36 protein-coding genes and 1 pseudogene are annotated in these 45,224 nt (G+C 58.4%); 14 read left to right on the top strand and 23 right to left on the bottom strand.

The features are described from left to right. Positions 1–81: 81 nt before the first annotated feature. The 5 genes from cmoB to lon all read right to left on the bottom strand — a co-directional run bounded on the left by cmoB (position 82) and on the right by lon (position 5,475). The gene (gene cmoB, locus QMX84_RS13850) at positions 82–1,038 is read right to left on the bottom strand and encodes a tRNA 5-methoxyuridine(34)/uridine 5-oxyacetic acid(34) synthase CmoB (RefSeq protein WP_262124917.1); all 957 of its coding nucleotides are present in this window, start codon (positions 1,036–1,038) and stop codon (positions 82–84) included. Further along, positions 1,035–1,778 (bottom strand): carboxy-S-adenosyl-L-methionine synthase CmoA, encoded by a 744-nt coding sequence (cmoA, locus tag QMX84_RS13845; protein WP_262124949.1) that lies wholly within the window; start codon positions 1,776–1,778, stop codon positions 1,035–1,037. Before cmoA ends, cmoB begins: the two co-directional genes overlap by 4 nt. A gap of 105 nt (positions 1,779–1,883) precedes the next feature. Continuing rightward, the gene (locus tag QMX84_RS13840; RefSeq protein WP_262124914.1) at positions 1,884–2,276 is read right to left on the bottom strand and encodes a protease inhibitor I42 family protein; all 393 of its coding nucleotides are present in this window, start codon (positions 2,274–2,276) and stop codon (positions 1,884–1,886) included. Between the two features lie 86 nt (positions 2,277–2,362). Continuing rightward, the gene (locus tag QMX84_RS13835) at positions 2,363–2,857 is read right to left on the bottom strand and encodes a hypothetical protein (RefSeq protein WP_262124913.1); all 495 of its coding nucleotides are present in this window, start codon (positions 2,855–2,857) and stop codon (positions 2,363–2,365) included. Between the two features lie 188 nt (positions 2,858–3,045). After that, a complete protein-coding gene (gene lon, locus QMX84_RS13830; RefSeq protein ID WP_282364046.1) occupies positions 3,046–5,475 on the bottom strand; it encodes an endopeptidase La in 2,430 nt (809 codons plus the stop codon). Positions 5,476–5,839: 364 nt separating this feature from the next. Here lon and QMX84_RS13825 point away from each other — a divergent pair, with 364 nt between their 5' ends. Further along, entirely contained in the window at positions 5,840–8,191 is a 2,352-nt protein-coding gene (locus tag QMX84_RS13825; RefSeq protein ID WP_282364045.1) for a GGDEF domain-containing protein, read from the top strand. Positions 8,192–8,333: 142 nt separating this feature from the next. Here the strand turns inward: QMX84_RS13825 and QMX84_RS13820 are convergent, their stop codons facing one another. From QMX84_RS13820 to QMX84_RS13810, 3 genes are all read right to left on the bottom strand, one after another. Next, a complete protein-coding gene (locus tag QMX84_RS13820; protein WP_282364044.1) occupies positions 8,334–10,751 on the bottom strand; it encodes a glucose/quinate/shikimate family membrane-bound PQQ-dependent dehydrogenase in 2,418 nt (805 codons plus the stop codon). An 81-nt stretch (positions 10,752–10,832) separates the two neighbouring features. Then, a complete protein-coding gene (locus QMX84_RS13815) occupies positions 10,833–12,215 on the bottom strand; it encodes a carbohydrate porin (protein ID WP_123751445.1) in 1,383 nt (460 codons plus the stop codon). Positions 12,216–12,583: 368 nt separating this feature from the next. After that, positions 12,584–14,623, bottom strand: coding sequence for a TonB-dependent receptor (locus QMX84_RS13810; protein ID WP_282364043.1), 2,040 nt, complete (start codon positions 14,621–14,623; stop codon positions 12,584–12,586). A 208-nt stretch (positions 14,624–14,831) separates the two neighbouring features. On the opposite strand from QMX84_RS13810, the gene QMX84_RS13805 reads away from it, so the two are divergent. Both QMX84_RS13805 and QMX84_RS13800 read left to right on the top strand, forming a co-directional pair. Continuing rightward, complete coding sequence (locus QMX84_RS13805; RefSeq protein ID WP_282364042.1) at positions 14,832–15,062, top strand: VF530 family protein; 231 nt, start codon at positions 14,832–14,834, stop codon at positions 15,060–15,062. Positions 15,063–15,069: 7 nt separating this feature from the next. Then, positions 15,070–15,711 (top strand): Pr6Pr family membrane protein, encoded by a 642-nt coding sequence (locus tag QMX84_RS13800; RefSeq protein ID WP_282364041.1) that lies wholly within the window; start codon positions 15,070–15,072, stop codon positions 15,709–15,711. 77 nt (positions 15,712–15,788) lie between these two features. On the opposite strand, the gene QMX84_RS13795 is transcribed toward QMX84_RS13800, so the two are convergent. After that, positions 15,789–16,577, bottom strand: coding sequence for a siderophore-interacting protein (locus QMX84_RS13795; RefSeq protein WP_282364040.1), 789 nt, complete (start codon positions 16,575–16,577; stop codon positions 15,789–15,791). Beyond that, on the bottom strand, positions 16,574–17,155 hold the full coding sequence (locus tag QMX84_RS13790; RefSeq protein ID WP_282364039.1) for a PadR family transcriptional regulator: 582 nt from the start codon (positions 17,153–17,155) through the stop codon (positions 16,574–16,576). Before QMX84_RS13790 ends, QMX84_RS13795 begins: the two co-directional genes overlap by 4 nt. Positions 17,156–17,555: 400 nt before the next feature. On the opposite strand from QMX84_RS13790, the gene QMX84_RS13785 reads away from it, so the two are divergent. Beyond that, positions 17,556–18,974 carry an amino acid permease gene (locus QMX84_RS13785; protein ID WP_048367014.1) on the top strand — a complete coding sequence of 473 codons (1,419 nt, stop codon included), beginning with the start codon at positions 17,556–17,558 and terminating at the stop codon, positions 18,972–18,974. A gap of 77 nt (positions 18,975–19,051) precedes the next feature. Here the strand turns inward: QMX84_RS13785 and QMX84_RS13780 are convergent, their stop codons facing one another. From QMX84_RS13780 to QMX84_RS13760, 5 genes are all read right to left on the bottom strand, one after another. Continuing rightward, positions 19,052–20,161 carry an OpgC domain-containing protein gene (locus QMX84_RS13780; RefSeq protein ID WP_282364038.1) on the bottom strand — a complete coding sequence of 370 codons (1,110 nt, stop codon included), beginning with the start codon at positions 20,159–20,161 and terminating at the stop codon, positions 19,052–19,054. Positions 20,162–20,304: 143 nt separating this feature from the next. Next, the gene (locus tag QMX84_RS13775) at positions 20,305–25,341 is read right to left on the bottom strand and encodes a DUF6543 domain-containing protein (RefSeq protein ID WP_282364037.1); all 5,037 of its coding nucleotides are present in this window, start codon (positions 25,339–25,341) and stop codon (positions 20,305–20,307) included. A gap of 203 nt (positions 25,342–25,544) precedes the next feature. After that, complete coding sequence (locus tag QMX84_RS13770) at positions 25,545–27,164, bottom strand: FMN-binding glutamate synthase family protein (RefSeq protein WP_282364036.1); 1,620 nt, start codon at positions 27,162–27,164, stop codon at positions 25,545–25,547. A gap of 227 nt (positions 27,165–27,391) precedes the next feature. Continuing rightward, positions 27,392–27,988: a thiamine pyrophosphate-dependent enzyme gene (locus QMX84_RS13765; protein ID WP_262124900.1), complete on the bottom strand. Its 597-nt coding sequence runs from the start codon at positions 27,986–27,988 to the stop codon at positions 27,392–27,394. Next, positions 27,976–28,515 carry a thiamine pyrophosphate-binding protein gene (locus tag QMX84_RS13760; RefSeq protein ID WP_153327245.1) on the bottom strand — a complete coding sequence of 180 codons (540 nt, stop codon included), beginning with the start codon at positions 28,513–28,515 and terminating at the stop codon, positions 27,976–27,978. Before QMX84_RS13760 ends, QMX84_RS13765 begins: the two co-directional genes overlap by 13 nt. A gap of 350 nt (positions 28,516–28,865) precedes the next feature. Here QMX84_RS13760 and QMX84_RS13755 point away from each other — a divergent pair, with 350 nt between their 5' ends. After that, complete coding sequence (locus QMX84_RS13755; RefSeq protein WP_262124948.1) at positions 28,866–29,789, top strand: LysR substrate-binding domain-containing protein; 924 nt, start codon at positions 28,866–28,868, stop codon at positions 29,787–29,789. A gap of 26 nt (positions 29,790–29,815) precedes the next feature. On the opposite strand, the gene QMX84_RS13750 is transcribed toward QMX84_RS13755, so the two are convergent. Further along, complete coding sequence (locus QMX84_RS13750; protein WP_262124897.1) at positions 29,816–30,604, bottom strand: LuxR C-terminal-related transcriptional regulator; 789 nt, start codon at positions 30,602–30,604, stop codon at positions 29,816–29,818. Positions 30,605–30,706: 102 nt separating this feature from the next. Here QMX84_RS13750 and QMX84_RS13745 point away from each other — a divergent pair, with 102 nt between their 5' ends. From QMX84_RS13745 to QMX84_RS13710, 8 genes and pseudogenes are all read left to right on the top strand, one after another. Continuing rightward, positions 30,707–31,525: a carbon-nitrogen hydrolase family protein gene (locus tag QMX84_RS13745; RefSeq protein ID WP_282364035.1), complete on the top strand. Its 819-nt coding sequence runs from the start codon at positions 30,707–30,709 to the stop codon at positions 31,523–31,525. A gap of 125 nt (positions 31,526–31,650) precedes the next feature. Further along, complete coding sequence (locus tag QMX84_RS13740) at positions 31,651–32,976, top strand: APC family permease (RefSeq protein ID WP_282364034.1); 1,326 nt, start codon at positions 31,651–31,653, stop codon at positions 32,974–32,976. 101 nt (positions 32,977–33,077) lie between these two features. Continuing rightward, a complete protein-coding gene (locus QMX84_RS13735) occupies positions 33,078–33,347 on the top strand; it encodes a type B 50S ribosomal protein L31 (protein WP_048367004.1) in 270 nt (89 codons plus the stop codon). A 164-nt stretch (positions 33,348–33,511) separates the two neighbouring features. After that, a pseudogene (locus QMX84_RS13730) lies at positions 33,512–33,789 on the top strand (type II toxin-antitoxin system RelE/ParE family toxin). An 8-nt stretch (positions 33,790–33,797) separates the two neighbouring features. After that, positions 33,798–34,103, top strand: a complete 306-nt coding sequence (locus tag QMX84_RS13725) for a HigA family addiction module antitoxin (RefSeq protein ID WP_048367001.1) — start codon at positions 33,798–33,800, stop codon at positions 34,101–34,103. A 130-nt stretch (positions 34,104–34,233) separates the two neighbouring features. Then, the gene (locus tag QMX84_RS13720) at positions 34,234–34,638 is read left to right on the top strand and encodes an NUDIX domain-containing protein (RefSeq protein WP_282364033.1); all 405 of its coding nucleotides are present in this window, start codon (positions 34,234–34,236) and stop codon (positions 34,636–34,638) included. 21 nt (positions 34,639–34,659) lie between these two features. Next, on the top strand, positions 34,660–35,298 hold the full coding sequence (locus tag QMX84_RS13715) for a LysE family translocator (RefSeq protein WP_048367000.1): 639 nt from the start codon (positions 34,660–34,662) through the stop codon (positions 35,296–35,298). A 15-nt stretch (positions 35,299–35,313) separates the two neighbouring features. Next, positions 35,314–35,823 (top strand): GNAT family N-acetyltransferase, encoded by a 510-nt coding sequence (locus tag QMX84_RS13710; RefSeq protein ID WP_123751453.1) that lies wholly within the window; start codon positions 35,314–35,316, stop codon positions 35,821–35,823. A 16-nt stretch (positions 35,824–35,839) separates the two neighbouring features. Here QMX84_RS13710 and metR read toward each other — a convergent pair whose 3' ends face one another. From metR to QMX84_RS13675, 7 genes are all read right to left on the bottom strand, one after another. After that, on the bottom strand, positions 35,840–36,757 hold the full coding sequence (metR, locus tag QMX84_RS13705) for a transcriptional regulator MetR (RefSeq protein WP_048385979.1): 918 nt from the start codon (positions 36,755–36,757) through the stop codon (positions 35,840–35,842). A 149-nt stretch (positions 36,758–36,906) separates the two neighbouring features. After that, a complete protein-coding gene (locus tag QMX84_RS13700) occupies positions 36,907–38,298 on the bottom strand; it encodes a sigma-54 dependent transcriptional regulator (protein WP_282364032.1) in 1,392 nt (463 codons plus the stop codon). Next, positions 38,295–40,058, bottom strand: coding sequence for a HAMP domain-containing sensor histidine kinase (locus QMX84_RS13695; protein ID WP_282364031.1), 1,764 nt, complete (start codon positions 40,056–40,058; stop codon positions 38,295–38,297). The genes QMX84_RS13700 and QMX84_RS13695 overlap by 4 nt, the downstream gene beginning before the upstream one ends. Further along, on the bottom strand, positions 40,058–41,182 hold the full coding sequence (locus tag QMX84_RS13690; protein ID WP_282364030.1) for a GNAT family N-acetyltransferase: 1,125 nt from the start codon (positions 41,180–41,182) through the stop codon (positions 40,058–40,060). The genes QMX84_RS13695 and QMX84_RS13690 overlap by 1 nt, the downstream gene beginning before the upstream one ends. 15 nt (positions 41,183–41,197) lie before the next feature. Beyond that, entirely contained in the window at positions 41,198–42,064 is an 867-nt protein-coding gene (locus QMX84_RS13685) for an alpha/beta fold hydrolase (RefSeq protein WP_282364029.1), read from the bottom strand. Further along, complete coding sequence (locus tag QMX84_RS13680; protein WP_153327219.1) at positions 42,061–43,455, bottom strand: aminotransferase class III-fold pyridoxal phosphate-dependent enzyme; 1,395 nt, start codon at positions 43,453–43,455, stop codon at positions 42,061–42,063. The genes QMX84_RS13685 and QMX84_RS13680 overlap by 4 nt, the downstream gene beginning before the upstream one ends. Beyond that, positions 43,448–44,143 carry an MtnX-like HAD-IB family phosphatase gene (locus QMX84_RS13675; protein WP_282364028.1) on the bottom strand — a complete coding sequence of 232 codons (696 nt, stop codon included), beginning with the start codon at positions 44,141–44,143 and terminating at the stop codon, positions 43,448–43,450. Before QMX84_RS13675 ends, QMX84_RS13680 begins: the two co-directional genes overlap by 8 nt. A 226-nt stretch (positions 44,144–44,369) precedes the next feature. Here QMX84_RS13675 and QMX84_RS13670 point away from each other — a divergent pair, with 226 nt between their 5' ends. After that, a complete protein-coding gene (locus QMX84_RS13670) occupies positions 44,370–45,128 on the top strand; it encodes a MipA/OmpV family protein (RefSeq protein WP_282364027.1) in 759 nt (252 codons plus the stop codon). Positions 45,129–45,224 lie beyond the last annotated feature (96 nt).

The following is a 45,224-nucleotide window of genomic DNA, read 5'->3' as shown; positions in this document are numbered from 1 at the left end:
CGATGAGATCACCTCGATATACCTGATGTACCGAGGTGTTCATATCGCGAGCAAGCCCGCTCCCACAGGGGGTAGATGGTTTTATTTTTTAGCGACGATCACGGCGCGCATTGGCGCGGGCAGGCCTTCGATGGTTTTGCTGTGGTCGTTCGGGTCCAGGTAGTCGCTCAGCGACTGGTATTTCATCCATTCAGTCGCACGTTGTTCTTCTACGGTGGTGATGCTCACGTCGACGCAGCGCACGTCGCTGAAACCGGCACGGCGCAGCCAGCGTTCCAGGGCGGGGATCGAAGGCAGAAACCACACGTTGCGCATCTGCGCGTAGCGGTCTTCGGGCACCAGCACCTGGTTGACATCGCCTTCGATCACCAGGGTTTCCAGCACCAGTTCGCCCCCTTTCACCAGGCAGTCTTTCAACGCCAGCAAATGCTCGATGGGGGAGCGGCGGTGGTAGAACACGCCCATTGAAAATACCGTGTCGAAGCCTTCCAGGTTGGGCGGCAGGTCTTCGAACGGGAAGGGCAGGTGCCAGGCGGCCTCTTGCTGCAAAAAGCGTTGAACGGCCTGGAACTGGCAGAAGAACAGCCAGTTGGGGTCGACGCCGATCACGCTGTGGGCGCCTGCGCCGAGCATGCGCCACATGTAATAACCATTGCCGCAGCCAACATCGAGAATGCGCTTGCCCTTAAGGTCGATGTGCGGCGCCACGCGTGACCATTTCCAGTCTGAATGCCATTCGGTGTCGACGTGTACGCCGAACAAGTCAAACGGGCCTTTGCGCCACGGTGACAGGCCGAGCAGCGCCTGGCGCATTTGCGCGCGGGTGGCGTCGTCGCAGTCGGTGTCCAGGGTCAGGCCGTTGAGCAGGTCGATCTTGGTCGGCAGCACGTTGGGCAAGGCGTCCAGCGCACTTTGCCAGCGTTCCAGGTCACCGTGACCTTTCTCCATTTTGACGTCGAGCTGCGCTTGCAGGGTGTTGGCCCATTCAGCCAAGGGCGTCCCGGCCAAACGGCGGGCGAGGGGGGAAAGATCAATCATGGCAAGGCAATCAACGAGGCAAAGTTAAGACACTGGAACCACGGCACGACTTTCGAGAACCCGGCCGCCAGCAGGCGTTCGCGGTGTTCTTCGAGGCTGTCGGGCTTCATGACGTTTTCGATGGCGCTGCGCTTTTGCGCAATTTCAAGGTCGCTGTAACCGTTGGCCCGCTTGAAGGCGATGTGCAGGTCGGTCAGCAGCGCATGCTCTTCGGGATCACTGAAGCGCAGCTTCTCGGAGAGGATCATCGCGCCACCCGGCAACAACGACTGGCGAATCCGGCTGAGCAAAGCCAGGCGCTGGTCAGGGGCGATAAATTGCAGGGTGAAATTCAGCGCCACTACCGAGGCCGGCTGAAATTCGAGGGCCAGAATGTCGCCTTCGATCACCTCGACCGGCAGCAACTCCTGAAACATTGAGTTCTGGGCGTTGAGATATTCACGGCAGCGCTCGACCATGGCGGTGGAGTTGTCCACGGCAATGACTTTGCAGCCTTCGCTGCGCACATGGCGGCGCAAGGCCTGGGTCACCGCGCCCAATGAACTGCCCAAGTCGTACAGCACGCTGTCGGGCTGGGCGAATTGAGCCGCGAGCACTCCCAGGTTTTCGACAATCGTCGGGTAACCCGGCACCGAGCGCTTGATCATGTCCGGGAACACCCGCACCACGTCTTCGTTAAAGGCGAAGTCCGGGACCTGGGCCAGGGGCTGGGCGAAAATACGGTCAGGTTCTTTGCTCACGACTTCTTTGCTCACGACAGTTCCGGCGCTGGATTGTTAAAACGGGGGCGCATTTTAGCCAAGTTGGCGCCGGGATGCGCGGTCTGTCTGATAAGCCGTGCCGGCTCAGTTAACGGTGATGGGGCAATCGAAGGTTTGCGCCGGTTCTGCTTCGGGCTCCCAGGGTTGCTGAGAGGTCAGGCGCAGGCGACCGGTACCCGCAGCAAAGGCCTCAAAGCGCCATGTTGAATGCCCGCCACTGCCGAGCAACTGGCCGTCATCGCTGCTGTTGTAAACCTCCGGGCCAAGGCTGCGCAGCACGCCGCCCGCCGAGTCCTGGATAGCCCAGCGGTAGCCGGTGGTGGGGTTGCTGGGCAGCGACAGCATGAGGTTTTGCCCTACATGCAGTTGAATCGGACAGTCGCTTTGTTCTTCAACAGTAACGTTTTGCGCAGGCGGGTGCGCACAGGCGGCCAGCAAACCGAGGCTGAGCAGCGGGACTAAACGTGCGAGGGACATTGCAGGCTCCGGTCGGACAAAGACAAGTGCGCAGCATACCCCATGATGGCGGCTGCGCCATTTGTCGTCGGCCTCAAGCCGTAAGGTCAGAAACTGGCGTGGGGTGGGCTGATGGTGAAATCACCGCACATCTCAAGGGCTTCGCCTTTATGGTCCGTGCCTTCAAAGGTGAACAGGCGGGCGCTGTAGCAACTCTCGATCACGCTGAGGTGCAAGGTGCCGACATTGGCCTGGTTCAAGTGATACATCTCGCGCCCATCGACTTCGACGTATTCGATGTAGGACATGCCCAGCACAGGGCCCGGCTCGCCCTTTTTAAACAGGTAAATACCCGACTGGATATTGATGTCCAGGTTCAGGGCAATGGCGCGATAAGCCTTGGAGCCGAACTCGTCGAACTCAGCTGTCAGGGTGATTTTTTTGTGGCTGCTGGCGAAGGTCATTTCTTGCGCCGCAAATGTGGGTCTGTCGAGCAACTCAGCCTTGAGTTCACCGCGGGTTCTGGGGTTGAAAGCACTTGGGCCTTTAATATTGCGCCAAAGGGCATCCGGATTTTGATACGCAGGATGGTGAAGTGGCATAGCAGTCCCCAACGTTAATACCTGTCGGCTAAGGCCCTATTAACGTTGGGAAATACAGATGTGTCTACTGTCAGAAATAACAGGTTGTTTAGCTAAGCAAGTTTGGCCAGCGACCAAACCTGTTTATACGAGCCGCTTTGGCGCAAGGGTTTGCGCCGTTTCAGCTCGGAGCGGCTTACACGTAGTGTTTAAAACAGCACTTTGGCCACGTCGGTGAAGCGCTTGGCGAAGTGCACGGTCATGCCTTCTTTCAAGTAGTCCGGCAGTTCCTCGTACTTGCCGCGATTCGCCTCGGGCAAGATCAACTCGTGGATTTTCTGCCGACGGGCCGCAATGACCTTTTCCCGCACCCCACCAATCGGCAGGACGTAGCCGGTGAGGGTCAGCTCGCCGGTCATGGCGATGCCTTTTTTCGGCGCCTGGTTGCGCGCCAATGACAGCAAGGCGCTGGCCATGGTGACCCCGGCACTTGGGCCGTCTTTAGGTGTGGCGCCCTCGGGCACGTGCAAGTGCACAAAGGCCTCGTCAAAGAAACGCGGATCCCCGCCAAACTGCTTCAGGTGGGAGCTGATGTAGCTGTAGGCGATTTCAGCAGACTCTTTCATCACCTCGCCCAATTGCCCCGTCAGCTTGAAGCCGCGGTTGAGCGTATGAATGCGTGTGGCCTCTATTGGCAATGTCGCGCCGCCCATGCTGGTCCAGGCCAGGCCGGTGATCACGCCGACGCCACTGATTACCTGCTCGTTGCGGAACACTGCGGCGCCCAGCGACGCTTCGAGGTCTTTGGGGCCGATTTTGATCACCGCGTCGGGGTTGTCGAGCAACTTGACCACGGCCTTGCGCACCAGTTTACCCAGTTGTTTTTCCAGCTGGCGCACACCGGCTTCACGGGCATAGCCATCAATCAGCAAGCGCAGCGCACTGTCAGTGATGCTCAGGCGTGCTTTATCAACACCGGCTTTTTCCAGCTGTTTAGGCCACAGGTGACGCTTGGCAATCGCGACTTTCTCTTCGGTGATGTACCCCGAGAGGCAGATCACTTCCATGCGGTCGAGCAGAGGGCCAGGGATCGAGTCCAGTGTGTTGGCGGTGCACACAAACAGCACCTTCGACAGGTCCAGGCGCAAGTCCAGGTAATGGTCCAGGAAGTCAACGTTTTGCTCAGGGTCGAGGGTTTCCAGCAGCGCGGACGCCGGGTCGCCCTGGAAGCTTTGGCCCATTTTGTCGATCTCGTCGAGCATGATCACCGGGTTCATCACTTCCACGTCTTTGAGCGCCTGCACCAGTTTGCCCGGCTGGGCACCGATGTAGGTTCGACGATGGCCCTTGATCTCGGCTTCGTCGCGCATGCCGCCAACGCTGAAGCGGTAGAACGGACGGCCCAGTGATTCTGCAATCGACTTGCCGACACTGGTTTTACCCACGCCCGGCGGGCCGACCAGCAACACGATCGAGCCACTGACCGAGCCTTTGTAAGCGCCCACGGCGAGGAACTCGAGGATGCGGTCTTTGATGTCATCCAGCCCGGCGTGGTGGGCGTCAAGCACCTTGCGTGCGTGCTTGAGGTCCAGTTTGTCCTTGCCGAACACGCCCCACGGCACTGAGCTGGCCCAATCCAGGTAATTGCGGGTGACCGCGTACTCGGGTGAGCCGGTCTCAAGAATCGACAGTTTGTTGATTTCTTCGTCTATGCGCTTGCGGGCCTGGGCGGGCAGGGTCTTGCCTTCAAGGCGTTGCTTGAATTGTTCGATGTCGGCACTGCGATCATCTTTGGTCAGCCCCAGCTCTTGCTGAATGACCTTGAGCTGCTCTTTAAGGAAAAATTCACGCTGGTGTTCACCGATTTTGAGGTTAACTTCGGCGGAAATTTCATTTTGCAGGCGGGCGACTTCGACTTCCTTGCGCAGCATCGGCAAGACTTTTTCCATGCGCTTGAGCACGGGCACGCAATCGAGCACTTCTTGCAGCTCGTTGCCTGTGGCCGAGGTCAAGGCGGCGGCAAAGTCGGTGAGGGGCGAAGGATCGTTGGGGCTAAAACGGTTGAGGTAGTTTTTCAGCTCTTCGCTGTACAGCGGGTTAAGCGGCAGCAGCTCTTTGATCGCGTTGATCAGCGCCATGCCGTAAGCCCGGACTTCGTCGGTGGGCTGATTGGCTTCCTGCGGGTATTCAACCTCTACCAGGTACGGCGGGCGGTGATGCTTGAGCCACATGCTGATGCGCACACGGCTCAGGCCCTGTGCCACAAATTGCAATTTGCCGTTTTCGCGGCTGGCATGGTGCACTTTCACCAGCGTGCCGTACTCGGGCAGGCTGGTGGTATCAAAATGGCGTGGGTCATCAGTGGGCGTGTCGACAAAAAACAACGCCAGCGAGTGATGAGGCGACTTGCTGACCAAGTCGAGGGTTTCGGCCCAGGGTTCTTCATTGACGATGACCGGCAGCACTTGTGCCGGGAAGAACGGCCGATTGTGAATCGGGATGATGTACACCTTGTCCGGCAGGTTCTGACCCGGCAGGGCCAGCTCGGTCCCGCCCTTGTGAGCGGTTGATTCAGCTTCGTTGTGTTCTATATCAGCGTGCTCGACGGTGTTCTCTTTAAAGTTTTGCTGGTCGCTCATGGGGCACCTGCGCAATGGGGTATGTGCTTTAGATGGGGCACGGAGACAGAGGTTTCAATGGTGAAGTTTTGTTCACCGCATAAATCAGCCAACACCCAACCATAGGCCAAGGCGCCGTTTCTTTCCGTGCGCGTGTTGCCTTGTTGCATGCCAGTAAAAAGCTAAGCCTTTGTCGCCAACAACTTGACGGTAGACGGCCCGTATTTATTAGGCGATCTTCTTGTTTGTGACGACGAGGCTGGAAAATTATCAAAGCTGGGCTAAAAGTCAGTTATTTGACTTTTAAGTTGGCCACAGAGAGTGCCCGCATGCCTCAGGGATTCGTTACACAGGCAGAACATCGTCAATGGATTGAGGCCCGCCGATGAAATTGCGCAATAGCTTTCAGGCTCATATCAGCTTCGTGCTCGCGCTGCTGTTGCTGGTCGTGATCGGCACCGTGTATTTTGCGGTGAAGGCGGCGACCGTCACGGCGGCCAGCGATCAAGCTGAAGATCAGTTAAAAAACGGCACCCGGGTGTTCGAACGGTTTATCGATTTTCGTGCGCGGCGCATTCAGTACGGCCTTAATTGGCTGACCAATGACCCGGACTTTCGCGAGGCCGTGATCGATGGACGGCCGCAGGAAATTGAACACGCCCTGGAAACCTTCGAGCCCAGCCTGCGCGGCAGTGATCTGTTTGTGCTCGACCTGCAAGGCAAGATCATCAGCAGTACCCTGGCGAGCCTGCCGCCAGGCCAGACTTTTCCGTATGCCCAGGCTTTGAGCCAGGCGCGGCGAGACTCGCAGATCAAATTGATCGGTCTGCTCGACGGGCGCCCCTACATGATGGTGCAAGGCGTGGTGATGGCGCCTTTGCCCGTGATGCGGGTGGTGTCAGCGATGCCGATGGACGAACTGTTTGCCCAAGAGTTACGCACGTTGAGTAACCTTGAAGTGTCGTTTCTGGGGGTGAAAGACGGGCGTTCCGGGCCGTTGGCCAGCACCCAGCCAGAGGCGATGGCCGAGAGTATTGTCAGGTTCTTGCGCGACAACCCGCCGGGGCCCCTGACGCACTTCAGTGAGTTCGCCGGTAAACGTTTTTTGGGGCAGTTGCTGCAAATGGCTAACTCGGGCGACCCCGCCAACGGCCAGGTCATGGCCCTGCTGCAAAGCCCGCTGGACCAGACGTTGCAGGCGTTCACCTCACTGGACCGCAAATTCTTGTGGATCTCCCTCGCGGCCTTGTTGGCCTCATTACTGGGCGCTTTGTGGCTGGCGCGTGAAGTGTCGCGCCCGGTCAGCCTGCTGGCCGCAGCGGCGCAGCGTATCGGGCGGGGTGACTACTCAACGCCGGTGGTGCTTAAACGCCGCGATGAACTGGGCTTTCTGGCCCGGGCATTCAATGCCATGCAAAACGGGATTGCCGTGCGTGAACAACAATTGGCGCACAACGCATTGCACGATCCATTGACCGGGCTGCCCAACCGGGCGCTGGTCATGGAACGTCTGGGCAGCGCCATTACTGCACGACGCAGCGTGGTGTTGATCTATCTGGGTATCGAAAACTACCGTTTGATCAGCGAAAGCTCCGGCCCCCAAGGGCTGGAGTTGATCATGCTGAAAACCACCCATGTGCTGATCGAGGCGCTGCCCGAAAGCAGCACGGCCGCACGCATCACCGGCAACGAGTTCTTGTTGCTGCTGGAAAACACCCAGGTCGATGCCGGGGTGGCAATGGCGGATCGCTTGTATGGGTTGTTGAGCCAGCCTCTGAACCTCGACGGGCATGATGTGCAACTGGATGTTCGCATGGGCATTTCGGTGTACCCGACCCACGGCCAAACAGCCGAAGAATTGATGGCCCGCGCGGCCATTGCGCGCAGTGATGCCGCGGCCTTGACCGGCTACTTGCAGGTCTATCAACAGGACCGCGACCTCGCGCATCAGCGGCAAATCCAGTTGATCCGGGACTTGCGCCATGCCGCCAGCGACGGCGAACTGTTTATTCAGTACCAGCCCAAACTCGACCTGCGCAGCGGGCATGTGAGCCAGGCCGAAGCCTTGGTGCGTTGGCAGCATCCGGTGTTTGGCGTGGTCTCACCGGCAGAGTTCATCCCGCTGGCAGAGCGTTCGGGGAGCGTGAAACTGCTGACCGACTGGGTGATTGAAGCGAGCATTCGGCAACTGGCCGAGTGGAATCGTCGTGGGCTGCACCTGCAACTGTCGATCAACATTTCGGCTGACGATTTGCGCGGTGATTGCCTGGCCCCGCAAGTGCAGGCCTTGCTGGCGCAGTATCAGGTGGCGGCGCAGCAACTGACTTTCGAAATCACCGAAAGCGCGGTGATGCACGACCCTGAGCATTCGCTGGCGGTGCTCAAAGGGCTACGCGATTGCGGGATCAGTTTGTCGGTAGACGACTTTGGCACGGGCTATTCCTCGCTGGCCCACCTCAAGCGGTTGCCGGTTCAGGAACTGAAAATTGACCAGTCCTTTGTGCGCAACCTGGACGAAGCCAGTGAAGATGCCGTGATCGTGCGCTCGACCATTGAAATGAGCCATAACCTGGGGCTAAAAGTGGTGGCCGAGGGCGTCGAATACCCCCACAGCCTGGACTTGCTCAAGCGCTGGCAGTGCGACACGGCGCAAGGCTACCTGATCAGCCGCCCGCTGGACGCTGCGGCGTTTGAGAGCTGGTTGAATGAGTTGCGGGCTACGGCACTGATTTCTTAAGAGATCGCAGCCTGCGGCAGCTCCTACGGTAGGAGTGGCTCGCGGAGCTGCCGAAGGCTGCGATCTTTTGATCTTAAATGTGCAGACATAAAAAAGGCGGCTATCTCTCGATAGCCGCCTTTTTCAGACCTGGCTGTAACGCTTATTTAGCCAGTTTGAACGCCATGATGTAGTCACCCTTTTGGGTGCCCAGACCACCATGACCACCGGCCATGACGAGCACGTACTGGGTGCCGTCCTTGCCTGCGTAGGTCATTGGCGTGGCTTGACCGCCTGCTGGCAGGCGACCTTCCCACAGGACCTTACCGTTGTTCACGTCGTAAGCACGCAGGTATTGGTCCAGGGTGCCGCTCAGGAAAGCAACGCCACCGGCTGTGGTCACAGTCCCGCCCAGGCTTGGAACGCCCATTGGCAGCGGGATCGGTACTGGCGAGCTGTCACGCACGGTGCCGTTTTTGTGTTTCCAGATCACGTTGTTGTTGGTCAGGTCGACCGCTGCAACGTAACCCCACGACGGCGCCTGGCAAGGCAGGCCAACCGGCGACAGCAGTGGCTCAAGGATCACGCCGTACGGAGCGCCCTTGTTCGGTTGCACGCCCGAGGTTTCACCTTTGCGTGGGCCCATGGCTGCTACGTCAGCCTGGGGTACCAGCTTGGAGGTGAACGCCATGTAGCTCGGGTTCAGGAACGCGATCTGACGCACCGGGTCGACCGAGATGCCGCCCCAGTCAAACACGCCGAAGTTGCCCGGGTAAACGATCGAACCTTGCAGCGAAGGCGGGGTGTACATGCCGTCGTAACGCAGGGATTTGAAGTTGATCCGGCAGAGCATTTGGTCAAACGGGGTCACGCCCCACATGTCACGCTCGGTCAGTTGCGGCGGGATCATGTTGAGGTCCGAACGCGGTTGGGTCGGCGCGGTGTGGTCACCGGCGACAGCACCGCCCGGTGCCGGGATTTCGCGGATCGGCACGATGTCTTCGCCATTACGACGGTCAACAACGTAGATGCTGCCTTGCTTGGTCGACGCCAGCAGCGCCGGTTTCACGCCGTCAGCAGTCTTCAGGTCCATCAGGGTCGGTTGACCGCCCACGTCCATGTCCCACAGGTCATGGTGAGTGAACTGACGGTACCAGCGAACCTTACCGGTGGTGATATCCAGTGCCGTCACGCCAGCGCTGTAACGCTCGGAGTCTTCGGTACGGTCGCCACCATATTGGTCAGGCATCTGGTTGCCCATCGGCAGGTAGAGCATGCCGAGGTTTTCATCGACCGCGAACATCGACCACATGTTGGGCGAGTTGCGGGTGTAGGTTTGGCCTTCGGCAATCGGCGTGGTGTCTTCCGGGTTGCCGCTGTCCCAGTTCCAGACCAGTTTGCCGGTACGCACGTCGTACGCACGGATCACGCCGGATGGCTCGTCAGTGGAGATGTTGTCAGTCACGTGGCCGCCAATCACCACCAGGTCTTTGGTGACCGCAGGTGGCGATGTGGAGTAGTAACCACCGGGTGCAAAGCTGCCGATGTTGTGGCGCAGGTCGACCGAGCCGTGGTCACCGAAGTCTTCGCAGACTTTACCGGTGTCGGCATTGAGGGCGATCAGGCGGGTGTCGGCGGTTGGCAGGAACAGACGACGCGGGCAAGAGTTGCTCGACGTGGTTGCAGCCGGCTCGGCAGTGCTTTGTTCAGTGCTGGCTTTGGCGTAGGCATTTTCGTCGTGATAGCTCACGCCACGGCACGTCATGTGTGCCCAGCCTTTGAAGTTGGCAGCATTTTGCGTGCTGATCTTCGGATCGTAGCGCCAGATTTCCTTGCCGCTGTCCGGATCAAGCGCAATCACCTGGCTGTGCGGCGTGCACACATACAGCATGCCGTTGACTTTCAGCGGGGTGTTTTCAGCGGTGGTTTCACCCGGGTCATTCGGCCCTGGCATGTCGCCAGTACGCATGGTCCAGGCAGGCACCAGGCTGTGGGCGTTTTGCGGGGTGATTTGTTTCAGTGGCGAGTAACGATCGCCATAGCCGCTACGGCCATAGGACTGCCAGTCACCTTCAGGCATGTCGGGTGCGGTGTTGGCCATGCCCGGAACGGCGTCACGACCCAGCTCGCCCTTGATCTCGCCAGGGTTGGTGAACTGGCTTGCCAGTGCAGCCACGCCCGCCAGGACCACGGCGATGCTCAGCGCGCCCGTTGCTACCGGTGCCGACTGGCCGCGCAACAGCGGGCGACGCAACCATGGCAGCAGCAAAACGATACCGATGGCGAACCACAGGGCCAGACGCGGCACCAGTTGCCACCAGTCCAGGCCGACTTCGACCAGCGCCCAGACGGTGCTGGCGAACAACACCAGTGCGTACAACGCCAGCGCCGCACGGCGCCCGGCGATCAGCAGGGCGCCCGACAGCCCGAAGCCGAGACCGGCCAGCAGGTAGTACGTCGATCCGCCGAGTGTCACCAGCTTGATACCCCCGACCAACATGGCCAGGCCCATTAACACCAGCAGGATACCGAGCAATGTCGGCAGCACGCGGCTTCTACTCAAAGCACCATCAGTGCTCATAGTGAGGTTCTCCGTTGAAGGTAGGATTTAGCGGCAAGCGGCACACCTCAAGCGTGCCGCTGCTGTCTTGCAGCCCGTTCGTCAGAACGAACTTTGAATTTTCAAACCGCCGATCAGGGCGTTATCCACGGTGTAAACACCGCCCGGATGGCGGATGTATTGCAGATTCGGTCGCACCGTCAGCCAGTCGGTAACGTGCACGCCGTAATACAACTCGGCGCTGTACTCAGTGTGCTGAGGCGGCAAGTAGTCCAGATTGCTGGCGTCGTAAACGCCGCGAGCCTGGTTGGTGGCTTCGGCATTTTTGCGGTAGGCCGGGTTGACGTGAACGCGAGCCATGGCAAAGCCGATGTCGTCTTTGGGGCGTGCATCGAACACGCCTTTGTACACAACGCCTGCCTGGACATAGTTGTCGATGGCGTTGGTTTTTTTGTCGTGCAGGGTGGCGTTGGCAAACACCTTCAAGCCACGGGATTGATCGCTGGCGCGGCTGGTGAGTTGCTGTTGCACGCCCAGCCACAGGCCGTGCTTGCTCGAACTGCTGCGATAGGCTGCGCCGCTCAAGACTGCCGGTTGGCCGTTGGCGTCCTTGTAAACGTCGGTGGCCTTGGCGCTGCTGTAGTAATAACCCGCGCGGTACTCGCCCGGCAGGCCATTAAGTGTCGGTGTCCACACCAGCTCAACTGGCAATACCGCGCCTTGCGTGCCGCTGCCGCTGAGCTTGAAGCCGTTACCGCGATCCAGGTTGGACGGGTTTTGCTCGTAGGCGCCGACCTGCGCATACAGCTCGGGCGTGAGGTGGTATTTGATGCGCAGCGCCCATTGGCTGACCGGCCAGTTGTACCAGATGCTGCCGGCCCAGTTACCGACCTGCGAGCCGCAGAACGCGAGGTTCTGGAAGTCGCAAGGGAAGCTGTTGAAGTCTTCGCCCTGACCAAAGCGTCCGGCCTTGATGTCGAGCTTCTGGTCGAAGAATTTTTGCTGGTACCACATCTGCGTCAAACGCGTGGTCTGGCCACGGCCCCAGACTTCCTGGGCCGAAGTGAAGCCGCCGACCCGTGGGTCGTTGATCCGGTCATTGCTGATATTGTTGCCATCGCGCTGGGTAATCGTCAGCTGGAATTCAGCGTCGTGCCAGCCCAGGATTTTTTGCAAATCCAGGTGCGTGCCCAGGCCGAACTGATCGCTGTAACGCGCGGTGCGGTCATGGTCGTAGCCGCCGTGCAGGTTGGAGCCGACTTCGCCCACGTAGTCGAGCGAGAAGCTGTAGCCTTGCTTTTCCAGTGCGGTACGGGAGCCGTCCCAATCGCCGAACATCCATTTTGAGTCGCTGTCGAACGCCGGTGCGGCCTGTACGAAGCTGGCGAAACCCAGGGCAGTAATGCCGCCGATCAGGGTCAGGGCTTTTTGCCCGGCCATAGGGAATAGCGCGCTGTCTTTGCGCAAAGTCAGAAATGTGGACATAGGTCGAGATGAAGGTCTTTTTGGTCGGGCGGTGACGTGGGTAGCGCTGTCTTTGCAGGCAGGACTCACACTTTCAGAATGTAAGGGCTGGCGTGAAACGTTTCAGCCCTTGATGCGGAAATGATAAAGCGACGAAACGTTTAGAAACAGCACTTTAATTGACATGGATCATTTCGGATTCTGTAACAGTCGCCTGCGACCGTTCGTCTCAGGGGCTTTTTGCCTCACGTTCGACGGTGTTTGCGGGAAATGAGGTCGGGAAGGGTTTAGAAAAAAAACTGTAGGAGCGAGCTTGTCTCGCGAGCTTTTGCTTTTAAAGATCAAAAGATCGCGAGGCAAGCTCGCTCCTACAGCGGCAGGGTTATGGCTTAGAACGTTGTGCGCAGGCCTACTTCAACACTGCGGCCCGGTGCCGGGGCGATGTCACGCAGGATCGAGCTGGCATAACGCACGGTCTGGTCGGTCAAGTTGTCGCCTTTGACGAAGGCCAGCCACTGGCTGCCGCCCACCGTAAAGTTGTAACCGGCGCTGGCGCCCAGGGTGGTGTAGCCATTGGTGCCCGACTCGTTGTCCGGTACGCGGCCCTGGTTGCTGGCGTGTTCAACATCGACCCGTGCCTGCCAGCGATTGAGTTCCCACAGCAAACCACTGCTCAGGCGCAACGGCGCAATACGGGGCAACGCTTCGCCGGTGTCGAGGTTGGTGGCGCGGGTGTAATCGCCCGACAGTTCCAGTGCAAATTTGCCGTAGGCGCTTTCACCCAGCTTCCAGTGATCCTTGGCCTCGAACCCTACGAAACGTGCACGTACGCCGGAGTAGGTGTATTCCGGAATACCGCTGGCGTCTGGCTCGCCTTCGTCGTTCAAGGTGCGGCCCGTGCCGAGCAGGCCGATGTAGTTGGAGAAGTGGCTGTAGAACACGCCAACGCTGCCGTTGTGAGTGCCATTGTCAAAGCGCAGGGCCAGGTCGCTGGACACGGCCTTTTCTTTTGACAGGTTAGGGTTACCCAACTCGTAAGTGCCGGTGGCAACGTGCGCGCCGTTGGCATACAGCTCGTAGAAGGTCGGCGCTCGCTCGGTGTAGCCCAACGTCGCGGCCAGCGACCAGATCGGTGTCAGGGTGAACACCGCGCCTGAAGACAGGCTGCCCGCAGTAAAACGCTTGGAATTGTCGGCCGCTTCGAAGCGCTCATTGCCCTTGGCATTCGGGTCAACCACGGTGTGTTCCAGGCGCCCGCCGAGGCTGAGTTTGAGTCGCTCGGTGGCTTGCAGCTCTTCAAGAATAAACAGCGCGCCGGTGGTGGTGTCCGTCTGCGGTACGAAAGCCTCTTCGCCGAGGGCCGAGAATTCGTTGCGGTTGACCTGCGCGCCAATCACCCCGTTCAGTGGGCCGATCGGCACATGACGCGCTTCAACACGCGCTTCGTAGCCTTTGTTCTTGAAGGTGGTGCCGACTTCGCCACCTTCGATCTCGCGGTGTTCATAGTCGGTGTAGCCGGCGTTCAGTTTGAGCGAACTGAACGGGCCTTGCAGGTTGCGGATCTCCGAGGCGAAGGCGTAGTGATCCTGCTTCATGCGGATGCGCACGTCGTCTTCGGCAGGGGAGCCGTAATTGGAGTCGTAGTTGCTGTAAGAGATGCCCGCGTAGCCGTCATCCCATGTGTAGGAACCGCCAACCGCGCCGCCGTCCTGTCGGCCACTGCTATTGCTCAGGCGGCCTTTCTTTTGATCGCTGTCGTCTTCACCTTCCGGGGCGTGACGGTCGCGGGCGTAACCGGGGATTTTCAGGTCGTTGAACTGGCGGGCATTGGCGTCCAGGTGCAGGGCAAACGTGCCGTCACCGGCTTCCAGCTTGCCTGCGCTGCTGCGTGTGGTGTCGGCGCCGCCATAGCGCAATTCGCCTGCACCTTGAATGCCGTTGATGGCTTCGGTGGGGATGCGGTTGTCGAAGGTATTGACCACGCCACCGATGGCATTGCCGCCGTAAAGCAGGGCGGCCGGGCCTCGGACGATTTCAATGCGCTCAACGTTGACCGGGTCCAGTGGCACGGCGTGGTCGTAGGACAGCGACGAAGCGTCCAGCGCACCCACGCCATTGCGCAAAATGCGGATCCGGTCGCCGTCCAGACCGCGAATGATCGGTCGGCTGGCGCCCGGGCCGAAGTAAGAGGACGACACACCCGGTTGCTTGTTGAGGGTTTCACCCAGGCTGCCTTGTTGCTGCAGCGTCAGGTCGTCGCCTTCTAATACCGTGGTGGGAGAAGCCAACTGGCTGCTACCCAGCGGGTTGCCGGTGATGACTTGGGGTTGCAGTTCCAGGGCATAGACGGGCGAGGCGATAAGCAGGGCCGTGGCGAGCGGCGTCAAACGCAGACGGCGCAGTGGGCGTGGCAAAGCAGGGGAGGACATTGCAGATTCCTTGGCAAGGGTGATGAAAAGCGTGGCGCTGAGCGCTCTGGATAACGACTGTATCGTTACAATATAACATCGCATTTGGTCGCGCCAAGCGGAACTTTTTCTGCAAGGGCTCAGGCCCGGCTAAACTCACCGTGTTCCAAATGACTGGCCCCTGAGCTAAGGTGCGCGGCTTTCCTACTTCTGCTTAAAAAGGCTCGGCATGACTGAACCCAACAACAACCCCCTGCACGGCGTCACGCTGGAACAGATCCTGATTGCGCTGGTGGCGCATTACGAGTGGGATGGGCTGGCCGAGCGCATTGATATTCGCTGCTTCAAAAGCGATCCGAGCATCAAGTCGAGCCTGACGTTTTTGCGTAAAACGCCGTGGGCGCGTGAGAAGGTCGAGAAGCTCTACGTGAAATACGCCCGCACCAAGCGCGAGCTCTGATCGGCGTATGCGTGCAGCGCACACTCACCGCTGGTTAGCATTAATGGCCATTCTGGGCTGGAGCGGGTTGGCGATTCAGCTCGACCTTGTGCTGATTGCCCGCTGGACATCCGGCGCTAGCCTGCTGGGTGGGCTGGTCAATTACTTCAGCTTTTTCACGGTGCTGACCAATACCCTGACCGCCACCGTGCTGACCTACGCCGCTCTTACGCAGGACTCCAAGGGCCGGAGGTTTTTCTTGCAGCCTTGGGTTAGCAGCGGGATTGGGGTGAGCATCATCGTGGTGGGCGCCGCCTACAGCTTGTTGCTGCGCAACCTTTGGCAACCGCAGGGGCTGCATTGGCTGGCCAATGAGCTTTTGCACGATGTCATGCCCGTGCTGTTCAGCCTGTATTGGTGGTTTTGCGTGCCCAAAGGCATGTTGCGCCTGAGCCATATCGCGGTGTGGGCGCTGTACCCGATTGTGTACTTTGCCTATTTGCTGTGGCGCGGGCATACGTTGGGCATGTACCCGTACCCGTTTATTGATGTCAACAAACTGGGGTATGCGCAGACGTTTGTGAACGCGTTGGGGATTCTGGCGGGGTTTGTGGCGGTGGCGTTGCTGATGGTGGCGATTGACCGCTGGCGCGGCCGATCCTCTCTGTAGGAGCGAGCTTGTCTCGCGATCTTTTGATCGTTTAAAAGATCGCGAGGCAAGCTCGCTCCTACAGGGAATGTAAGGGATTACTCTTCCGGGCTGTCGTCCAGGCGCCAGTAACCGACGGCTTTAACGAATTCATCGTTCAGGCCGTGGGTGTCCAGCAAGACGCGGCGCACTTTGCGTGACAGCGCGCTTTCAGTCGCGACCCAGGTGTACAGCTCGCCTGCTGGAATCTTCAGGCGTTCGACGGTGCTCAACAGGTCTTCTGCTGGAGCATCGCGGTGCACCCAAATCACTTCAACCGACGCAGCGCTGTTCAGCGGCTGTTGTTCCTGGGCGTTTTCAATTTCAACCACCACCAGCGCACGGCGATTGGCCGGTAGCTCCTCGAGACGGCGGGCAATGGCCGGCAGGGCGGTTTCATCGCCGATCAGCAGGTAGCTGTCGAAAATATCCGGCACGATCATCGAGCCGCGTGGGCCGCCGATGTGCAGGAACTGGCCCGGTTGGGCTTGCGCGGCCCAGGTGGAGGCAGGGCCGTCGCCGTGCAATACAAAATCCAGATCCAGTTCAAACGTGTTCAGGTCGTAGCGGCGCGGGGTGTAGTCGCGCATGGGCGGCATGACTTTGTTGTTTTTGATCCCGCCGCTCAGTTCCACGTTCTCCAGAGCGCTTTGTTCTTCGGCGGTCTGCGGGAAAAACAGCTTTACGTGGTCGTCGCTGCCCAGGCTGATAAAACCGGCCAGTTCGGGGCCGCCCACCGTGATGCGGCGCATGCGCGGGGTCAGGTCGACCACGCGCAGCACCTCTAACTTGCGACGTTTGATTTCATGCATGACGCGGTGAATGGTTTGGGGGTTAGCGGTATTCATTCAGCGTTCTCCTGCGCAGGCTGGGCAGTAACAGGGCCATCGACGATGGCTTTGGCGGTGTTGTTGAGCAGGTCGCGTACCCGGGCAATTTCTGCCGGGTTCCAGCGACCGTGGTGCATCTGCAAGGCATGGCGCAGGTTGTGCACCGCCTCGTGAATTTCGGCAGGCCGGTCATGGCCGCGCAGCGAGCGCTTGCTGACGTCGATGCGCATGCGCACACCGTCCAGCGCAATGGCTTGATCGAGCAGGGACTGGCGACCGGCGTCGGTCACGCTGTAGCGTTTTTTCCCGCCTTCGGCGTCGCCTTCAATCAGCTCGCTTTCTTCCAGAAAGGTCAGGGTCGGGTAGATCACGCCCGGGCTCGGGCTGTAGGCGCCATCGAACATGCCTTCGATCTGGCGGATCAGGTCGTAGCCATGGCAAGGCTGCTCGGCCACCAGGGCCAGCAGCAGTAATTTCAGATCGCCGGGGGCAAATACCCGCGGGCCTCGGCCGCCGCGTTGACCAGCACGTTTTTCAAAACCGTCTTGACCGACATTGTGTTCGCGGTGGTGGTGGGGGTGGTGATGCTCTCTCATTTTCTTCGTCCTCTGTGTGTGCGAAGCAACTTAAGATATATCTTAAGATTACGCAAATAGAATTGACGAACGGTAATTGTTCTCATCTTGGTGGGGAGTGGGACAGGTGAAAATGGGGCCGCTGCGCTGCCCATCGCAGCCTTCAGCAGCGGCTACAGGTTTTTACAGGCGCGCAAAGTGACGGGATAGAGCCCTTGCTCAGGGTAAATACGCCCTAGGTAGGGGAATGACTGTGCACCAACCCTGTGCAATACTCGCCGCCGATCTCAGTAGGGCATTTCCCTTTTGAACGTCCGACCCACGAGGTTAGAGGCCTTTGCAAGGGGAGTCTGGCAACCGGCCAAGCTCTTGGAACGCTCTAGTGATGCACATCCAATAACAATTATGAGGTTGTACTTTTATGCCAGTCGGCAACCACCAGCCCCACGGTGAAACCGCGCAGGGCGGCCCGCTCAAACGCGAACTGGGCGAACGCCATATCCGCTTGATGGCGCTTGGCGCCTGTATCGGCGTAGGCCTGTTCCTGGGCTCGGCCAAAGCGATCGAAATGGCCGGTCCGGCCATCATGCTGTCTTACATCCTGGGTGGCCTGGCCATTCTGGTGATCATGCGTGCATTGGGCGAAATGGCCGTGCACAACCCGGTAGCCGGCTCTTTCAGCCGCTACGCGCAAGACTACCTCGGCCCGTTGGCGGGCTTTTTGACCGGCTGGAACTACTGGTTCTTGTGGCTGGTGACGTGCGTTGCCGAAATCACCGCCGTGGCGGTGTACATGGGCATCTGGTTTCCGGATGTACCGCGCTGGATCTGGGCCCTCGCGGCACTGCTGAGCATGGGGTCGATCAACCTGATCGCGGTTAAGGCGTTCGGTGAGTTCGAGTTCTGGTTTGCCTTGATCAAAATCGTCACCATCATCGCGATGGTGATCGGCGGTATCGGCATCATTGCCTTTGGTTTCGGCAATGACGGCGTGGCGCTGGGCATCTCCAACCTCTGGACCCAGGGCGGCTTTATGCCGAACGGGATTCAGGGCGTGCTGATGTCGTTGCAAATGGTGATGTTTGCCTACCTGGGCGTCGAAATGATCGGCCTGACCGCCGGTGAAGCCCGCAACCCGCAAAAGACCATCCCGAGCGCGATTGGCTCGGTGTTCTGGCGCATTCTGCTGTTCTACGTGGGCGCTCTGTTCGTCATCCTGTCGATCTACCCGTGGAACGAAATCGGTACTCAAGGCAGCCCGTTCGTCATGACGTTCGAGCGCCTGGGCATCAAAACCGCAGCGGGCATCATTAACTTTGTGGTGATCACTGCAGCCCTGTCGTCTTGTAACGGCGGCATTTTCAGTACCGGCCGTATGCTTTACAGCCTGGCGCAAAACGGTCAGGCCCCGGCCAACTTCGCCACCACCTCGCAAAACGGCGTACCGCGCAACGCACTGCTGCTGTCGATTGCCATGTTGCTGCTGGGCGTGGTGCTCAACTACCTGGCGCCAGAGAAGGTCTTTGTGTGGGTGACTGCGATTGCGACCTTCGGTGCGATCTGGACCTGGTTGATGATTTTGCTGGCGCAACTGCGTTTCCGCAAAAACCTCAGCCGTGAAGAGGCGGCCGCGCTCAAATACCGCATGTGGCTGTACCCTTACAGCTCGTTTGCGGCGCTGGCGTTCCTGCTGATGGTGGTCGGGCTGATGGCCTACTTTGAAGAAACCCGCGTGGCCCTGTTTGTAGGCCCGGCGTTCCTGATCTTGCTGACGGTGTTGTTCTACGTGTTCAAGCTGTCGCCAAAAGATCAGACCGCAGTGGCTTCTTCAGCTCATTAAGGTCTGCTTAAAACGCTGCCTGTAAAAGCGAGCACGCCTCGCGATCTTTTAAAGACCAAAAGATCGCGAGGTACACGTCATGCCTTAGGCGGCATCCCCAGCCGCTTGTTCCAGTCCAGCCACTGGGCCAGCACGGCCATCAGGCCTACGCCCATCAGGGCGCTGAACACCTGCACTGCCCAACCGTCGCCGCCCAGCGCATTGAACATGTCTGCCAGCGGGGCGAGGATCACGCCCAAGCAGAACACCTCCAGCGAATAACGACCCATGCGGCAGATTTGTCGGGCGAACCACTGGTTCAGCCATTCGCCGTGGGGCACGATTTTGGCCACCACGTACACCAAAGCCAAAAAGTGCAACAGACGCACAGGTGACAAGTTGGTCTTGCTGATGGGGTACACCCACTCGCCCAACGCCACGGGCATGACTGCGTCGTGCAGGTGCGGCCATTTCCATGACACCGCTACAAGTCCGGTGACCAGCAGGTAAACCACCGCCCCCAGAAACAACGGTTGCTGGCTTAACGGTCGATGATCCACCGCAGGGTTGTCCTGGCCATACAGCGCCAGCGCGCCGCCGAGAATAAACAGGAACTGCCAGGCAATCGGGTTGAAAAACCACACGCCGCCTTCTTGTGAGGCGAAGTTCCAGTACGGCGCTATCAAGTACAGCGCCAGCGAAACACCCACCACGTAGCGCGCCTTGCGCAGCAGCATCGGCAGGACCAGCGGCAAGCCAATCAGCAGCACGATGTACAGCGGCAGCGGGTCCATCAGGTTGGGTTTAAAGCGCAGCAGCAACTCATCGGTGAGCGCCTGCTGCGGGTTGCTCAAGAAGTACTGCAAGCCCATTTCTTGCACCAAGTCACGGGTTTCAACGTGGCTGTTGGCAAAAAAGACGATGCCCATCAACACGGCAAGCAAGAAGATATGCACCACATACAGCACCCAGGCGCGGCGCCAGATCTTTACGCTGGCGATCAACAAGCCATCACGCCGGGCAATCTTGCCGTAAGCCAGCACGGCGGCATAACCGGCCAGAAAGACAAAGATCTCCGCAGCATCACTGAAACCGAAATTGCGCACGGTCAGTTCAGCCAGCGGGTTATGCGGGATGTGGTCCCAAAAAATAAAAATCAGTGCCAGCCCGCGAAAAAAGTCGATGCGGTGGTCGCGTCCGTTAATCATCACGGCAAATTCTCAAGCAGAAGGTAATAAAGTCTTACGCGATAAACAGAAGTTTCGCGCCGCACATCGGCGGCGCGCAGGGTGAAGCTATTGGGCAAGAAATGCAAAGTTCGGGTATTACTGATTGTCACTGAAGTTCGGATTTATTCGTCCTGGTTGACGGACAGTTGTTTTTTATCCAGTAGGGTTTGCGTGAGTTTGACCATCACTTCGTCGAGTTCAGCACGGGCCTTGAGTTGTAACGCGTAGTAGTCCTCATCGAGCATCGGCGCTTTGGTAAGCACCTTTTGCTCATCCACCCCCAGCTTTTTCGCCAGGGTTTTCAAGTCATGGGTCAGCGTTTGAAGGGCATCGCTGTCGCCTTCGGCCTGCTTTTCGGCCCACTGTTCCTGCAGCTCCTGCAACTGATCGATGTCTTTGATGCGCTGTAGGTGCGGCTCACGCTCAGCCTCAATCTCTGCGCCGTAGTGCTCAGTCAGATAATCCACCCAGGGCTCTTCCTCGAGCATTTTTTTCGGCAGGTAGCCGGGGATTTTTTCCTGGTTAATGACCAGGTTGAAGGCCTCTTCAATTTGCGCGGGAGTGATTTTCGCCAGGGTGCGAAACTTCATATGCGAAGGCTGCCAAGGCAGTTCCAGGCGGTCGCCGAGGTCAACCTGATAGATCAGTTGCACTTCGAGCGGGTCAGGTTTGAGTTCTGCGATCTGTCCCGGTGAGAGCCGAGCTTCCTCGCGGGCTGTGTTGTAGGCGCTGGTCTGGAGGTCGATTTGGGTTTGGGCAATGTCATCCAGTTGCAGCAGACGTGTGCGCCCCTTGATCAACTTCAGCAGTTCGGTCTCTTTGGCGACGCCTTGCAGTAGACCGATCTCATGCAGCAGCACCTTGTAGCCAAATCGGCTGAAGACCGTCTGGACGCGGTCAATGCAGGTTTGATGCTCAACCGCGCCGCCAAAAAATTCGTGCCTGAGCGAGGTGTCTTCAGCGGCCGCCGCGATGACACGCCACACCCGTCGGGTTAGTTGTTCACGTGCAAAGCGAAAGTCAGGCGACTCCGACAGGTCATGAATCACTCTGAAAAAATCCCGATTACCGGGCTCTGCTTGCAGGGCTGACCAGAGTTCGAGCTGGTCCAGGCGTTGCTCGGAATGCTGCGTGTTATCCAGCCAGACGTCTGCCGGATGTGGCTCAGCGCCTCGCGCATGCACGCGCGCTTCAAAGCGCAAACCCAGTTGTTCTCGGTAAGCCAACACTGCTTCAAGCGTGGCGGCGGGCAGGGGGTTGCCATGAACATAGGTGCTGCGCAAACGTTCTCGAGACAACTGGAAATAACTCTGCGGTAAAGCGGTCAGGTTGTTCTCGCGAAGATCAAGATTCGTCAGTTCCTGCAGCGTTTCGAGGCCCGAGGGCCATGTGCTGAGGCGGGTGTTTCTGAGGTTCAGTTCCTGCAATTGATTCATGTGGGTGAAATCGGGCACTTCACCCAGTGGGTTGTTGTTAAGGTCCAGCACGTTCAGTTGTGTCATTTCACTGAGCTTGCCGGCCTCTTCAACGGACAGGGTAATGCTGTTGCCGCCCAGGTTCAGATGGGTCAATGAGGCCAAGTCGAAAATGCTTGAAGGTATTTCAACCAAGTGCGTTGAGTTCAGTGTAAGTGATGTCAAACCGGAGAATTGCCTCAGAAGTCCATTGATATCGGGTTGCAGGTAAAAGTTCTTGAACTGCAGTTGTTTGACATGGCTGAAGTCTGCGGTGAGCTCGGGGAACGTCCCGAAATGGATTCCTTCTATGTTCAGCGTTTCACCCAGTGACGTTTCAATACCGGCCAGGGGCTGAGTGATTCTTCGTTGCCAGCATTTGATCAACTTGTTGATGACCCGCTGTTTATCTAAGGGGTTCACCAGGCGTACATGGTGGCGGCTGATCTGAGCCAGTTCCGGCGGTTTGGCTTTCCAGTTTTCGAGGTCTTTGACCAGCGTTCGAAACTCTGTCTTCAAGGCCTCAAGGCGCTGCAAGCCTTCGCGACTGTAGAGGTCTTCAAGCCCCAAAAACTCTTCAACCGCCTCGGCTGTATGGGTTGGGTACAACTCGGTTATCAGGCTTCTGACTCGTCGCGGGCTTGATCTGAAACAGGCGAACGGTGACCGGGCGCAGCGCGCAGCAGCCGGCTGAGGGAATGAATCGACGGGGCGTCCTTTTGCCAGTCGCATCGGTGAGGGTTCTCGTGTGCGGGGTATTTGCAATACGTCCCGCAGGGCGTTGCGGCTCATGGGCGCGCGCTGCGCAAGCGCTGCCTTGAGGGCTGGGCCCTGAGCCGGATGGGGAAACCCCAACGTTCGGCGTTGCGCATCGGGCAGGGCATGCAACACGCTGGCATAGAGGTCATCCAGGCCATGCAGGCTAAGGTGGTTGGCGTCGTAGGTTTGATACTGGCTGCCTTCCTTGACCAGCACTTTACGGATCGGTGCATCGGCTGCGCCCACATGGTCGAGCAACGGGCCTGAAAACTCGCCGTCACGCACTTCGATGCGCACGTCTTTCGACCAGCCCGGCATGTCCGCAAGGCTGTGCAAAAGCAGCTTTTGCGTGTCGGTATTGTTCAGGTATTCAAGGTAAAGGCCTTCAAAGGCCCGGGTCAGGCGCAGCTCCTGAGCGTAAAGGTTAGCTTCCTGGACAATGCGCACGGGCACCCGTATTTGCTTGTCGAGTACTTCAAACTCGGCTTGCGTGGCAGAGGCCAACAGCTCATCGACCACCGGACCGGGGAGGGTGGGGAAGCGCTTGAGCAATTGCCGCGCAGCAGGGGAGTCGGGCATGGGCGGCGACGTGTAGCGCGACGCAAAAAGTTTGTCCGTCCTTTGCCTGGCTCGCTGAGTCAGGCGTTTGTGCAAGGCTTCGGCCTTTTCCGTCAAACTGCTGCCAATCTCACCCTGCTCAGTACTGAGCCCTACCAGCGCGGTCACTTCTTCGGGAGCCAGGGATTCGAGCACGACTTTCAACATCTCACCTCGGCGCAACTGGCTGTCGAGGACTTGGATGATGGGCAGTTTTTTGGTCAGGTTATTGCCGTACTCGCTGATGGTTTTACCCTGGATATCAATAAAACGCAGGGCTTTGGTGGGAGGCCACATATCCTCCTCAACGAGTAGTTGGAGCTGAATCTGTGGGTCGGCCGTTCGATCTCCCGCCTGCATCCGCTGGATAAAACGTTGCAAGTCCTGGTCGATGGCCAAGCGTGTGATGCTGTCATTGAGCAGTGCCGGAGGCGGGCTTTGGTCGACGTGCACCTGACGCAGTTCAGCGTCGTCGACACCGCAGGCATGCAGCATCTGTTCAACCGTTTCACTGTCGACGGTGCTAAGGGTGGGGTGCAAGCGCCTGAACAAGGTGTTTTCATCCCAGTCGGCAAGCTCTTCTGCCGCGTGTTTCCAGGCACCATAGTTGTTATGCGACAGTTCGGGCCCGTAGGTTGTTGGCTCCGTTGGATGAAGCAGTCGATACGTCTGTTCGCCGGTTTTTTCGACGCTGTAGTGCTTGTCTTCCAGTTTCAGGTAATAGCGGCTCATGTGGTAATACAGGCCCTTCGCATCGGGTTTAAGCGCCGGGGGCAGGCTGATGTCATGTTCGAAGGGGGTGATATCGGGTTTCCAAAGCTTGGTTTGGCCCTCTTCTTGGCTAAAGACCGCCAGTTCCTCAATCAGCGGGACAGGTTTTACCGGCAACGGGCGGGCGAAATCCGAGGCTAATTTGCCGATTGCCGCGGCAGTGGCCAGATTGATCAGCACGCCTTTGGTGTAGGCCCAGGCGAGGTCCTTGTCATCTTGCTCCCAGGCCTCAATGCCGTGGTAAACGTCGTTCATGATCTGCGCTGCAAATACAACGGCCATGACCTCGCCCAGCCCCGGCACAAAGAATGCGGCAACGTTCAGCACGTTCAGGCTGACGTCCAGGTAGTGCTCCAGGCGCTCCAGTAAGGCGATGCGGTTGATGTCATCGGTCGGCACCGCGAGGAACCGCGCATCCGCCATCATTTGCAGGGTCTTGTAGGTATATAAATGCTCAAAAAGATTACCGGAGACAGGCTGTTGGGTCATGCCCAACGGGTCTCTGCCGCCTTTTGCAAAACGGTTATTAAAACGTTTGGTCAGTGCAAGTTTCTGTGATTGAGGGGCCAGGTGAATAAAGAACTCACGGTAAGTGGCATCCTGCAATTTAATCATCAAGTCGGCGTGGGCGGCTCTTAAGTTGTCGTACTCTTTCAGGCAACTGACCGGGTCGCCAGGGATATAAACAATACAACGCTGTTCTTGTTCAAGAGGGTCGCCATGAAAAAGGACCATGGATGAAAATTGCACTTCATCCAGTTTCATATAGTTACAACTTATGGGCAGAGTGCCAAATAAGGACCGTTCATCTCCCGCACCAAAACGCATCAAGGTGGCGTGGGTCTCGGGCTTGATATGTTTATTCATCAAGGCCACATCGGCTTGTAATAACAGCATGCTGCGCTCATGGTCGATAAAAGCAGAGGCGACCGCGAGTTTGTCTTGCGCGTGTGGCGGGCTGATTATGGCTGCCAGATGTTCCTGATAGCGTTTACCGATATCCAGTTCCCGGCATAAACGGGCGAAGGCAACGGGGTCAATCTCAAGCAGTTTTGGCGCCGGGTCGCTGGAGCGCGTGGATTTGTAATCCCAGAGATGTGAGCCTCTCGGTATGCCGCCAGTTTCAGCTTGCTCCGGCAAAAAATTGTGCAGGGCGGCTTGCAAGAGGGTCTGTGTGGCACGATTTGTAATCTCCCCTGTGAAGGTATTGAGCGTCGTGAGGGTGATCACGTTTTTTCTGACATCACAGGCAATCCCGAACGCTTTTAACAAGGCGTCTTGCAACAGGGGTTCGGCAAAGGCCTCGACACTGCTGATGTTGTCCAGGTAATGGCGAAGATTGATCAGGTTAGTGCGTGACAGTGCCTGATGTTCGCGAAGACCTTGCTGTTGTTCAGCACTCAGGGTGTTGTAGCCGGGCACGGGTGGGTAGGCTTGATTGTGCAGGGCTGGAATCAATGAAACATGAAAGTTATTGATCGCTGATTGGGCGTTGGCTTTGATCAGGTCGTGATGAATGCCCAGGTCTTTTAAATCAGGCGGTTTTAATGAGGTGTGGGTTAACGGAGTAGTTGGCATGAGTGATATCCGCAGTAGGGGAAGTCATGCCAGTCTAGAAACAATGGTGTGGCTATTAATAGGTTAAATAACTGATGGCGCGGACGGTTAGTTGAGCAAGTATTCAAAAGTAGTTGTTAACTATGTAATACCTTATTGTTCTGCTGCTATGTCGGGCCTGTTCCCGAACATCAAACTATTGATGTTCGGGAACAAAAAACGGATTACGCAGCGGCGATCACGTCAGGTTCAAAACTGTCCGCTCGGGCCATTTGCCACATGCGTGAATAGAACTCGCCATTGGCCTCGCCGGTCAGCAGTTCGCCGGGCTTGAGGAACACGTGCAACTGCGAGAACAGCTTGATTTCTGTGCGCGAGATGCGTCGTACCAAATGCTTGGCGTTCAGTTGTGCCGGGTGCTCAAGGCCCGCCGCCGCAAGCATTTCGGCCAGTGCCTTAAGGGTGTTGGTGTGGAACTGGAACACCCGCTGAGCTTTGTCGGGCACTACCAGGGCCCGCTGGCGCAGCGGGTCTTGGGTGGCAACGCCGGTCGGGCATTTGTTGGTGTGGCAGCTCTGCGACTGAATGCAGCCAATGGCGAACATAAAGCCGCGTGCCGAGTTGGCCCAGTCGGCGCCAATGGCCAACACGCTGGCAATATCGTAGGCGCTGACGATTTTGCCGCTGGCCCCGAGCTTGATCTTGTCGCGCAAGTTGAGGCCGACCAAGGTGTTGTGCACAAACAGCAGGCCTTCGCGCATCGGCGCGCCCATGTGGTCGGTGAACTCCACGGGTGCGGCGCCGGTGCCGCCTTCCTTGCCGTCAATCACGATGAAGTCAGGCAGGATGCCGGTTTCGAGCATGGCCTTGCAGATCCCCATGAACTCCCACGGGTGGCCCAGGCAGAATTTGAAGCCCACCGGTTTGCCGCCCGACAATTCACGCAGTTGCGCGATGAAATGCATCATTTCGATGGGCGTTGAAAAAGCGCTGTGGCGTGACGGCGAGATGCAGTCTTCGCCCATGGGCACGCCACGGGTTTCGGCAATTTCCGGGGTGACCTTGTGCTTGGGCAAAATGCCGCCGTGGCCTGGCTTGGCGCCCTGGCTCATCTTGATTTCGATCATGCGTACTTGCGGGGTTTGCGCCTGGGCGGCAAAGCGCTCCGGGTCGAAGCGGCCATCCGAGGTGCGGCAGCCAAAGTAGCCGCTGCCCAGTTCCCAGGTCAGGTCGCCACCGTTCTCGCGGTGGTAGGTGCTGATGCTGCCTTCGCCGGTGTCATGGGCAAAGTTGCCGAGTTTGGCGCCTTTGTTCAGGGCGCGAATCGCATTGGCGCTTAACGAGCCAAAACTCATGGCCGAGATATTAAAAATCGAGGCTGAATACGGCTGGGTGCACTGTGGGCCGCCGATGGTGATGCGAAAGCTGCTGGGGTCGGTCAATGGCGCGGGGCGCATGGAGTGGCCGATAAATTCAAAGCCTGGTTCGTACACATCAATCAGCGTGCCGAACGGTTTGTCGGCCGTTTCATTCTTGGCGCGTGAGTAGACCAGCGACCGTTGCGCGCGAGAGAAGGGCAGCGCGTCGCTGTCGGACTCCAGCAGGTACTGACGGATTTCTGGGCGAATGGCTTCAACCAGATAACGAATATTGCCCAGAATCGGGTAGTTGCGGCGCACCGCGTGGGGCCCCTGGAGCAAATCGAAAATGCCCAGCAGGCTCAGGGCCAACGTCACCGCAGTGAAGGGCCACAGCCACTCGTGGTGCATAAATGGAAGGCTGGCGAGGGTGAAAATGACACAGAAGGCAAAGAAGGCGTAACGGCTTAGTAACGACAGGCTCATACGGTTTTCCTTGGATTTGACGCTCAGGTCGGTCAGGCATTCTGCGCCTGTCGGTAAAGCCCGGACAAGGACTAAGGGCTCTGCGGCCGGGCTGAAGAGCCCTGAGCTTAGTCTGTCCGGGGTGTGCCATGCGCCTGTTGTGCCTGCGAAAAAATCGTAAAAAGCCTCTGGATTGCCTCAACGTGCCGCCCATGACAACTGCCCTGCGCGTCCACGGCATGCAATGGTCAGATCGGCTTGAAGCCTAGCCCCGCACGAAAGCGATTTTTGATGTAGTGACCATCACGCGGTGGCAGCACGCGTGGCGGGTTTTCAGCTTTGATCTTGATGGTCGCCAGCTTGATGCCGTCGCGCGTGGCGACACGCTCGCGCAGGTTGTGCACGCCTTGCATGTCACGGATTTCATCGGTCCAGCTGAAGCCGCAGGTCTTCGCGACCTGGTCCAGGGCAATACCAAAACCCGCATGACTGACCTGCATGCCGGTCTCGCCAAAGTGGCCGTTATCCAGCACCGCAATGGTCAGGTTGGCGGGTTTCTGAAGGGCGGCGGTGGCCAGGGCGCCGAAGCCCATCAGCAACTCACCATCACCCGTGACCACCACCACCGACTTGTCAGGCTGAGCATTGGCCAGGCCCAGGCCAACGGTGATGGCACTGCCCATCGCCGCCCACAGGTAATAATTCAGATCATGGTCGCCTGCGGCCATGACGTCATAAGCCGCTGAGCCCAGGCCGGTGACGACCAAAAGGTCCTTGCGGTCGGCCAACAGGTGTTTAACGACTTCGCGGCGGCACAGCGTGTGGTTTGCGCTTACTTGACCCATTTCTTTTCTCCAATCAGGCGTTGACCAAGCAGCAGAGCCGTCGCGCTATCGCCGTTGAATGCCATGGTTGCGGCACCGTGAAGCAGTGGCGCTACGTCTTGCGGGACGTCCGCGCGCCAGGTCATGACGTTCATCAGCTTCAGTGAAGCTTCGGTGGCCTGGCCCATAGGGTTCTGCCACGCGTTGAATTCAGCCCAGTCGCCGCGCAGGGTGACGACCATCAACAGCGGGAAACCGGCGCACACTTGAAGCGCCAGTGTATTGATGCAGTTTCCGACGCCACTGGACTGCATCAAGAGCGCGCCACGCTCCCCTCCCAGCCAGGCGCCAGCGAGGTAGCCGATGCCTTCTTCTTCAGTAGTAAGCACGACGGCCTTGATGTCGGGGTCTGCATAAGCCATGCGGATGGCGGCTGAATGCCCCGCATCCGGGACGAAGACCACGTGTTTGACGTTGTGGGCCTTGAGCACGCGAAAGACTTCTTCCTGCCACTCTTGCCCCACGGTGTGTTCTGCTTCTGTTGACATACCCATCTCCCGAGCAGTGCTGTTTTTGTGTTTTCAGCCATTCTGGGAGTGCTGGAACCCAACGGCGACTACCGCTTTTGTCTTTGAGATATGCCCGTTTTGTATCGTTGGTCGCCGTCTGTGTGGTTTGCCGGGCCCACACGGTAGTCTCCACAGTCGCAAGGTCTAACTGATAGGCCGAAATGCTATAGCTTGCCCTCAGCCCCCTGAGAGCCTTGGTGCAAAGCCTGCCCGCACGTCTTCAGGGCCAATGCACCGGCGGCCTGGCGCCTTCCCCCTGGCAGCATTGCGGGTACACTGAGGTGTCTTCGCCGCATGTCGCGCCGAGCCTGAATTTGACTGGCCTGGTAATGGATGTCGTTCAACTCAAGACCCTGATTCATGTTGCCGAACTGGGTAGCCTTAGCAAGGCCTCTGACCGGCTTCACATCGCACAGCCGGCCCTCAGCCGACAAATTCGATTGCTGGAAAAAGAACTCGGCACTTATTTGTTTGATCGGCACGGGCGGGGAATGGAAATCACCGATGCTGGCCGCGAAGTGTTGGCGCATGCCACACGAATCATGGAGGAAATGGAGTCAATACGAAGTTCGGTTGCCGGTGGGAAGTCTTCATTTCGGGGCACCGTCATCATCGGCACTACGCCGACCGTCGCGGAAATCGCCACGGTCCCGCTGGTTCGAAAAGTCAAAGAACAACACCCAGATCTCGGTATCAGGTTCTCTTCTGCCTACAGCGGTCACCTGCTCGATTGGGTGCAACGTGGGGAGTTGGAGCTGGCGATTTCTTATGACCCGCAACCTCTGCATACGCTGCGGATCATGCCGGTGATGATGGAAAACCTGCTATTGGTGGGGCCCGCCAGCGCCAATCTGCGCATGGATACGCCAGTGTCATTCGAGTCTCTGGGAGGGAAACCATTGGTGTTGCCCAGTGCCCGACACAGTCTTCGCGTCATTCTGGATAACTGCGCGCGTGAAGTCGCCATCAAGCTAAAAACGAGCGTTGAAGCTGACTCTTTCGGCGCGATGATCGATCTGGTCCGCCATGGCTTTGGTTTGACCGCTTTGCCATTAGCTTCGATTCACGCACAGATCGAGTCCGGCGTGCTCAGTGCCGCACCTTTGGTCGACCCTGTCCCCATGCGTAAACTGGTCCAGGTGTTTCCTGCGGACAGGCGCGTCAGCCCGGCTGCAAAATGGGTAGGCGATACCTTTATCGAGATTGCCGCCGATCTGGTAAGTCGCAAGATGTGGGCAGGGCACATGCTCTGAGCCACTTGATTGGCCGGTCCCGTCATTCAAGAGACGGGATGGGGGGCGCCCTGGTCCCTTTGAGCCTGTAAAAAGATCGAGAACAGCTCTGATTGCGACTTGATGCCCAGCTTGCGGTAGATGTGCTTCTTATGAACTTTCACGGTTTCTACCGAGATATCCAGCTTGCGGGCAATCTCTTTGCTGGAGCAGCCGCTGAGCATCAAGCGGCCCACATCCAGTTCGCGGGCGGTCAGGTGCGTGCCCCATTCGTCGTTGAGCTCGGGTGGCTCGGGCGTACTTACTTGCTTGAGTTCGTAGGGTAGACGCTGGCGCAGCAGGCTCAGCACCCAAGGCTGGATCAGCGACAGCAGGGCGATCTGTTCGCGGTCAAAACGCTGGCGCGAGCCCAGTGACAGGCACAAGGTACGGCCGTCCGGCTGGTGGCTGTTGAACTGGATCTCATCGGCTACCACGTTCAGTCGAAAGTAGCGCTGGTAGTACTCGGTGAGTTCGAAATGCTCCGGCGCCACTTCGGCCAGGCGCAGCAAGCCGGTGCGCGAATGTTCGCGGCTGGCGATGTAGAACGGGTCAAGCAGGTAAAGGCCGTTGAGGTAGTCCTGAAACAACTGGTCGGGGCTGCCGTCCTGGCCCGGGCATTCGGCAAATACCAGCGGTTTGTGCTCGCTGCTGAACAGCAGCACCACCCAACTGTCAAACGGCACGTAGTGCTCCAGCAGGCGTACCAGTTGAGTCCAGAAGTTGGCCTGGTCCAGAGCGTCTATCATTTGCCCAACTGAACGGTGCCAGGCGATGTCTTCAAGCGACATGGTCATCAATCTACCCCTATCGGGTTACCCCCGCCGCGTGATTCCCTGGCAGGTTGTGGCTAAGCATACTGCGCCAACGAGAACACTTATAAAAGAACGGGAATACCCATGAAGGTCGAATTTGCTCAATTGGCAGGCCGTGACAACGGTACCGCCTACAACCTTGAACGGGCCCTTGCGTCCATTGCAGCGTGCGCGGCCGACACACAGTTGATCGTGTTCCCGGAAACGCACCTGATGGGTTTCCCCTCTGCCGAAACAGTAGCAGCGGTTGCCGAGTCTATCGACGGCCCGACTGTGCAGGCCATTATCCAGGCGGCTCAAGCGCGCAACATTGCCGTGGTCATCGGCATGGCCGAAAACGACGACGGCAAATTCTACAACACCACGCTGATGATCACCCCCGAAGGCGTGGCCTTGCGTTATCGCAAGACCCACCTGTGGGCCTCGGACCGTGGCGTATTCAACGCTGGCGACCGCTACAGCACCTGCGTGTGGAACGGCGTGCGCGTCGGCCTGCTGATCTGCTACGACATCGAGTTCCCGGAAAGCGCCCGTGCCCTGGCGCAACTGGGCACCGAACTGCTCATCGTCACCAACGGCAACATGGACCCGTACGGTCCAACGCACCGCACCTCAATCATGGCCCGCGCCCAGGAAAACCAGGCGTTCGCGCTGATGGTCAACCGGGTGGAAGAGGGCGATGGCGGGTTATTGTTCGCGGGCGGCAGCGCCCTGGTGGACCCATTCGGCACGCTGCTGTTTGAAGCAGGGCGTGAAGAAGGCCAATTCCGCGTAGAGCTGGATCTGGCGCAATTGAAAGCGGCTCGCAAGGACTACCGCTACCTGGACGACCAGCGCTTGAAATTACCGGGTGAGGTAATCGAGCGCGCTGACGGGACACGGGAACTGTTGATCCCAGCGTAATTGGGACGCGGAGCGTCCAAGGCGACCTTCCTGCGCTGTGCGCGGGAAGGCTCGACCATAAAAAAAATCAGCTTCACCGACTTTCAGTTCTGCCATAAAACCAATAATCGCGCGGAGATTCACCCATGGCTCGTTTGCAACGCACCCTGTCGCTAGGGTCGGTGGTGCTGTTTGGCATCGCCTATATGACACCGATCATCGTGCTCGGCACGTTCGGCATCCTGGCGCAATCCACCGGCGGCATGGTGCCGGCCGCGTACCTGGCCGCCCTGGTGGCGATGTTCTTCACCGCCATGAGTTACGGGCATATGGCTTCGGCCTTCCCGGTGGCCGGTTCCGCTTACACCTATGTGCGCAAGGCCATTAGCCCCAAGCTTGGCTTCATTGCCGGTTGGGCGGTGCTGCTCGACTACCTGTTCTTGCCAATGGCCATCTGGCTGATTGGCGCTGCGTACCTGCACTCGGCGTTCCCTGCGGTGCCGCAGTGGATTTGGGTCTTGGCCTTTATTGGCATCACCAGCCTGATCAACATCGTTGGCCTCAAGCTGGCCAACGGCGTCAACGCCTTGCTGATGTTGGTGCAAGCATTGGTGCTGATCGCGTTTGTGGCGCTGTGTGTGCATTACATCGGCGGTGACGCGAGCAAGCCGTTGTGGACCATCGAACCGTTCTTCAATGGCCAGATGCAAATGCCGTTGATCATGAGCGGTGCGGCCATCGCCTGCTATTCGTTCCTGGGTTTTGATGCGGTGAGTACCCTCACTGAAGAAACTCGTGACGCACGTCGAACCATTCCACGGGCAATCATGCTGATCACCTTGATCGGCGGGCTGATCTTTGTCGGCGTGTCGTACTTCGTGCAGATCGCTCACCCGTCGTTCCAGTTCGCGGACGTCGACTCGGCGGCTTACGAGATTGCCCGTAACATCGGTGGCGACCTGTTCGTCTCGGTCTTCATGATTGGTTTGATCGTCGGCCAATTTGCCTCGGGCCTGTCGGCTCAGGCCAGTGGTTCGCGCCTGCTGTTTGCGATGGGCCGTGACGGTGTATTGCCCAAGTCGTTCTTCGGCACCCTGCACGCCAAATACGGCACGCCGGTGAACAGCATTCTGCTGTGCGCTGTGGTTGCCCTGCTGGCGCTGAAACTGGACGTGACCACCTCGACGTCGTTCATCAACTTCGGCGCGTTCCTGGCGTTCACCCTGGTGAACCTGTCGGTGATCTTCCACTACTGGATCGGCGGCAAAAATCGTGGCCTGCGTGAAGTCGTGCTGTTCCTGGTGTTCCCGACCATCGGCCTGCTGGCAGACCTGTGGCTGATGATCAGCCTTGACCACCTGGCCATCTACCTGGGCCTGACCTGGTTGGTGATTGGCTGTATCTACCTGGGTTTCCTGACCCGCGGCTTCTCCAGGCAACCCCCGGAAATGGACTTTCAGGAAGCGTCCTGATAAGCCTTGGGTCTAACCTTATTGCAATCGGTTCTCGTTTGGGTGAATTTGCTGTGTTACTGTATAACACATCAAAAACACCCAGACGCCCCGGAGGCTTTATGAGACCTGGTATCCATCCCGACTACCGCACCGTACTGTTTCACGACACCGCCGCTGACGTTTTCTTCCTGATTGGCTCCACGGTCGACACCGATCGCAGCCACACCCACAGCGACGGCAACACCTACCCTTACGTGGCCCTTGACGTGTCCAGCGCTTCCCACCCGGTGTACACCGGCCAGCAGCGCAAGACCCAGTCCGAAGGTCGGATCGCCGGGTTCAACAAACGCTTCGCTACCTTTGGCTCAGGCAAAAAAGCCGAAGCGTAATCAGGCCAGCTGATTTACCTCAGGGCCGTCTCAGATGATGAGGCGGCCCTTTTTTATGGCTGCTATTTACGCGGACCGTCTGTCGCGGGTCGACTTTTCGTACATCGAGTGTTGGGGGATTAAGAGTACAGTGATTATTAACGAATAACGTTAAGCGTTAAATTATGATAAAAAGCTTCAGATGCGCAGACACCAGAATCTTTTTTGAGACCGGCCGAACCCGACGGTGGCTCGCAATAGCTTCGGTGGTTGAGCGAAAACTGACCATGCTGGACGCTGCCCTTGAACTCGCCGATTTGCGCTCGCCACCTGGAAACAGGTTAGAGCCACTGTATGGGGATAGAGAAGGCCAATACAGTATTCGAATCAACGGTCAGTATCGGATCTGTTTTTTTGGGGCCCCAACGGCGCGGAAAATGTCGAAATTGTGGACTACCACTGAGGTGAATCATGTTTAAAAACGGCATGCGGCCCATACATCCCGGGGAAATTCTCAAGGAGGAGTATCTGGATCCGCTTGGCCTGACAGCCGCTGCACTGGCGCGAGCCTTACGGGTTTCTGCACCGACAGTGAATGAAATTGTATTGATGCGTCGTGGCATTAGCGCAGATGTGGCGTTGCGCCTGGCTATCGCCTTGGACACGTCGGCGCAATTTTGGCTGAATCTGCAAACAGCTTACGACCTTCGCACCGCTGAAATTGCAAAAGGGGCGCAGATTGAAAGAGAAGTCGAGAAAGTAGTCCATTGCGCCTGACGAAAAGAACACCGCAGTCAGTCAGGAGGCGGTTCAGTGTGTTGAATACAGCGCTCGACAATGCATCGGTTGTGGTCGACTTGAGACTCGTGTGATCCTTGCCGCCTTTGTGTTCAAGGCGCCTTTTTTCATGTCCAAAACCATCCGTATTGCTGCTGCTTTATTGATCGAGCCCAATGGCCAGACCCTGCTCGTACGCAAGCGCGGCACACAGGCTTTCATGCAACCCGGCGGCAAGATTGATGCAGGCGAGCAGCCTGCCGAGGCCTTGGCCCGTGAGCTGCACGAGGAACTTGGGCTGATCATCGAGCCCACGGACGCCGTGTACCTGGGTAACTTTTCGGCAGCAGCCGTCAACGAGCCGGGATATACCGTGGAGGCCGAGTTGTTCCAGGTCACCATCGACGAGCCGGTTACCCCGGCCGCCGAGATTGAAGAGGTGCGCTGGATTGATCCGGCAACCGATGGCGATCTGGTTCTGGCGCCCTTGACACGTGACCTGATCCTGCCGTTTTATCGCCAATCGCTGGCCTGATATCACACCCAAGGATTGCCCATGATTCCTGCTCATGACCTGCTGATTTTTGCTGCGGCCTGTTTGCTGATGGTGCTGACGCCTGGGCCGAACATGATTTACCTGATTTCACGTTCGATCTGTCAGGGGCGTAAAGCAGGGATCACTTCCCTGGTCGGCGTAGTGGCCGGTTTCTTCGTGCATATGTTTGCTGCGGCAGCGGGGCTGACAGCCGTTTTTCTGGCCGTGCCGATGGCGTATGAGGCATTGAAATGGGCAGGCGCGCTGTACCTGTTGTGGATGGCCTGGCAAGCCTTGAAACCTGGGGCGCGCTCGCCGTTCGAAGCGCGTGACCTGGCGCCGGACTCAACGCCAAAGCTGATGCTGATGGGGTTTATGACCAGTGTGCTGAACCCCAAAGTGGCGATGTTTTACCTCTCGATATTCCCGCAATTCATCACCCCTGAGCATGGCTCGGTGTTTATCCAGAGCCTGGTGCTGGGCTTTACTCAAATCACTGTCAGCTTCAGCGTTAACCTGCTGATCGCTTTGTTTGCTTCCGGTATCGCCGTGTGGTTTGCGCGTAACCCCACGTGGTTGATCGCGCAACGTTTTGTGATGGGTTTTGTATTGGCGGGGCTGGCGATCAGGCTGCTGTTGGAGCAACGTAAAACCGTTTGATTGGGACCCACCGTAATGGCTATTGAACTGCTTGATCCCTCCTACGCCAAGGCTTATCGCCAGTTGATGCTGGAGGCGTACTCGCTGCACCCTGAGGCCTTTGTGTCTGGTATTGCTGACCGTGAGAAATTGCCGCTGAGCTGGTGGGAAGGGCAATTGGATGACGAGTTAAGCGCCCTGTTTGGTGCTTTTATTGACGCGCAACTGGTGGGCATTATTGGATTGGCGTTTGAGCCCTGGGAAGACGCGCAGCACAAAGCCACGTTGTTTGGCCTGTACGTACCCCACGCCTTTCGCGGGCAAGGGGTGGGCGAGCAACTGGTGCAGGCGGTGCTGTCGCTGGCCGAACAAGAACCTGATATCAAAGCGGTTGAACTGACCGTGAGTGCCAGCAGCACGGCGGCGCTGGCACTGTATCGGCGTTGTGGTTTTGAGCAATCGGGGCTGGAAGACAGTGCGATTCGGGTGGGCGACGACTATTACGACCGGGTGCATATGCGGCGTCTGACGACGCCCGAGGAATAACGGCAGGAGCGGTGCTTTATTTCACTGCGCTTACGCCATCCAGCGTCGAGAACGACGTGTCTTTTGCGGTCAGCAAGAAGTCGCGCATGTAGGGCGCATCCAGCATGTCGGTGCGCACGGCGGCATACAGCGTGGCGAACAAGCCTTTCTCACCCAGGCGCTTGGCCTGCACATAGCCCCGTGAGCTGTATTCATGCAGCGCCCAATGAGGCATTCCGCACACGCCTCGGCCACTGGCCACTAACTGCATCATCATCACCGTCAATTCAGATGTCCGCACGTGCGCCGGTTCAATATCCGCAGGCTCAAGGAAGCGGGTGAAGATGTCGAGGCGGTCTCGCTCCACCGGGTAGGTGATGAGGATTTCTGTGCTCAGGTCTTCCGGCACGATAAACGGCTTGCTGGCCAACGGATGTTGGTTGGCCACTGCCAACATGGCTTCGTAGGTAAACAGCGGCACGTAAGTCAGCCCGGCGATTTCTTGCGGGTCAGATGTCACCACCAGGTCCAGATCACCCCGTGCCAACGCGGGCAAAGGCGCGAAAGCAAAGCCCGACGCCAGATCGAGTTCAACCTCAGGCCAGGCATCGCGGAACTGGTCGATGGTGGGCATCAGCCACTGGAAGCAACTGTGGCATTCAATCGCCATGTGCAAGCGCCCGGCGGTGCCGCCCACCAGCCGCGTGATATCGCGTTCAGCCGCACGCAGCAATGGCAGCATGGCGTCAGCCAGTTGCAGCAGGCGCAACCCGCCGCTGGTGAACCGCACGGGTTTGGTCTTGCGCACAAAGAGCGGCATGCCCATGCGCTCTTCCAATTCTTTGAATTGATGAGACAGCGCCGATTGAGTCAGGTGCAGGCGCTCGGCCGCTTCAACCAGGCTGTCGGACTCGCGTAAAGCGTGCAGGGTTTTGAGGTGACGAATTTCCAGCACGGTGACTCCATGAGTAAACTTGATGATCAACACGAAAGCGTTGAGTTTGTCTCATGTTGCCGTGGGTGTCGATGGTTGAACTGGCTACCCTGTAGGAGCGAGCTTGTCTCGCGATCTTTCAAAAATTAAAAGATCGCGAGGTCATGCGCTTACCTGACAATCTTGTCGACATGAATATCAAGCTTTTTCAGGCGATACCAAAAGCTGCGCTCTGAAATCCCGATCAATTGCGCGGCCGCTGCCTGCACGCCTTGGGCTTGTTGTAAGGCGGCCAGGATGTAGGTCTTTTCAACCTCGGCCAGGGCGGCTTCGAGGTCAGGCGGCACGCAGACTTCAGGGGTCAGCAAACTGCTGTTCTGCAGCGGCTGGGCACTGAACAGGTAAGGCGGTAAATCGCTGTCTTCGATGGTGCTGCTCTGGGCCACGATGGTGGCGCGTTCCACGCAGTTTTGCAGTTCGCGAATGTTCCCCGGCCAGTTGTATTGCGTCATTGCTTGCAAGGCGCTCGGGCTAAAACCGCTGATCCGTTTACCTGCGGTTGCACCCAGGTTGTGGGCAAAGTGCCGCGCCAGCGGGCCGATGTCTTCAACGCGCTCGCGCAAGGCGGGCAGCGGGATCGGGAAGACGTTCAAGCGGTAGTACAAGTCTTCGCGAAACTCTTTGTTGGCCACGGCTTCCAGCAGGTTTTTGTTGGTCGCGGCAATCACCCGCACGTCTACTTTACGTTCCCGCGGGTCGCCTACGGGTTCAATCACCCGTTCTTGCAACGCGCGCAAAATCTTGGCTTGCAAGGCCAACGGCATGTCGCCTACTTCATCGAGAAACAACGTGCCTTTGTCGGCCTGCATAAAGCGCCCGACGCGATCGGCCACCGCGCCCGTAAAAGCGCCTTTGCGATGGCCAAACATCTCGCTTTCCAGCAGCCCTTCAGGAATGGCCGCACAGTTGACCGCGACAAAGGGCTTGTCTGCTCGGCTGCCATGCCGATGGATGGCGCGGGCGACCATTTCTTTTCCGGTGCCGCTTTCGCCGGTCAGCAAGATGGTGGCGTTGCTGTCGCGCACCGAGTCGATGGCTTGCAGGACTCGACGAAAACTCGGGCTTTCACCCACCAGGCTGTCTATGTGCTGGTGTTCGTCGAGTTCGGCGCGCATGCGCGCGTTGTCGCGCACGATGTCGCGAAACTGCAGGGCTTTGCTGACGGTGATGTCGAGCTCGTCGATGTCGAAGGGTTTGGCGATGTAGTCGTAGGCACCGTTACGCATCGACTGTACGGCGTTTTTCACCGTGCTGTAGGCGGTCATCACGATCACCGGCAACTGCGGGTAGCGCACTTTGACCTCGGCCAGTAACTGCGGGCCGTCCATGCCGGGCATGCGCCAGTCGCTGATCACCAGGTCAATGTCTTCCTGCTCAAGAATGGCCAGGGCTTGCAGGCCGTTGCCAGCGGTGAACACGTGAACGTCGTTCTGGGTCAGCGCCGAGCTGAGCAGGTCACAGAGTTTGGGCTCATCGTCGACTACCAGTACGTTATGGCTCATGACTCATCCCCTCCGTGGGCCGGAATATACAAGTTGAAGGTGGTACCAGCGTCTTTTTCGCTGAGGCATTCAACACGGCCGTCATGGTTTTCCAGGATCGAAAAGACTTTGGGCAAGCCCAAGCCGGTGCCCGAGGCTTTGGTGGTAACAAATGGGGTGAAAATGCGTTCGATCATGTCAGCTTCAATACCTTGGCCTGTATCGATAATGCTCAACACGGTATCGCCGTTGTCGTCCTGCGCAATGCGCAAGGTCAGGTAGCCACCGTCCGGCATGGCGTCAATGGCATTGATGATCAAATTCAGGCACGCCTGTTTCAACTGCCGGGCATCGGCATACAGAGTCGCACCGGGGGCCTGATCGTCGATCTGGGCCTCGATCTTGTGGCTCTTCAGCTCGGGCTCGCAGAAGCCCAGGATGTCTTCGACCAATGGCCGCGCCAGTTGCTGCGAGCGCACCGGGGCGCTGGGTTTGGCGAAGTCGAGGAACTCGGTAATGAGTTCGTTGATGCGCGTGACTTCACTGACCACGTATTCCAGATGGCGCTTGTCGGTCTCGCCCAGGTCGGCCCGGCGGTGCAGCAACTGGGTGGCGGTTTTAATGATGCCCAGCGGGTTGCGGATCTCGTGTGCCAGGCCCATGGCCACTTCGCCCAGGGCATGCAGGCGGTCGCGCCGACGCAGTTGGCCTTCGAGGTGTTGTAACTCGCCCAGGCGCGCAGTCATGTGGTTGAAGGTGCTGCTCAACTCGGCCAGCTCATCGTGCCCTGAGACCGCGACGCGCTGGTTGTAATCCCCCGCCGTCACTGCGCGCACGCCTTCGGACAAGGCGCGCAGCGGCCGCGTCAGGCGCTCTGATACCAGCCAGCCGACGGTCAGTGACAGCAGCGAACCGAGCAGAAAAATCAGCGCAAACAGGTTGGTCTGATTGACCAGTCCGACGAGGCTGGAATGGCGCAGCAGGCCGCTGTAGATCACGCCTTGCAACTCGCCGTTGTCGTTAAGGATGGGCCAGTACAGACCGCTGTAGCGGCTGGTGAATTGTTCGCTGGGCAGCTTGGTCTCACGCAGGGTTTTCTCGATGCTGTGGGAGAGCGTGGGCTTGTGTTCATCAAAATGCTGGCTGGAGAAAATCTCGGCAAAGCCATTGGCATTGGACAGGTACAGGCGCAGGTCGAGGGAGTGCACATCCGCCACGCTGGTCAGGAAGCTGCTGTCCATGAAGGTCGCCACCAGCAGTTGGAAGTCCTCGCCGTCTTGAGCGGTAGGAAACGTCGACACCACGGTGCCGGTCGGTACGCCGCCGACATTGATGGTCTGCAAGACGGCGTTGGGGGCCAGGCTGATCTGGTCGACGATGTTGTCGCTGGCGGTGCTGAACACCACTTTATGGTCGCTTGTGCGAATCAAGGCCACCACGTCAATGCCCATCGCGTCGGCGATGTCGGCGGTGAGTTTGTCGTGGCGAATGGCTTTGTTGGAAGACGGCGGGTGGGTGTATTGCTGGAACAACTTGGCGACGCGGGCGTTGTCCTGAAGGATCTCGCTGATTTCGTCTTTGACGATTTTGGTCGACTCCTGCAGCCAGACCCGCACGTTACTGTCGAAAATCTGCGACAGGGTGGTGGCGGCCAATTCTGCGGCAATCATGGTCGGTACGACGCTGACCAGCCAAAAAGCCAGTACCAGTTTGCGCTGCACCGTCCAGCGCGACACTTTGAAGGGCTGGGGTTTGCGCGAGGATTCAGGCGTGATGGGCATTATGTCTCGCTTATCGCGGCAGCCAGAGCAGGGTCGTGGCGGTCTGGGCGGATGAACAGTTTGACCAGTTTGAGCACGCCATTGATCAAGCGGTTGCGATGGCGGAAGAACAGGGTGTTGTTCTGAAACGTGCAACCCAGGCGAATCTTGCTGGCATAGCCTGCCTGACCACATTCGTATAAGGCAATGTTGTTGCGAATACAGTAGTCGACATTCACTACCCAACTCCTGAAATACAAGTTGTACTCGCGGCTGAGTGCCAGGTCATGCCCAAAAAACTTGTCGATCAACCGATGCTCGTCGATCAGCACCAGGTTGAAGGCGACCAGGTGGTCGTCGACCCAATACAACACGCACAGCGCCCGGTCACCCAATTGCTCGAGAATACCGGTGAAATAAGCAGGCGGTAAGCGTTCAAATTGCAAATCACTGCGTTCGAGGGTGGCTTCGTACAAGCGCATGACCTCGGGCAAGACGTCGTCGATATTGTTGCGCCATTCCACCCGCGGTTCTGGCGCCCGCAGCTTGCGGCGCATGTCTTTACGCGTCGATTTACCCAGAGAGCCGAGGTAGCTGTCGACCGAGCCATAGGGCACCGGGAGCATGGCGCTGGGCAGGCTGGGCATGGATTGAAAACCCGCCGCCTTGCAGCTGTGCGCCCAGTCATTGTCGTTACTGGGCACGTCTTTCACGGCAATCAGGCCGATGCCCAGTTGGGCGGCGTCGCTGTGGGCCAGCTTAAGGAGTTGGGCGAGCAGGGCGGGGCGTTCGGAGGCGGCAATGTGGCTGGCCGTGCCCGCGCTGCATTGTTCTGTCACCGGCGAGCCGATGGCATACAAGTGTAAGTGCATCAACCCGGGCATCACGCGATTCAATTGCTCGGTAAAGCGTTTACCGATGCCTTGAACCGTGGTGTCGAGCCGATAGCGGGTGGTGAATGCGGTGGCCGCTGCAATCAAGGTCGAGCCTTCGAACAGCGTCAGGTAACGCCATTCGAAGCCCTCGATGCCGGCTTTTTCGACCGCCATGATGTAGTCCCAATCCTCCAGAGCATCTGGGAAACAGTCATTCCAGGCCTCGCGCTCGATGGCCTGGAGTGATGAAAAGGCGTGGGCAGTAATCATGAGGCGTCCTTGGGGTCAGGCTTGTTGCAAATACTCAATCGGTTGCGCGGTGACGTTGCTGTTCTTTTTTACGAAGGCGGCACTCAACTCGATCACGCGGCGGTATTGCAGGTCGACGGTGATCATGTGGTAGCAGTTGTCGAGCAACACTTTGGTCACTTGGCCGCCCAAGTGGCGCTCCACGTAATCGGCGTTCCAGCGGCTGGTGATGTCGTCTTCGATGGAGTGCAGCACCAGCGCAGGCGTGGTGATCAACGGCATGCGTTTTTTCACCACAGCGTTCATCCGGTGCAGTTCGCGCACGGTCACGCCTTCCATCGTCAGCAACCCGGCATTGCTGCTTTCGCCGGCTTTCATCTGGCGCTCGACAATCGCCCGCAAGCGCTCGTTCTTGATGCCGTAAGGCGGTTTTTCTTCAAAGCTGCACAGGTGCACACCGCCCGGAATTGCCATCAGCAGCGGGGTCAGAAAAGCCAGCTTGTTGATGCTCCAGCCGTCGTAACGCAAGGTGGTGGAATACATCAGTAAACCGGCGACCTGTCCGGGGTGTTCGGAGGCCACGTACATCGACATCACGGCGCCCATCGACAAGCCGCCAACGAACACCTGCTGGTGACGTTGGCGAATGCCGGCGAAGGTTTTGCGCACGCCTTCGTACCAGTCTTGCCAGCCGGTGGCTTGCAGGTCGCTGTTGTCACCGCAGTGCCCGGCCAGGGTCGGTACGTACACCGTGCACGTACCGTCTTTGGCCAGGCCCTGGGCCACCCGACGGAGTTCCGTCGGGGTGCCGGTGAGGCCGTGGATCAACAGGATCCCGACCTCACCTGTGCCGAGAACGAAACCGGCGTCGCCTTCGCCCAGATCGATCTCTGACGCGTTCACCGTTTCATCGCCCGGTGCAGCAGGCGGTCGAGCAGGGCCAGGCCCAGGTCGATTTCTTCGTAGCTGATTTCCAGCGACGGGGCCAGGGTGATGACGTTTTTGTAGTAGCCGCCCACGTCCAGAATCAGACCCAGACGCTTGCCGTCGATTTCGATGTCGCCCTTCATACCTTCTTCAACCATGTAGTCCAGGGTTGCCTTGTCTGGCGTGAAGCCGTCCGGGCCGCAGATTTCGCAGCGCAGGGCCAGGCCCAGACCGTCGACGTCGCCGATGATCGGGTAGCGTTTTTGCAGCTCTTGCAGGCCTTCCAGGAAGTATTTGCCCTTGGCCATGACCATCGCGCCGTAGTCGACTTCGCTGGTCATTTTGAACATTTCCAGGCCCACGGCGGTGCCCAGCGGGTTGGAGGCGAAGGTGGAGTGAGTCGAACCTGGCGGGAATACCTTAGGGTTGATCAGCTCTTCACGGGCCCAGATGCCGCCCAGCGGGTTCAGGCCGTTGGTCAGTGCCTTGCCGAAGACGATCACGTCAGGTTTGACGTCAAAGTGTTCGATCGACCACAGCTTGCCGGTACGCCAGAAGCCCATCTGGATTTCGTCGACCACCATCAAGATGCCGTGTTGATCCAGCACTTGCTTGAGTTCGCGGTAGAAGTTCATCGGTGGAATCACGTAGCCGCCGGTGCCCTGGATCGGCTCGACGTAGAACGCCGCGTATTCGCTTTGACCGACTTTCGGGTCCCACACGCCGTTGTATTCAGTTTCGAACAGACGGGCGAATTGCTGTACGCAGTGGCTGCCGTATTCTTCTTTGGTCATGCCTTTAGGGCCGCGGAAGTGGTACGGGAACGGGATGAAGTTGGCACGCTCACCGAAGTGACCGTAGCGGCGACGGTAGCGGTAGCTCGAGGTGATCGAGGACGCGCCCAGGGTACGGCCGTGGTAGCCGCCTTCGAAGGCGAACATCAGGCTTTTGCCGTTGCTGGCGTTACGCACCACTTTGAGGGAGTCTTCGATGGACTGCGAACCGCCGACGTTGAAGTGCACGCGACCGTCGAGGCCGAACTTGTTTTTGGCGTCGACGGCGATGCGTTCCGACAGCTCGATCTTGCCTTTGTGCAGGTATTGGCTGGCGATCTGCGGCAGGGTATCGATCTGTTGTTTCAGCGCGTTGTTCAGGCGTGGGTTGGCGTAACCGAAGTTAACCGCCGAGTACCACATTTGCAGGTCGAGGTAAGCCTGGTCTTCGGTGTCCCAAACGTAGGAGCCTTCGCAGCGGCTGAAAATACGTGGTGGCTCGATGTAGTGAACGGTATCGCCATACGAGCAGTACTTGGCTTCTTTTTCTAGAAGAATCTGGTCTTCAGCGGTAGCGATTCGAATATCAGACATGATTGAAGAGTTCCTGCTGGTCACGAGAGTAATGAGGGGCGTTAGCGGCGTTGCTTGGCAATTTGGCGAGCAAGGCCGGGAGTTCAGCGAAAGAGTCGAAGCGTGCGTACGGGATGCCGTTGCGCTCGCAGTGGTCGGCCAGGCTGTCTTTGGCAAACACGAAGTCGGCGGTCGAGGCCACGCACATATCGGAACGGCCATCGCCAATCACCAGCACGCGTTTGCCGCCGGGCGTGGACTTGCATTTGCAGTTGCCCGAGGCGGCGCGGCAGGCGTCGCTGGAGTAAGGGAAGTCAATGCGCCAGCTGTTCTGGTCAACCTGACGCAAGCGGTTGGCGAGGATCGGCAACAGGGTTACGTAGTTGCGTGCCAAGATGCGCGCAATGCCTTGTTCGATGCCGTCGCTGACCACTTCCAGGGTCGCGCCTAGGCTGATGACGTGATCAACGAAGTCCGGGAAGTCCGGGTCAATCTCCACCGTATCGAAGTAAGCCAGCAATTCGGCTGGCGAGGCTTTGACCAGCGACAGCTGGCGGCTCAGGCATTCACGCGAACCGATTTCACCTTGCACCCATTGTTCTTCGATCGTCTCCCAGCTAGGGTCAGCGAAGCGTTGAAGAATGTTGTCGATGACGTCGGTGCGGGTAATGGTCCCGTCGAAATCACACACGATATGCCATTGCATCATCTGCATTGTCCTGTTGAGGAGAGGCGCTGTTTGCGCATAAACAGGTAATTGCATTGACTGTGCCAACTTGCCAAAGCCCAGCGGGCGCGGGTCTTGGCGGCGGGTGCGAGCAAATTGGCGTTGTGGAGCTACAATTTTTGTAGCTCGCTACAAACAACATCAGTGCTTGCGTCGATCGGCCAAAAAAGCGATTGATGCGCGCATGAATTTCTATGGAACCCGTTTTATGAAAACGCCTTTGTCTGCTTTTGTGCTGTTCACCTTGCTGAGCGCCGGTGCGCACGCGGCCGATGGCCCCAGTGGAGAAGTGGGCGCAGGAGTGGGCTATCAGCCCTACGACCCGAGTGGCAGCCGCTATCAGACAGTGCCGCTGCCGTATTTCGATGTGGACTGGGGCGATTTCAGCCTGGACACCGACGACGGCCTGACCTGGAACGCGCTCAACGCCAATGGCTGGACGGCGGGGCCATTCATCAACTATTTGCCGGGGCGTAATGCCAACGGTTCGCTGCGCGGCTTGCGCGATGTGTCTGACATGGCTCAACTCGGCGGCTTCGTTCAATACAGCCCGGCTGACTTCTGGCGTCTATATGTGCAGGTGGGCCAGGCGGTGGGCGCCGCTGGCGGGCAGGGCGGCGTATTGGGCCAGGTGGGCGGCGAGTTGGGCTACCCGCTGGGCTTCGGGATTATTGGCAGCAGCCAATTGTCAGCGCACTTTGCCGATGGCCGGCAAATGTCGACCTTCTTTGGGGTCGATGCCAGTGAGGCGCAGGCGTCGGGCATTGCGCGGTACAACGCCAGCGGCGGTTTCCAGAATGTCACCCTGACCCAGAACTTTGAATTCCCGCTGGCGCAACATTGGTCGCTGGTGGCCAGCGCGAGCTGGATACGCCTGGTCGGCTCGGCGGCCGACAGCAGCATCGTTAAAGAACTGGGCGATGTGAACCAGGGCACAGTACAAACAGCGGTGAGCTACAAGTTCTAAACATGTAGCCGCTGACGAGGCACGAGGCTGCGATGCGGGCCGCAGGACCGCCGTCTGGAGGTCGCTTCGCAACCTGTCGCAGCCTCGTGCCTCGTC

Origin of the sequence: Pseudomonas sp. PS01297, assembly GCF_029959305.1 — a bacterium.
Taxonomy (GTDB): Bacteria; Pseudomonadota; Gammaproteobacteria; order Pseudomonadales; family Pseudomonadaceae; genus Aquipseudomonas; species Aquipseudomonas helleri.
The sequence above is the reverse complement of the archived record's forward strand: the minus strand, read 5'-3'. Positions and strand labels throughout refer to the sequence as shown.

Excerpts from the sequence above, each read along its gene's own strand:
- cmoB (WP_262124917.1), bottom strand. The coding sequence starts at position 1,038 with ATGATTGATCTTTCCCCCCTCGCCCGCCGTTTGGCCGGGACGCCCTTG.
- QMX84_RS13840 (WP_262124914.1), bottom strand. The coding sequence starts at position 2,276 with ATGTCCCTCGCACGTTTAGTCCCGCTGCTCAGCCTCGGTTTGCTGGCC.
- QMX84_RS13835 (WP_262124913.1), bottom strand. The coding sequence starts at position 2,857 with ATGCCACTTCACCATCCTGCGTATCAAAATCCGGATGCCCTTTGGCGC.
- lon (WP_282364046.1), bottom strand. The coding sequence starts at position 5,475 with ATGAGCGACCAGCAAAACTTTAAAGAGAACACCGTCGAGCACGCTGAT.
- QMX84_RS13825 (WP_282364045.1), top strand. The coding sequence starts at position 5,840 with ATGAAATTGCGCAATAGCTTTCAGGCTCATATCAGCTTCGTGCTCGCG.
- QMX84_RS13820 (WP_282364044.1), bottom strand. The coding sequence starts at position 10,751 with ATGAGCACTGATGGTGCTTTGAGTAGAAGCCGCGTGCTGCCGACATTG.
- QMX84_RS13815 (WP_123751445.1), bottom strand. The coding sequence starts at position 12,215 with ATGTCCACATTTCTGACTTTGCGCAAAGACAGCGCGCTATTCCCTATG.
- QMX84_RS13810 (WP_282364043.1), bottom strand. The coding sequence starts at position 14,623 with ATGTCCTCCCCTGCTTTGCCACGCCCACTGCGCCGTCTGCGTTTGACG.
- QMX84_RS13805 (WP_282364042.1), top strand. The coding sequence starts at position 14,832 with ATGACTGAACCCAACAACAACCCCCTGCACGGCGTCACGCTGGAACAG.
- QMX84_RS13800 (WP_282364041.1), top strand. The coding sequence starts at position 15,070 with ATGCGTGCAGCGCACACTCACCGCTGGTTAGCATTAATGGCCATTCTG.
- QMX84_RS13795 (WP_282364040.1), bottom strand. The coding sequence starts at position 16,577 with ATGAATACCGCTAACCCCCAAACCATTCACCGCGTCATGCATGAAATC.
- QMX84_RS13790 (WP_282364039.1), bottom strand. The coding sequence starts at position 17,155 with ATGAGAGAGCATCACCACCCCCACCACCACCGCGAACACAATGTCGGT.
- QMX84_RS13785 (WP_048367014.1), top strand. The coding sequence starts at position 17,556 with ATGCCAGTCGGCAACCACCAGCCCCACGGTGAAACCGCGCAGGGCGGC.
- QMX84_RS13780 (WP_282364038.1), bottom strand. The coding sequence starts at position 20,161 with ATGATTAACGGACGCGACCACCGCATCGACTTTTTTCGCGGGCTGGCA.
- QMX84_RS13775 (WP_282364037.1), bottom strand. The coding sequence starts at position 25,341 with ATGCCAACTACTCCGTTAACCCACACCTCATTAAAACCGCCTGATTTA.
- QMX84_RS13770 (WP_282364036.1), bottom strand. The coding sequence starts at position 27,164 with ATGAGCCTGTCGTTACTAAGCCGTTACGCCTTCTTTGCCTTCTGTGTC.
- QMX84_RS13765 (WP_262124900.1), bottom strand. The coding sequence starts at position 27,988 with ATGGGTCAAGTAAGCGCAAACCACACGCTGTGCCGCCGCGAAGTCGTT.
- QMX84_RS13760 (WP_153327245.1), bottom strand. The coding sequence starts at position 28,515 with ATGTCAACAGAAGCAGAACACACCGTGGGGCAAGAGTGGCAGGAAGAA.
- QMX84_RS13755 (WP_262124948.1), top strand. The coding sequence starts at position 28,866 with ATGGATGTCGTTCAACTCAAGACCCTGATTCATGTTGCCGAACTGGGT.
- QMX84_RS13750 (WP_262124897.1), bottom strand. The coding sequence starts at position 30,604 with ATGACCATGTCGCTTGAAGACATCGCCTGGCACCGTTCAGTTGGGCAA.
- QMX84_RS13745 (WP_282364035.1), top strand. The coding sequence starts at position 30,707 with ATGAAGGTCGAATTTGCTCAATTGGCAGGCCGTGACAACGGTACCGCC.
- QMX84_RS13740 (WP_282364034.1), top strand. The coding sequence starts at position 31,651 with ATGGCTCGTTTGCAACGCACCCTGTCGCTAGGGTCGGTGGTGCTGTTT.
- QMX84_RS13735 (WP_048367004.1), top strand. The coding sequence starts at position 33,078 with ATGAGACCTGGTATCCATCCCGACTACCGCACCGTACTGTTTCACGAC.
- QMX84_RS13725 (WP_048367001.1), top strand. The coding sequence starts at position 33,798 with ATGTTTAAAAACGGCATGCGGCCCATACATCCCGGGGAAATTCTCAAG.
- QMX84_RS13720 (WP_282364033.1), top strand. The coding sequence starts at position 34,234 with ATGTCCAAAACCATCCGTATTGCTGCTGCTTTATTGATCGAGCCCAAT.
- QMX84_RS13715 (WP_048367000.1), top strand. The coding sequence starts at position 34,660 with ATGATTCCTGCTCATGACCTGCTGATTTTTGCTGCGGCCTGTTTGCTG.
- QMX84_RS13710 (WP_123751453.1), top strand. The coding sequence starts at position 35,314 with ATGGCTATTGAACTGCTTGATCCCTCCTACGCCAAGGCTTATCGCCAG.
- QMX84_RS13700 (WP_282364032.1), bottom strand. The coding sequence starts at position 38,298 with ATGAGCCATAACGTACTGGTAGTCGACGATGAGCCCAAACTCTGTGAC.
- QMX84_RS13695 (WP_282364031.1), bottom strand. The coding sequence starts at position 40,058 with ATGCCCATCACGCCTGAATCCTCGCGCAAACCCCAGCCCTTCAAAGTG.
- QMX84_RS13690 (WP_282364030.1), bottom strand. The coding sequence starts at position 41,182 with ATGATTACTGCCCACGCCTTTTCATCACTCCAGGCCATCGAGCGCGAG.
- QMX84_RS13680 (WP_153327219.1), bottom strand. The coding sequence starts at position 43,455 with ATGTCTGATATTCGAATCGCTACCGCTGAAGACCAGATTCTTCTAGAA.
- QMX84_RS13675 (WP_282364028.1), bottom strand. The coding sequence starts at position 44,143 with ATGATGCAATGGCATATCGTGTGTGATTTCGACGGGACCATTACCCGC.
- QMX84_RS13670 (WP_282364027.1), top strand. The coding sequence starts at position 44,370 with ATGAAAACGCCTTTGTCTGCTTTTGTGCTGTTCACCTTGCTGAGCGCC.